The 49,925-nt window shown below is 35.1% G+C and carries 43 protein-coding genes and 2 pseudogenes; 25 read left to right on the top strand and 20 right to left on the bottom strand.

The window, feature by feature from the left end; all coding sequences use genetic code 11:
- The 4 genes from D5R40_RS34825 to D5R40_RS07810 all read left to right on the top strand — a co-directional run.
- On the top strand, positions 1–230 hold a 230-nt coding region (locus D5R40_RS34825), incomplete at its 5' end, for a hypothetical protein (RefSeq protein WP_205127618.1).
- Between the two features lie 410 nt (positions 231–640).
- On the top strand, positions 641–1,123 hold the full coding sequence (locus D5R40_RS07820) for a DUF2656 domain-containing protein (protein ID WP_124145892.1): 483 nt from the start codon (positions 641–643) through the stop codon (positions 1,121–1,123).
- Between the two features lie 501 nt (positions 1,124–1,624).
- The gene (locus D5R40_RS07815; RefSeq protein WP_240039060.1) at positions 1,625–2,221 is read left to right on the top strand and encodes a macro domain-containing protein; all 597 of its coding nucleotides are present in this window, start codon (positions 1,625–1,627) and stop codon (positions 2,219–2,221) included.
- Between the two features lie 1,185 nt (positions 2,222–3,406).
- Complete coding sequence (locus D5R40_RS07810; protein WP_124145890.1) at positions 3,407–4,474, top strand: BMP family protein; 1,068 nt, start codon at positions 3,407–3,409, stop codon at positions 4,472–4,474.
- 418 nt (positions 4,475–4,892) lie between these two features.
- Here the strand turns inward: D5R40_RS07810 and D5R40_RS34820 are convergent, their stop codons facing one another.
- Positions 4,893–5,048, bottom strand: a complete 156-nt coding sequence (locus tag D5R40_RS34820; RefSeq protein ID WP_161564611.1) for a hypothetical protein — start codon at positions 5,046–5,048, stop codon at positions 4,893–4,895.
- 218 nt (positions 5,049–5,266) lie between these two features.
- Positions 5,267–5,575, bottom strand: a complete 309-nt coding sequence (locus tag D5R40_RS07805; protein ID WP_205127438.1) for an AAA family ATPase — start codon at positions 5,573–5,575, stop codon at positions 5,267–5,269.
- A gap of 700 nt (positions 5,576–6,275) precedes the next feature.
- Between D5R40_RS07805 and lepB the strand changes: the two genes are divergently transcribed.
- Positions 6,276–6,881 carry a signal peptidase I gene (gene lepB, locus D5R40_RS07800; RefSeq protein WP_124145889.1) on the top strand — a complete coding sequence of 202 codons (606 nt, stop codon included), beginning with the start codon at positions 6,276–6,278 and terminating at the stop codon, positions 6,879–6,881.
- A 432-nt stretch (positions 6,882–7,313) separates the two neighbouring features.
- Here lepB and D5R40_RS07795 read toward each other — a convergent pair whose 3' ends face one another.
- Positions 7,314–7,631 carry a hypothetical protein gene (locus tag D5R40_RS07795; protein ID WP_124145888.1) on the bottom strand — a complete coding sequence of 106 codons (318 nt, stop codon included), beginning with the start codon at positions 7,629–7,631 and terminating at the stop codon, positions 7,314–7,316.
- 384 nt (positions 7,632–8,015) lie between these two features.
- Complete coding sequence (locus D5R40_RS07790) at positions 8,016–9,155, bottom strand: peptidylprolyl isomerase (RefSeq protein ID WP_124145887.1); 1,140 nt, start codon at positions 9,153–9,155, stop codon at positions 8,016–8,018.
- A gap of 836 nt (positions 9,156–9,991) precedes the next feature.
- On the opposite strand from D5R40_RS07790, the gene efp reads away from it, so the two are divergent.
- The 3 genes from efp (at position 9,992) to D5R40_RS07775 (ending at position 11,871) form a co-directional block, all read left to right on the top strand.
- Positions 9,992–10,549: an elongation factor P gene (gene efp / locus D5R40_RS07785; RefSeq protein WP_124145886.1), complete on the top strand. Its 558-nt coding sequence runs from the start codon at positions 9,992–9,994 to the stop codon at positions 10,547–10,549.
- 444 nt (positions 10,550–10,993) lie between these two features.
- On the top strand, positions 10,994–11,491 hold the full coding sequence (accB, locus tag D5R40_RS07780) for an acetyl-CoA carboxylase biotin carboxyl carrier protein (RefSeq protein ID WP_124145885.1): 498 nt from the start codon (positions 10,994–10,996) through the stop codon (positions 11,489–11,491).
- Positions 11,492–11,505: 14 nt separating this feature from the next.
- The gene (locus D5R40_RS07775; RefSeq protein WP_124145884.1) at positions 11,506–11,871 is read left to right on the top strand and encodes a cupin domain-containing protein; all 366 of its coding nucleotides are present in this window, start codon (positions 11,506–11,508) and stop codon (positions 11,869–11,871) included.
- An 82-nt stretch (positions 11,872–11,953) separates the two neighbouring features.
- Here the strand turns inward: D5R40_RS07775 and D5R40_RS07770 are convergent, their stop codons facing one another.
- The gene (locus tag D5R40_RS07770) at positions 11,954–12,643 is read right to left on the bottom strand and encodes a GerMN domain-containing protein (protein WP_124145883.1); all 690 of its coding nucleotides are present in this window, start codon (positions 12,641–12,643) and stop codon (positions 11,954–11,956) included.
- Positions 12,644–13,349: 706 nt separating this feature from the next.
- Here D5R40_RS07770 and D5R40_RS07765 point away from each other — a divergent pair.
- On the top strand, positions 13,350–13,787 hold the full coding sequence (locus D5R40_RS07765; protein WP_124145882.1) for an SGNH/GDSL hydrolase family protein: 438 nt from the start codon (positions 13,350–13,352) through the stop codon (positions 13,785–13,787).
- Between the two features lie 73 nt (positions 13,788–13,860).
- Here D5R40_RS07765 and D5R40_RS07760 read toward each other — a convergent pair whose 3' ends face one another.
- Positions 13,861–14,943, bottom strand: coding sequence for an RNA-guided endonuclease InsQ/TnpB family protein (locus tag D5R40_RS07760; protein WP_124154458.1), 1,083 nt, complete (start codon positions 14,941–14,943; stop codon positions 13,861–13,863).
- A 199-nt stretch (positions 14,944–15,142) separates the two neighbouring features.
- Here D5R40_RS07760 and D5R40_RS07755 point away from each other — a divergent pair.
- Positions 15,143–15,859, top strand: a pseudogene (locus D5R40_RS07755) (RNA-guided endonuclease InsQ/TnpB family protein); the annotation flags it as partial.
- A 450-nt stretch (positions 15,860–16,309) separates the two neighbouring features.
- Here the strand turns inward: D5R40_RS07755 and proS are convergent.
- From proS to D5R40_RS07735, 3 genes are all read right to left on the bottom strand, one after another.
- Complete coding sequence (gene proS, locus D5R40_RS07750) at positions 16,310–18,115, bottom strand: proline--tRNA ligase (RefSeq protein ID WP_124154456.1); 1,806 nt, start codon at positions 18,113–18,115, stop codon at positions 16,310–16,312.
- Between the two features lie 1,002 nt (positions 18,116–19,117).
- A complete protein-coding gene (locus D5R40_RS07740) occupies positions 19,118–19,618 on the bottom strand; it encodes a YcxB family protein (protein WP_124154455.1) in 501 nt (166 codons plus the stop codon).
- Positions 19,619–19,814: 196 nt separating this feature from the next.
- Positions 19,815–20,588, bottom strand: coding sequence for an ABC transporter ATP-binding protein (locus D5R40_RS07735; RefSeq protein ID WP_124145877.1), 774 nt, complete (start codon positions 20,586–20,588; stop codon positions 19,815–19,817).
- Positions 20,589–21,739: 1,151 nt separating this feature from the next.
- On the opposite strand from D5R40_RS07735, the gene D5R40_RS07730 reads away from it, so the two are divergent.
- The 4 genes from D5R40_RS07730 to D5R40_RS07715 all read left to right on the top strand — a co-directional run bounded on the left by D5R40_RS07730 (position 21,740) and on the right by D5R40_RS07715 (position 27,840).
- The gene (locus D5R40_RS07730) at positions 21,740–24,013 is read left to right on the top strand and encodes a heavy metal translocating P-type ATPase (RefSeq protein ID WP_124145876.1); all 2,274 of its coding nucleotides are present in this window, start codon (positions 21,740–21,742) and stop codon (positions 24,011–24,013) included.
- 1,079 nt (positions 24,014–25,092) lie between these two features.
- On the top strand, positions 25,093–26,067 hold the full coding sequence (locus tag D5R40_RS07725) for a ParA family protein (RefSeq protein WP_275670403.1): 975 nt from the start codon (positions 25,093–25,095) through the stop codon (positions 26,065–26,067).
- A gap of 144 nt (positions 26,068–26,211) precedes the next feature.
- Complete coding sequence (locus tag D5R40_RS34815; RefSeq protein WP_124154454.1) at positions 26,212–26,430, top strand: hypothetical protein; 219 nt, start codon at positions 26,212–26,214, stop codon at positions 26,428–26,430.
- 987 nt (positions 26,431–27,417) lie between these two features.
- Positions 27,418–27,840, top strand: coding sequence for a CAAD domain-containing protein (locus D5R40_RS07715; protein ID WP_124145875.1), 423 nt, complete (start codon positions 27,418–27,420; stop codon positions 27,838–27,840).
- A 528-nt stretch (positions 27,841–28,368) separates the two neighbouring features.
- On the opposite strand, the gene aroA is transcribed toward D5R40_RS07715, so the two are convergent.
- The gene (gene aroA, locus D5R40_RS07710) at positions 28,369–29,718 is read right to left on the bottom strand and encodes a 3-phosphoshikimate 1-carboxyvinyltransferase (protein WP_124154453.1); all 1,350 of its coding nucleotides are present in this window, start codon (positions 29,716–29,718) and stop codon (positions 28,369–28,371) included.
- Positions 29,719–30,532: 814 nt separating this feature from the next.
- Entirely contained in the window at positions 30,533–30,682 is a 150-nt protein-coding gene (locus D5R40_RS34810; RefSeq protein WP_161564952.1) for a hypothetical protein, read from the bottom strand.
- A gap of 952 nt (positions 30,683–31,634) precedes the next feature.
- Between D5R40_RS34810 and D5R40_RS07705 the strand changes: the two genes are divergently transcribed.
- On the top strand, positions 31,635–32,129 hold the full coding sequence (locus D5R40_RS07705) for a hypothetical protein (protein WP_124145872.1): 495 nt from the start codon (positions 31,635–31,637) through the stop codon (positions 32,127–32,129).
- Positions 32,130–32,441: 312 nt separating this feature from the next.
- Here D5R40_RS07705 and D5R40_RS07700 read toward each other — a convergent pair whose 3' ends face one another.
- Complete coding sequence (locus tag D5R40_RS07700) at positions 32,442–32,906, bottom strand: hypothetical protein (RefSeq protein ID WP_124145871.1); 465 nt, start codon at positions 32,904–32,906, stop codon at positions 32,442–32,444.
- Positions 32,907–33,589: 683 nt separating this feature from the next.
- Positions 33,590–33,712, bottom strand: a complete 123-nt coding sequence (locus D5R40_RS40860; protein ID WP_275670402.1) for a hypothetical protein — start codon at positions 33,710–33,712, stop codon at positions 33,590–33,592.
- 135 nt (positions 33,713–33,847) lie between these two features.
- Here D5R40_RS40860 and D5R40_RS07695 point away from each other — a divergent pair, with 135 nt between their 5' ends.
- The 6 genes from D5R40_RS07695 to D5R40_RS34800 all read left to right on the top strand — a co-directional run bounded on the left by D5R40_RS07695 (position 33,848) and on the right by D5R40_RS34800 (position 39,852).
- Positions 33,848–34,555 carry a hypothetical protein gene (locus D5R40_RS07695; RefSeq protein ID WP_124154452.1) on the top strand — a complete coding sequence of 236 codons (708 nt, stop codon included), beginning with the start codon at positions 33,848–33,850 and terminating at the stop codon, positions 34,553–34,555.
- Between the two features lie 574 nt (positions 34,556–35,129).
- A complete protein-coding gene (gene rpaA / locus D5R40_RS07690) occupies positions 35,130–35,903 on the top strand; it encodes a two component system response regulator RpaA (RefSeq protein ID WP_124154460.1) in 774 nt (257 codons plus the stop codon).
- 422 nt (positions 35,904–36,325) lie between these two features.
- Entirely contained in the window at positions 36,326–36,463 is a 138-nt protein-coding gene (locus D5R40_RS34805) for a hypothetical protein (protein ID WP_161564610.1), read from the top strand.
- A gap of 20 nt (positions 36,464–36,483) precedes the next feature.
- Positions 36,484–38,742: a protein-arginine deiminase domain-containing protein gene (locus tag D5R40_RS07685; protein ID WP_124154451.1), complete on the top strand. Its 2,259-nt coding sequence runs from the start codon at positions 36,484–36,486 to the stop codon at positions 38,740–38,742.
- A gap of 624 nt (positions 38,743–39,366) precedes the next feature.
- Positions 39,367–39,687: an antibiotic biosynthesis monooxygenase gene (locus D5R40_RS07675; protein ID WP_124154449.1), complete on the top strand. Its 321-nt coding sequence runs from the start codon at positions 39,367–39,369 to the stop codon at positions 39,685–39,687.
- 12 nt (positions 39,688–39,699) lie between these two features.
- Entirely contained in the window at positions 39,700–39,852 is a 153-nt protein-coding gene (locus tag D5R40_RS34800; protein WP_161564951.1) for a hypothetical protein, read from the top strand.
- Positions 39,853–39,990: 138 nt separating this feature from the next.
- Here D5R40_RS34800 and D5R40_RS07670 read toward each other — a convergent pair whose 3' ends face one another.
- The 4 genes from D5R40_RS07670 to D5R40_RS39270 form a co-directional block, all read right to left on the bottom strand.
- A complete protein-coding gene (locus tag D5R40_RS07670; protein ID WP_124154448.1) occupies positions 39,991–42,642 on the bottom strand; it encodes a VIT domain-containing protein in 2,652 nt (883 codons plus the stop codon).
- A 221-nt stretch (positions 42,643–42,863) separates the two neighbouring features.
- Positions 42,864–43,739, bottom strand: coding sequence for a Uma2 family endonuclease (locus D5R40_RS07665; RefSeq protein ID WP_124145865.1), 876 nt, complete (start codon positions 43,737–43,739; stop codon positions 42,864–42,866).
- Between the two features lie 150 nt (positions 43,740–43,889).
- On the bottom strand, positions 43,890–44,315 hold the full coding sequence (locus D5R40_RS07660; RefSeq protein WP_240039059.1) for a hypothetical protein: 426 nt from the start codon (positions 44,313–44,315) through the stop codon (positions 43,890–43,892).
- Positions 44,302–44,538 carry a hypothetical protein gene (locus D5R40_RS39270; protein ID WP_240041560.1) on the bottom strand — a complete coding sequence of 79 codons (237 nt, stop codon included), beginning with the start codon at positions 44,536–44,538 and terminating at the stop codon, positions 44,302–44,304. Before D5R40_RS39270 ends, D5R40_RS07660 begins: the two co-directional genes overlap by 14 nt.
- Before the next feature lie 240 nt (positions 44,539–44,778).
- On the opposite strand from D5R40_RS39270, the gene D5R40_RS07655 reads away from it, so the two are divergent.
- The 3 genes and pseudogenes from D5R40_RS07655 to D5R40_RS42480 all read left to right on the top strand — a co-directional run bounded on the left by D5R40_RS07655 (position 44,779) and on the right by D5R40_RS42480 (position 45,753).
- Positions 44,779–45,138, top strand: a complete 360-nt coding sequence (locus D5R40_RS07655; protein ID WP_124154447.1) for a nucleotidyltransferase domain-containing protein — start codon at positions 44,779–44,781, stop codon at positions 45,136–45,138.
- Positions 45,139–45,170: 32 nt separating this feature from the next.
- A pseudogene (locus D5R40_RS07650) lies at positions 45,171–45,515 on the top strand (HEPN domain-containing protein); the annotation flags it as partial.
- 58 nt (positions 45,516–45,573) lie between these two features.
- On the top strand, positions 45,574–45,753 hold the full coding sequence (locus D5R40_RS42480; protein ID WP_205127440.1) for a ribbon-helix-helix domain-containing protein: 180 nt from the start codon (positions 45,574–45,576) through the stop codon (positions 45,751–45,753).
- 55 nt (positions 45,754–45,808) lie between these two features.
- Here the strand turns inward: D5R40_RS42480 and D5R40_RS07640 are convergent, their stop codons facing one another.
- From D5R40_RS07640 to D5R40_RS07630, 3 genes are all read right to left on the bottom strand, one after another.
- A complete protein-coding gene (locus D5R40_RS07640; protein WP_375339374.1) occupies positions 45,809–46,000 on the bottom strand; it encodes a DUF433 domain-containing protein in 192 nt (63 codons plus the stop codon).
- A 263-nt stretch (positions 46,001–46,263) separates the two neighbouring features.
- Positions 46,264–47,592, bottom strand: a complete 1,329-nt coding sequence (locus D5R40_RS07635; protein ID WP_124154446.1) for a hypothetical protein — start codon at positions 47,590–47,592, stop codon at positions 46,264–46,266.
- Between the two features lie 372 nt (positions 47,593–47,964).
- Positions 47,965–49,290 (bottom strand): hypothetical protein, encoded by a 1,326-nt coding sequence (locus D5R40_RS07630; RefSeq protein WP_124154445.1) that lies wholly within the window; start codon positions 49,288–49,290, stop codon positions 47,965–47,967.
- Positions 49,291–49,655: 365 nt separating this feature from the next.
- Between D5R40_RS07630 and D5R40_RS07625 the strand changes: the two genes are divergently transcribed.
- Positions 49,656–49,907, top strand: coding sequence for a Uma2 family endonuclease (locus tag D5R40_RS07625; RefSeq protein ID WP_339379475.1), 252 nt, complete (start codon positions 49,656–49,658; stop codon positions 49,905–49,907).
- The last annotated feature ends 18 nt before the right edge of the window (positions 49,908–49,925 follow it).

The raw sequence follows: 49,925 nt of genomic DNA, 5'->3' as shown, positions 1-49,925 counted from the left end.
GGTCAGAATTTATTACAGAAACTCCTTACTCAGATATACCAGAATATTTTGACTTTCCTCCCGGTCATCCATTACCAGGAAAATTATATAGAGTGCATCCCTTAAAATCGAAAAGTAATAAATATATTCCTATAGAAGTATTTGACTCTTTACTTTATGCAGAAAGAGAAACTGAACTAATTCGCTTATTGGTAGATTTAGGAGCAACTCAAATAATAATTTTTGTCTAATATCAATTCCTCTGATTTATACGTTTTTATTGGAAATTTAGCCGTTGCTGATTCTGGGTATGATTTGATAATTTTATATTTTTAATTTTGTATTTTGGATGGTTTGAACTACTTGTTAATATTAACTGTTCCCTGTTTCCTATTCCTTATTCCCTACAAACCTACTTTCATACCTTAATTCAGCAATGCCGAAATTTATAGAGACATCAATTTTATCTATGTTTTTGATTTATGGTCTAATAGAATATATAGCAGTCGAAGGAAAGGGCGGGGACAAGTCAAAAGCTTAAAACTAAGACAACGTAAGATTTTTCCTTCCTCCTTCTTCCTTCTTCCTTCTTCCTTCTTCCTTCTTCCTTCTGCTATAAAATTGTGAATTAAAATTTCTAGAACATAGGATAAATAAAATAATGACGGAATCTAAAACTGGACGAATGTTGCTTTCCCATAATTTTGAACTCTCAGAAAATACCCTGCCTGAATTAAATAGGGAAGAATTTGCTCAAGTTTTCATTAATGGTTTAAGCAAATATCCACAACTTAAATGTCGGCAATTAAATCATCCTCATTGGATGGTAGAAATTTTATTTGAAAATCAAGTTTTTTCCCCACCTCAAGTTGGTAAAAAATGTGCTGAAGCTTTAATAGAAAAGCGAATAATTCAAAAAAATGACAAGGATTTAATTGTTGATGTTTTGATTCTGGGAGGTTTGAAAAAAACACCTCCATTAAGTGATTATCCTGATACTCTACAAACAGGAGAATGGGGTATTGATGTTGTAGAAACTCACTCAGCAGAAACTTTTCTCAATATCCTTAACTGGGATGAAAAAACTGCCGGAAAAACCATTGAAAATATTTTTAAAATAGAAATGAAAAATATTCTTAGTTAATTTATTTACTTAATCCATTTCTGCTTGAAAAGTTGTGCGAGGTATGTTTCACTCTTTAGTCAAAGTGGTAGATTCAAGATTGATAAAACTTACGCAAAAGACAAAAATATACACCATTTGTAGGAGTTAACGGCCGTTAACCCCTACAATATTTGGTGGTTATGCGTAAGTCCTGATTAAATAAAAAAAATGATTTAACAATTTGTTGAGGAAGAAATAGAAAATATGTTTGAGAATCAATTCAACGCCCGCAAAATCTGTCCAAAAATTATTTTTTAAGGCTGATATTTTTCCTTCTTCAAATTGAAAACCTATTGGGGTTATTGATAATTCTAAAGCTACCAGAATATAGACTAATATGAAACTGATTTTAGTTGCTCCAAATAGATCTTTATAGCAATGTGCGCTGGCATATTTACAAATTACAGTAACTGTCCAATAGCTAAAAGCCTGATATTATCGGTTTTTTTATTCCCCCTGTTGCCTGTTGCCTGTTGCCTGTTGCCTGCGCACAGCGCTATATATGATGCTTTTCAAGAACATTTCCATTATTTACCCAATCTAGAAATTATCAATAATTATTTCGAGACTGTACCAGAATATGACTGTTTAGTAAGTCCAGGAAATTCTTTTGGACTTATGGATGGTGGTATAGATGCAGCGATCGTCAAATATTTTGGTGATTTTTTAATGACTTCGGTTCAACAAAAAATATTAGATGAATATCTGGGCGAACAACCAGTTGGCACATCTACTATTGTCGAAACTGGTCATCCCCAACATCCTTTTCTTGCCCATACCCCCACTATGCGCGTACCTATGTCCATTGCTGGCACTGATACTCCTTATATCGCAATGTGGGCAATGTTACTGACAGTGCGACACCACAACCGTCAGCAAAAGCAACAAATTCAAAATGTTGTCTGTCCAGGTTTAGGTACAGGAATAGGAAAAGTTTCTTACCAAGAAGCAGCTAGACAAATGGCTCTTGCTTATGACCATTTTGTTTACCCGCCGAAATCAATTAACAATTTTATTGCTGCTGAAAGGCAACTCCAAATTTGGGAAGAGGGAGACTTGAAAAAAAGATATAGTTAAATTTATTACTATTATTTATAAGTTAGTTATTGATTTGGCTAGGCGATCGCTATTTTTAGCTACACTATGAAATGTTAATTTTAATTATATTAACTAATATCTTGTGGATGTAGTAATTTTATTTGAGTTGCGTCAAAGAACTGGTTGCTTTTAGGCTAAAGGCAGAGATAAACACCAACAGTTACTATTGGTAAATATAGCAGTCTCCGGAAAAGGTGCGGATATATCAAAAGTTTAAAATTCAGATAACCCAAGATTTTTCCTTGTTGTTTCTTCCTTCTGTGTAGAACTAGGAGAAACACCAACAGTTATTATTGGTAAATATAGCAGTCTCAGGAAAAGGTGTGGATATATCACTCATCTTAAAAATCAGATAACTCAAGATTTTTTCTTTTTATTTATTCCTTTTTCCTTGTTATTTATTCCTTCTGCATAGAACTAAGAGAAATACCAAAATTTACCAATAGTAAATATAGCAGTTTCAGGAAAGAGCGCGGATATATCACTCATCTTAAAAATCAGATAACCCAAGATTTTTCCTTGTTATTTATTCCTTCTGCATAGAACTAGGAGAAATACCAAAATTTACTATTAGTAGATATAGGAGTTTCAGGAAAGAGCGCGGAAATATAAAAAGCTGAAAACTCAGATAACCCAAGATTTTTCCTTGTTGTTTCTTCCTTCTGTATAGAACTAGGAGAAACACCAACAGTTATTATTGGTAAATATAGCAGTCTCAGGAAAAGGTGTGGATATATCACTCATCTTAAAAATCAGATAACTCAAGATTTTTTCTTTTTATTTATTCCTTTTTCCTTGTTATTTATTCCTTCTGCATAGAACTAAGAGAAATACCAAAATTTACTATTGGTAAATATAGCAGTTTCAGGAAAGAGCGCGGATATATCAAAAGCTGAAAACTCAGACAACTCAAGATTTTTCCTTGTTGTTTCTTCCTTCTACATAGAACTAAGAGAAATACCAAAATTTACTATTAGTAGATATAGCAGTCGAAGGAGAGAGGGCAGACATACCAAAAGCTGAAAATTAAGACAATTCAAGATTTTTCCTTTTTCTTTCTTCCTTCTGCATTAATAAATACTATTGCTTTTAAATTTTAAATTAGAGATACTTTCTACTCCTTAACTCCAAAGTAAATTACTAAATTTATAGGACTACCTTAATATGACTAAAAAATTAAATAGACGCTCATTTATTTCCTATAGTACAGCAACATTAATAACTAGCTTATTATTAAAAGCTTGTGCTGATTCTCCTTCTACAATGATTCGGACAGAAAATCCTAGTAATGATTCTATAGATAATTCTGAAACTTTTAAAATTGCCATTGCTTTACCTGGAGTTATTACTGATGGAGGATGGAATCAATCTGGTTATGAAGGGGTAAAAAAAGCAGCCGAAATTCTCAATGGTGAGATGATTTATGTAGAAAATATTGCCCAACCAGACCAGGTAGAAACCCTTTCTGATTTTGCTAGGAAAAATTACGATTTAGTCGTAGGTCATGGCGGACAATTTGATGCTGCTATTCAACAAGTAGCTAGTCAATTTCCCGATACATTTTTTTTGGGAGTTAATGGTAATATTGCTGGTGAAAATTACGCTTCGGTGACAACAAATTATTTCCAAATGGGTTATCTTGCTGGTGTAATTGCTGGTTTGATGACTAAGACTAATAAAGTTGCTTATCTTACAGGTTTATCTTTTAAAGGAACTAACTTACAAGGTAAGGCGTTTGAGTTAGGTGCTAAGTCAGTAAATGACAGTGTTGAAGTTGTAATTAGTTACACTGGAGATTTTAATGATATTGCTAAAGGAAAGGAGGCAGCTTTGGCTTTAATTTCTACTGGGGTTGATGTGATTTATCACTTATTAGATAATGCTGCTCCAGCAGTTTTGAAAACGGCACAAGAAAAAGGAATTTATGCGGTGGGTAATACAACTGACCAGCTTGATGTTGCGCCAAAAGCAGTGCTAACCAGTGCAGTGCAGGATGTTGGAGGAGCGATCGCTTATGTTGCTAATCTTGTTAAAAATAATCAAGTTAAGGGAGAAAAATATATTTTAGGAATTGAAAATCCAGATATTACTAAGTTGGGTCGTTTTAATGATGTTTTGCCAGAAGAAGTTCAGCAAAAAGTGGAAGAAGTTCAGCAACAAATGTTGGCTGGAAAACTGAAGTTTGAAGATTGTACAGAAGGTGGTCGAGATAAAGTTTGTGTAAAAAAATGAAGAAAGAAGGAAGAAGAAATAAGGAGGAAGGAGAGAGGTAGAAAAGGAAGAAGTAGATAAGGAAGAAGGTGTTTAGCAATCTAGGAGATAAGGAAAAATCTGGCGTTGTCTGAGTTTTAAGCTGTTAATATGTCCACGTCTTTTCTTTCGACTACTATCATTAAAGTTAGGAGGTAGAAGGGAAGAGATTTTTGAATAATGAATAATATGGATTATGTGGAGGGAAAATATCTACCTCCTCTCTACTATTGCGAATGTCGCAATAGTCATTTCATTTTGTGAAGCACCAAAACTTGAGGTCTGTGGTGGAGAAAATATCTACTTCCTCTCTGTGTTGCGAATGTCGCAATAGTCATTTCATTTTCTTAAACATCGGAAAAATATCTAGCTCCCCTCTCTGTTACGAATGCCGCAATAGTCATTTCATTTTGTGAAGCACCAAAACTTGAGGTCTGTGGTGGAGAAAATATCTACCTCCTCTCTCTATTGCGGATGTCGCAATAGTCATTTCATTTTCTGAAGCATCGAAAAAATATCTAGCTCCCCTCTGTGTTGCGGATGCCGCAATAGTCATTTCATTTTCTGAAGTACTAAAACTTGAGGTCTGTGGTGGAGAAAATATCTACTTCCTCTCTGTGTTGCGGATGTCGCAATAGTCATTTTATTTTGTGAAGCACCAAAACTTGAGGTCTGTGGTGGAGAAAATATCTACCTCCTCTCTCTGTTGCGGATGTCGCAATAGTCATTAGTCAAAACTGCTATAAATTTTTGCCCAGGTGCTTACTTTCCCATCTATGGACGAACAAATTTATTCAGTTCTTTAACCAATAAATGTACAGTTGTGGAAGGATTATCATTAACAGGATTAGGTGGATTATGTTGCTCTAATAACTTCTCAGCTGCTTTAACCAAATTACTTTTGCCACTAGCATTCGCGCCATAAACAGCACAACTTTTCAGCAAATTTAATTCATCATCAACTTGAAAAACATTATTTTCATCAACACTTTTATTATTAGCAGTTAAATCTGTAGTCACCATACTCAAAGTGACAATTTTTTTAAAAGATAAATAGTTACCAACACTGAATTGAATCAGCATAGAATTATAAAGAATAGGTCGAGTGGTAAATTTGTGAAAAATTACAAATTCACACTAATTATACTATTGATGATTACTTTATATGAAATAGAATAATTACCGCTACGGAATATCTCACATAACACCCTGAAAAAAGAGAAAATATATAGCAAATATTTTAATATTTCAGATTATATAAACAATTTTAATATGTGCATTGTACATAGGTAAGTATTTCCGTTTGTCATGCTGCGCAAACAGCCTTCAGCGAACCTTCTACAGATGAACTGCGGACTTCAGCTATCAGCTATGAGTTATTAACTTATTATCGCACCGAAGGAGAAATTAATTTCCAAAGAGTGAAATATGTTTGCTTCGGCATTTCGCACCGAAAGAAAAAGGTTATCAGCTAACCTTAGTAAGTTATTATGTTCATGGTTCTGAATGCGAGCGCATGACAAACGGAAATGCTTAATGCTAATAGCTGAATGCTGACGTATATAGTAGGGAAAAATCATAGTATTATAGCAATCATAAATCATTTGTAAAAAATTTCAGGATATATAAAAACTCTCAAACTTTTACCCCTATTTCCTGTTTCTTAAATTCAAAGATATTTTTACCAGCAACTCAAATAGGATTACTATATCTATTTAGAATAGATAAATTCTCATTCCCAGGAGTTTTGCTATAGTATAGAAATACTCAAGAATAAAATCATATGACATCAGAAAAAGAATCCTTAAATCAACCAATAACAGCTAACTCTATAACTCCCTGGTGGCTAAAAATATGGCAACAACAAAAAGAAAATATTAAAGTTTTGGCGATCGCTTTATCTTTATCTTTATTAGTCAGAATATTAATTGCAGAACCAAGATATATACCTTCAGACTCAATGATACCTACTTTAGAAGTAGGCGATCGCCTAGTAGTGGAAAAAGTCTCTTATTATTTTCATCCACCTGTTAGAGGGGATATTATTGTTTTTCAACCACCCCAACAGTTACAACGCTATGGTTATGCTAAAAATCAAGCTTTTATTAAAAGAGTTATTGGTCTGCCAGGAGATACTATTAAAATTGAGAATGGTTTAGTGTATATAAATGACCAACCGCTGACTGAAAATTATATTGCTGAACCCCCTGAATATACTTTACCAATTTCAATCAAAGTTCCTGAAAATCAATATTTTGTGATGGGAGATAATCGTAATAATAGTAATGACTCTCATGTTTGGGGTTTTTTGCCTAAGAAAAATATTATAGGTAGGGCAATAATTCGCTTTTGGCCTTATCAAAGATTAGGAGCGTTAAATCCGAAATAATTCTCCTAATACCAATTTGATAAAATATTTCGACATTCATGTAACAGGGAGTAGGTAGCAGAGTCAAGATAAGTATATTAAAAAAAATCAAAAAGGTTAAATAAAGGAAGCAAAAATTTGAGATCTTCTCTCAAGAGCGCTTCAATAAATTCAATCAAACATTTTTATTATACTTAATCATCATCATCCGGACATGGTATAATTTTTTTTACCCTTAGTAAAACACTTAAAACTTAACATTTAAAATCTAATACCTAAAATCTAATACCTAATACTAAATCCGGTTATTATAGGGTAGTTACCTAAATATTCAAATCCTTATCAGACAAAGATTTTGATTTTTTTGAATATCTCGTTACTAAACCGGATTTTGTATAAGACCTAAAACTTAACACCGAAAACCTAATACCGAAGACCTAATACCTAAATTCCTTACCATTGTTGTTTATCTAAAACAGGAGGTAAACTAAGTTTAGGAAATTTGTAGAATGTATCTCCTTGTTCATCAATTTCTAAGGTTGCAGTGAAAACTTGTACTTGACCTTCAAGATATTTCTGAGCTATTTGAGCATCAACTTTAGCCGCAGCAGCTAATTGAATTAGAGAAATTTTACCATTTTGAAGTTCTAATAATTTGTAAAAGGCATCATCTAAAATACGCTTTTGTTCTCTGTCATTAGATATATTAAATATAAATGCACCTAATACAATTCCTAATCCTGTGAATATTACGAATTCGATAACAGCCATTTAATCAAAAAGAGAAATAAGTAAGAAATAATAAATCAGAATAAACCAAAAATCCGAGAGATAAAATTAGAAGATTAGCTATAGCAAAATCCAGAAGAGAAAATGAAACTATAGATGTATAGTAAAACTTTTTTTACCTATAACAACTGTAATAGCAGTGGAAGGAAAAGGTGCGGACATATCAAAAGCTTAAAACTAGGACAACGCCAGATTTTTCCTTCTTCCTTCTTCCTAAATTTTTCCTATTTTTATAACTGTAATTTTTATTATTTAAACTTTAAACTAATTAGAGTAATTGGTAGCTTAGTCTGAAAATCTCAAGATGATTTTAGTCGCTAAATTATCCAATTACCCTAATTTTAGGCTAAGTTTTACCTAACTATTTTAAGCTTCAGGTTCAACAAGATTTTCTAATCCAGCAACTACCTTAGCAGAAATAATTTTGTCTCCTTTACCTAATTTTTCCAAAACCTTTTTCCCTTCCACCACATAACCAAAAACCGTATAACGACCATCCAGTAAATTTACTCCTGCAGGCGTTAATTCTGGTTGGAATAAGAAAAAGAAAAATTGAGAAGAACCACCATCATTTTCAGATTCAGGACGAGCCATTGCCACTGTACCATAAGCAGAAAAAGGCAGAACAGGTTGCTCCCGAAAACGACCAATTTCTTCTAAAGTAAAACTATATATTGGTTCCTGATCTCCCTTGACCAAAATTTCCAGTGGAATACTACGATACTCACCACTACCAGGGTCAATAAAACCAACTTCTGGGCCAGGAGGGTCTCCAGTTTGCAAAACATAAGACTGTTCTGAGCGAATAAACTCTAGGCCATCATAAAAACCCCTCTGAACCAAATCTACAAAATTACCAGCAGTAATAGGGGCACTATAACCATCAACAACCAAAGTCAAAGAACCCTTTTCCGTTTCCATCTCAATAGTAGCGCGACCTTTGAGTTGAGGTAAACTAGCAAACTCTGAAGGTACTTCAAACGGAAATCCTTCTAGCATCAACTTTTCAAGCTGACCCACTAATACCAGTAGTTGTGCCCGTTGCTCCAATACTTGTTCCCCATCTTTAGCTTCAGCAACTTCTCGAATATTAATAATGCCCCGATTGAGTTGTTCAATTATGGCCTCTGCCTCAGATTGTTTCGACTCAGAAACACTAGCTAATAACTGAGACTTACTAATATTAAGAACCCTAGATGCAGCAGCAATATCACTACTAACAGAAGACCAACGTTTTGCTCGCAGTCTATTAGCAATATCTTCCAGACTCCTTTGTATTTTACGCACTGGTTCATTGTCTATCGGTAGAGCATACCTCAATAATGCCTTACCATCAGTAATCGGATCGCCCTGGGGCAAACGACTTTCACGAGTTGTTGTGCTACCACCAAAGTCCCACCAAGCAGCACTAAGACCAACAGACAAAGTGAAAAGTAATAGTGCTAGGATGCCAGTTTTAAGCAAGCGTTTACAAGTGTTAATGACGGAATTGTGAAGATTTAGCATATTTATGAATTTTTGTTCCCTTACTAATATTACATGGCTGTCCACACTCATCGGATTTTTGGGGGCAAAAATTAGGTTTTAGATTTGGTCACGACTTATAGCAATGTGTGCTGGCATATTTACAAATTGCAGGAGGTGTCCAATAGCTAAAAGTCTTATATTATTAGCTTTTTATTCCCCCAAATGAGCTGTTCCCTACTGCCTGTTGCCTGCGCGCAGCACTATAGTTTTGCTGATATATGGCAATAGGCAATAGAGTAGAGATATAGAGTTATATCATGTCCGGTTGAACAGTTATAAATAAATCACTCAGCAGAATTCAGGAGTCAGTCCTCAGGAGGGAAGAAAGAACAATAGAAGGAGAAAGTTTTTTTATCACTAATTACCCGGACATGATCAGGACTTACCCATAACCACCGCATATAGTAGGGACGTTAACTATAGTTATGCGCCAGCAAACGGCCGTTTGCCCCTACAGATGGTGTATAATTTCGTACTTTGCGTAAGTCCTGATGACATTACGCATTTAAGGTTAAGGCAAAATGCCTTCTAGAGTTGTTGCCTTTTCCTAGCAGAATGCTGCGCAAATAACTCAAGTCTATTGTCTTAACAGCAGAAAGTACTACTATATGCCTTAATATGTCTCAGACAAAAAAACTTTTGATTTCGATCGCCAGACATCAGAAATTTTACATAAAATTATTTTGACGAGGTGCTAAAAATTGCTTTCTACTCCCACGATATTTGACAATTTTTCTGACTCCCGAATATTGTACGATGTCTAATGTTAAGTTCTAATCTGATAATTTAATTAAAAACCGCAATAACGTTGTTATATGATTTCTAGTAATGATTTTCGCCCCGGTGTGACGATTGAATTGGATGGTTCAGTTTGGCGGGTAGTAGAATTTCTGCACGTTAAACCAGGCAAAGGTTCTGCTTTTGTCCGAACAAAGCTCAAAAATTCACAAACTGGTAGTGTAGTGGAACGAACATTTAGAGCAGGAGAAACAGTACCTCAAGCTACTTTGGATAAGAGACTTATGCAGCATACTTATAAAGATGCTGACCAATTTGTGTTTATGGATATGGAAACCTATGAGGAGGCCAGTTTAAGTTCAGAGCAAATTGGCGAGCGTGTTAAGTATCTAAGCGAAGGTATGGAGGTTAATGTGATTAAGTGGGGCGAACAAGTAATAGAAGTGGAACTGCCCAACTCAGTAACTTTAGAAGTAATTGACACTGACCCTGGTGTTAAAGGAGATACTGCTACTGGTGGTAGTAAACCTGCTATTGTCGAAACAGGAGCTCAAATTATGGTTCCTTTATTTATATCTAAGGGAGAACGGATTAAGATAGATACTCGAAATGATTCTTATTTGGGTAGAGAGTAATAGCAGAAAACTAGATTTATTTTAGAAGTAAGTTATGCATTGATTGTGTAATTCTGAGGTATCTTTATGGGGGCTTAATAAATGTGCATAATTACCACCGCACAAAGCCCCTTTAGAAGATTAAGATAGACTTAAGAGAGGAATAAAAAAGATAAATTGATAATTTATTTATTGTAATTGATTTTAATTTGGGTTTGATCGGATATCTAATTCAGTATTCCTAGCAGGGAATAAGCTTCCTGTCTTTTTCTTTAAACTGCTACATTTTTTTATTAATAAGTAGTAATTATGCTAAAACCTAAATCTCAACCTCACTTCTGTAAGTAAAAAAAATTTATGGCTTTGAATTTCACGCTTCTACATCTATACTAAAACAGTAATAAACTCTTCTTTTTATTAAGTATTAATTGAGTTGAACGCCGATTAAGTGAGGATATAAAAACAGTGCAATTAGATTTACATCAACTGCGGGAACTACTAACAGCAATAGACCAAACTAATATTTCGGAGTTGACTTTAAAAAGTGGAGATTTGGAATTAACGGTACGAAAAGGAACTTTATTTAACGATCGCCTCTCATTACCTTCTTCCGATGGGACTGACCCTTCTGAATTTGTTTCTCCTGGTACTACCTCATTAGATACAACAGCGATAAAAACTGCTCCTATAACTTCAGGAGCACCTCCTACGATCTCAAACAAATTTGAAGAAATTTTATCTCCAGTTGTGGGCACTTTTTACCGCGCTCCTGCTCCTGATGAGCCACCATTTATAGAAGTGGGCGATCGAATTACTTCTGGCCAAACAGTTTGTATTATTGAAGCGATGAAAGTTATGAATGAGATTGAAGCAGAGGTCTCTGGACAAATAGTGGAAATTTTAATCGAAAATGGGCAACCCGTAGAATATAATCAGCCTTTAATGTTAGTTAACCCCAACTAAAGTGTATAAAAATCATGCCACAATTGATTGAAAAGCCTACTCGGATTGAACCTGTAGGTAACAAACCGAAGCAAATTGACGAATATATTGGTCATGTCAATAGCCAAACAGATGCTATTAGCGTTGCCCAAATGCGCTCTCCTAGTGGCTGGATGGAACCAGGTCAAAGGCCAGAATTTGATGAATTTACTCTGGTACTTCAAGGAAAACTATGTGTTGAGTATGAAGGCGGTCAGTTAGAAGTTAATGCTGGCCAAGTAGTAATAGCTCGTAAGGGAGAATGGGTAAAATACAGTACACCTGGTGCTGAGGGAGCAGAATATATTGCTATTTGTTTACCTGCTTTTTCCCCTGATACTGTAAATCGTGATTCTGAGTAGATACTGAAAAAATTGACTTTGTCAGGAGCGGCTTTGAACTATTTGTTTACTTTAAAACCGCCCCTAAAATGGTATATGATATCTAAAATTGGAATTCTTGCTGAAAATTATCACGAGTAATGGGCTGAGATACTTCTAAACCTTCACCCCCAAGCATTTTTAAAGGTTTACCACCCACAAAAATCCACACTTTTACATCTGGTTCTAAACTAGAGGCAGTATAAATAACTTGTCCTAAGCGACTCATCATCGAAGCACTACCGCCTCCAGAAGTAAATTCTTCAGATAAGTCGATGTAGACCCCATTATTTTCAACAGTAAGTGCTTGAACTTTTGTACCTGTGGGAATAGCACTAAGGACATCGGTATTTGCTGGACCTACGAGCAAGCGGTCAAAAGCAGCTTTTAAAATAGCTTCCGGTTCGTCTGCTGTTTCTAATTTCACTGTAGAAGAAACTAAATCAATTTCTCCAGTAGTGTCTTTAACCCAATAAAGTTCTACAGTTTTTTCTGTAACTGCTTTGGGTTGAGGCACATATAAAGGAACAGAGTCTGGAGATTCAACTTTAGCAGGAGGTGGGGGAGGCAAAGTCTCATCAGGCGACTTTGGAGTTGAGGGAGTTGTAAAAGTCTGAGAATTATCAGAAGTTTTTGTGGTGGTTGATTGTAAATTTGTCCATAAGGCGATGCCACCACCTACCGCCACTGCCAATGCACAAACACTGGCCACAATACCAACAGATAAATTACGAGTTTGATTTTGTTCTTTCATTTTGTCCCTCCTTGAGAATTAGGCACAATGGCAGTGAGGAGCTGAATTATAACTTTCTCTTAGGTTAACTATATTACTTCTATTATGTCGAAATTAGCAGGTACTTGTTGAAATTAGTATTTTTGACGTAAATTTTGGGACTTTTGGGATTGTGTGATTTGAGAGGAAAAAATCAAGTTTTTGATCAAGTCAGAAGTAATAATTCAGAAGTTAAATTCTCACTTTATTCTTTTGATCAAACTAGAAAAAAGATTTAACTGATAACTGATTAAAAAGCATGGTTTTAGAGCTAATTATTTTGATAAATTCATAACCCCTAAAATTCCAATATTTTTACCGAAAAATCAAGGTTTGAAGAAGGAGACAGGAGACAGGAGACAGGAGACAGGAGGAAAATTACATGGGGATTCTCACCCCAAGTAATTTTGAACACCCCCGTTGACGGTGGGGTATTAAACCCACAAAGAAAATGATAAAGCCTCTCACTCGCTGTGGAGAAAAAAGTGCTCTTGAATTTCCTTATATATTCAATTATGTAACGGTTTTAACCACCAGGTAATTATTAATTATTAATTAATGAACCTATTTGCTCTGTTTGTGCAACAAAGCAAATAGGTTCAGCAAAAATACTGGTTTGGTATTGTTTTATTAGTGTTATTGTTAACCATGTCAACTAAATCAATAAAAATCTTAACTCACGACACTAATGAAACAAGTCAAGAGAGCTTTAGTATCAGTAGTAATGATGACAACATCTTTACTTACCACTGTAAGTTCTGCTACCTTAGCAGCTACTTTAAAAATAATGCCTTTAGGAGATTCAATTACTGATACACTGATTCATCGAGGATCTTTATACTTTGATCTCAAAGAAGAAAATATTGACTTTGAATTTGTTGGAACACAGGGAAATGAACCATTAAAACATGAAGGCAGACCAGGTATAACTATTGATGGAATAGTTAATAATGAAGCTTGGAACAAGTCTGATACTCCTGATATTATTTTATTAATGGCAGGAGTAAATGATTTCATACAACAAGGAGATTCATCTATAAAAGCTGTTACAGAACTCCAAGAACTATATCTACAAATCCTTGAAGATTTGCCTAATGTAGAATTATATGTAGCTTCTGCTTCATAAAACCGATATAAAACGTCATAACATGACATTTTACTGTTTACTTCCTGCTTCAACTGAGGCCGTCGGCGGCTACTCATCCACAGGCATTCACGGTCAAGCCGACCGCATCTCTCAAATTAATACTAGCGTTTAAATCTCTGTCTATTGACAAGCCACACTCAGGGCAGTCATAAGTCCTTACATTTAACGGCATATCTTGGACATGACCGCAGTTTGAGCAAGTTTTTGATGATGGAAAGAATCTATCAACGACTACTAATTCAGAGCCGTACCACTCACACTTGTACTCAAGTTGTCGCCTGAATTCATAAAATCCTTGATCGGCTATAGACTTAGCTAGCTTATGGTTAGCCAACATACCGCGAACATTCAAATCTTCAATTGACACAATGCTGTGGTTTTTAGCTAGATATGTTGTCAATTTATGAAGCACGTCTTTACGGATATTAGCTACCTTTGTGTGTAGCTTGGCAATTTTAAGTTGCGCCTTTTTCCAGTTAGCTGAACCAATCTTTTTATTGCGGTTAAGGTATTGTAACTTAGAGAGCTTGCTTTCAAATTTCTTGTAAGATTTAGCGCCAGGGAAAACAACTCCCGTGCTTAAAGTTGCTAAGGTTTTTACACCTAAATCAACACCTACAACTTCAGTGGTCTTTTCTGTTGGATTAGGAGTGAATTCATAGCTACAACTTAAGTACCAATCTCCTGCCTGTCTACTAATGGTGATTTTTTTAGTTGTAGCTTCAACTGGTTCATAAGTTTTAACAATACCAATAAAAGGTAATTTATGATTCCATCCATTTAGTTCTATTGGTTTTCCACAATTATCAATTGTGAAGGAATCATGTTTACCTTTCTTCTTGAACCTTGGGTGTTTACCCAACCCTTGAAAAAACCTCTTGAACGCTTCACCTAAATTGATGAAAGCATATTGATAGACCCTAGAGGACAAGTTTTTCATCCAAGGATAAAGTGGTTTTGTGTGATTGGTAAAAACCTCTCTTAGCTTTCGAGCATTAGGCTTGTAACCATGAATATATGCAGCATTCCACAAACTTAAACCCCAGTTATAGCACCATCTGCTATACCCCGCGTGTTGAGCCATCAGAGTTTTTTGCTGGTTATTCAGTTTGAGCTTGGTTCTAATGGATTTCATTTCATTTATTTGTGTTTCATGTGCGCAGCAAACACAATCGGTCTAATAGTACGGTTTATAACGTATAATATCGTTATTTTTTGATTAAGTCAATGCTCTTGGTTTGATAAATTTCACTAAGTTATTGTTCGAGACAACTATCGTATTGTGCCGCGTTATGACGTAAATTGTTAACTAAGTCAAAACTCTCTGTTTAGAGTGTGATGTGGATGTTCCCGATGTCCCCCCTCATGGTGATCCCATTGGGATTGATTTGGGACTCGATAAATTCCTAGCCACATCAGAGGGAGAATTAATTAAACGACCCAGATTCTTTAACAGTTTGCACCGCCAGATGAAATTACTGCAACGCAGACTCCAGAAGAAACAGATTGGGTCAAATAACTGGCAAAAGTTAAGCAAGATTATTGCTCGTTTACACGAAACGATAGCCAATACTCGAAAAGACTTCCATTTTAAGTTAGCCCATCATTTATGTGACCAAGCAGGAATGATTTTTGTTGAAGACCTTAATTTTCAGGCATGGGCCAAAAGAATGTTGGGAAAACATACCTTAGATGCAGGTTTCGGTCAGTTTGTCACCATCCTGCAATGGGTTTGTTGGAAGCGAGGAGTCTATTTCGGGAAGGTCAATAAAGATTATACTTCTCAAATTTGTCCCAATTGCAATGCTCATACAGGGAAGAAAAAACTCAGCTTTAGAGTTCATTCTTGTCCTGAATGTGGTTATATGACTCATCGAGACGTGGCCTCCGCGCTGATTGTGAGAAATAGAGGGGTGTCTGAGGTGGGGCGCATCTTGGACGTTAAAGAAGTTGCCTGGGGAGGCGGTCTGACGGGGACTAGAAACGGTCTAGTTAAGAGCCTAAGAAACAGGAAAAAGGGTGGAGAAGCGTGGATTTATCCCGCTTCGTAACATCCGCTTGAGAATCCCCGTGCATTTATGCCGGGGAGTACGTCAACAATTCAACTTTGCCAGATTTTAACGATCGCCCCGTAATATCAAATCCGGTTGAATACTTATTATATAGTTGGGGAAGAGGGGGAAGTGTCGAGAGATTGAAGTATAGTTATAAACATATACTATATAACCGGATTCTATATATAGCGCTGTGCGCAGGGAACAGGGAACAGGGAACAGGGAACAGGGGGAATAAATTGCCGATCATATAAGACTTCTAGCTCTTTTGCCCCTACTACAATTTGTAAATATACCAGCGCTCATTGCTATAACTATTCGATCGGGAATTCCTATTAAATCTACATCTTTAAATTTAACACCCGCCCCCTCATCTTACTTAAACTTTGTCTTGCAGAAATATTTTTCAGCAATACCAAAATTCTAGTTATTGCTGAAAAGTGTAAATTAAGTTAATGCTTTCTCAATTAAGTCTTTTAAAGTAGATAATACTTCCTCTACCAGAATTTCCTGAGATTGATGAGTCGCTCTTTCTACCAATTCAACTTTACCTGACTTGAGCGATCGCCCGGTAACTATTCGATAAGGAATTCCAATTAAATCTGCATCTTTGAATTTAACACCCGCTCGCTCATCTCGGTCATCTAAAATAGTCTCTATTCCAGCTTCATTTAATTCTTTATAGAGACTTTCTGCCACTTCCATTTGTTGAGCATCCTTAATATTAGGAATACAAATAACCACATGATAAGGAGCGATCGCCACAGGCCAAATAATCCCATCCTTATCATAAGACTGTTCCACTGCTGACTGAGCCAAACGGGACACACCCACACCATAACATCCCATCACCAAAGGCTTTTCCTCACCCTGCTCATTTGTATAAGTTGCCCCCATAGCTTCAGAATATTTCGTCCCTAACTGGAATATATGACCAACCTCAATACCTCTAGCAGTTTCTAAGGTTTGACTGGGGTCATGGATAGAGCGATCGCCTTTTTCAGCCTTTCGTAAATCCACGACCAACTTTGGCAAAGTAAATTCCTGACCCCAATTTGCCCCCATAACGTGATAACCAGATTCGTTACTACCTGTTGCGAAATTTGTCAAGCTTACGACCGTCTGGTCTACCATTCGTAAGAACTGAGAACTTACCTCTTTACTAGAAGTAATATAATCATCAGACAAATCTGGAGCAATATAACCCAAAGGTAAAGACTTAGTTGCCCATTTCTTTTGAGCCTCCACATCAGGCACAGTCAAAGCCAAAACAGTTTTTGCTTCATAATTTCCAGCCAACTTAGTCAACTCATTCAACAACTTCACATCATTAACATCTTGGTCTCCCCGGATATTCACCAAAACTAAAACAGTCATTCCATTGTCATAGACTGACTGGTATAAAACATTTTTCACAATATTAGTAGGAGAACATTTGAGAAACTTGCACAGCTTTTCAATAGTCTCCGTGCCAGGAGTTTCCAATTTTTCATAACTCTCAAAAGGTGAAATTTCTGCATCAGGTGGGATAGAAACAGCTTTTTCCAAATTTGCTGCATACTTGCCATCCTCGGTATAGAGAATTTCATCCTCACCAGCATCGGCCAAAACCATAAATTCTTGAGACCCAGACCCACCAATTGCCCCAGAGTCAGCATCAACCGCTCGAAATTCTAATCCACTGCGACGTAACATATTTCGATAAGCCTTATCCATATCCTGATAAGTCTTTTTGAGACTTTCCTGGTCAGCATGGAAAGAATAGCCATCCTTCATAATAAATTCCCGGCCTCGCATTAACCCAAACCTGGGGCGAATTTCATCCCGGAACTTAGTTTGCAGTTGATAGAGATGTAGGGGTAGCTGCCGATAGGAGCGAATCATATCTTTAGCAACAGTAGTAATTACCTCTTCATGGGTGGGACCTAACCCTAACTCCCGATTTTGACGGTCAATTAGAGAAAACATAATACCCTCAGCCTGAGTATAAGTATCCCAACGACCAGACTCTCGCCACAGGTCGGCGGGTTGAAGTTGAGGAAGCAGACATTCTTGGGCACCAGTAGCATCCATTTCTTCGCGGACTATTTTGGAGACTTTATTGAGGACTCGCAACATTAGAGGGAGATATGCGTAGAGACCACTGCCGATGCGACGAATATATCCAGCACGGATGAGGAGTTTGTGGCTAGGAATTTCTGCTTCTGCGGGGTCGTCTCGGAGAGTGACTAATAACATTTGAGATAGTCGCATGATTGTTCCTTGATAGAAATAATGATTATTTCAGATAGTTTAGGACATCTGGTACTGCTTCACAGAAGTCAAAAATCAAAAGTTAAAAAGCAATATCCGCAACAAAAGCTCTGACTCTCTTAAATGAGTAAAAACTCCTATTGCGACATACGCAACAAAAGCTCTGACTGTTTTAAATGAGTAAAAACTCCTATTGCAATATACGCAACAAAAGCTCTGACTCTCTTAAATGAGTAAAAACTTCTATTGCGACATACGCAACAAAAGCTCTGACTCTCTTAAATGAGTAAAAACTTCTATTGCGACATACGCAACAAAAGCTCTGACTGTTTTAAATGAGTAAAAACTCCTATTGCGACATACGCAACAAAAGCTCTGACTGTTTTAAATGAGTAAAAACTCCTATTGCGACATACGCAACAAAAGCTCTGACTGTTTTAAATGAGTAAAAACTCCTATTGCGACATACGCAACAAAAGCTCTGACTGTTTTAAATGAGTAAAAACTCTTAATGAAGAAATTGTGCGATGGGAGTGGGTTACTCCTGAAGTTGCTTTTGATTTTCCTTTGAATAGTTATACTCAAATACTGGTTGAAAAGTATAGCGCTAGGGAATAGGGAATAGGGAATAGGGAATAGCAAACTGTAAAAAGGTTTGAGGATTGAAAAATGTCCGCGCCCAATTCTTGTATTGCTATATCTAGGTAATTTTAAGATTAATGTTTAGTTGAAGAGGAAAGAAAAAAAGGCAAAACAGAGACTTTCAATCAGGAATATGGATAATGAAATTTAATTCAGGGAAGTCTTATACCAAGGGTGTTGAAGAAGGAGACAGGAGACAGGAGACAGGAGACAGGAGGAAAATTACATGGGGATTCGCTCCCCCAAGTAATGCGTGAACACCCCCGTTGACGGTGGGGTATTAAACCCACAAAGAAAATGATAAATGTTTGCTACAAATAATTTTCTAGGTGGAGCGGTGGTAGGTGGTAGGTACATGGTTTAATTACCTTGAGGAAATTTAGTTATTAGATAACATATTTTTTCGTATTGCTCTTCACTAGAACAATATTTTTTAGGAATTATTATAAAACCTTGTGGGTTGATAAATATCAACAGCATTTTAGGTGTTGTAATATGTTTGTAAAACCATCTAAGTTTTAGTTCTTGATAAGCACAAAATTCAATAATTTCATCTTGTTTAAAAATTAAAGTAACTTGATTCTTAAAAAATTTTATTTGCTTCTCAAATAAATTTTTAGACAAAAAAGGCAGCCAGGTCCATTCATAAAATACAAATGCTAGAAACAAAATCAAAACGAAGATTGCATAAAAATTAGGATGAGGACTGACTGCAATGAATAAAGCTAAAAATAATACATAACATAGAGCAATAAATCGTAGAATTTGGAAAATAAATCGACTACGAAAATCAATACGATTTGCTTCTATATAATCTTGTATACGATAATTGATAGTTAATTTTATTTCTTCTTCAAACATTTTTTATCGGTATTTAACTAGAGACTATTTAATATCCAATTATTTATAATTGTTTTTGTTAAAGTAGTCGAAGGAAAGGTTAGGACAGATTGACAGCTTAAAATTCAGACAACGCAATATTTTTTCTTCTTCCTTCTACTTTCTTCCTTCTACTTTCTTCCTTCTTCCTTCTTCCTTCTTCCTTAAAATATAAATGCTAATTACTATAATGACCTGATACTCCCATCTCCAAATAATTAGAAATTTCCCGACAATAATCATTACATAACTGTGACATTCGGAAATCTTCACTACGAGGATAATTCACATCTATTTTGACATCTGCTACTACCCTACCAGGGCGGGCAGCCATAACAATTACTTGTTGAGATAAATACACCGCTTCATAAATATTGTGAGTGACAAAAACTACAGTCCAATTTCGTTCTTGCCATACCCTTAATAGATCGCTATTCAGTTTACTGCGAGTCATTTCATCTAAAGCTCCAAAAGGTTCATCCATTAAAACAATTCTTGGGTTAGTTACTAATGCTCTAGCAATAGAAACTCGCATCTTCATCCCACCTGATAGTTGTCGTGGGTAAGAACGTTCAAAACCATCTAATCCTACTAAATTAATGGCTTCTTGTACTATTGTTCGAGATTCTCTGAGAGATTTTCCTATTAATTTTAGAGGTAAATGTACGTTATCAATAACGTTAGACCAAGGCATTAAAGCTGGTTCTTGAAAGACAAAAGCTAATTCATTTTTATCCCGGTCTATATTTGATTCAACTTTTCCTGAACTAACTTCGCTTAATTTTGATATTAATCGCAATACTGTACTTTTTCCACAGCCAGAGGGACCAACAAAAGTCACAAATTTACCATGATTAATTGTAAAATTTATGTCTTGCAAAGCAATTGTTTTATTAGGATAAATTTTATTTACATGATGAAAGGAAATAGCAGTATTATTAGGATTATTCATATCTAAATCTAATATGATGGTGCTTTATTACTTTTTTTAAGTCTAACATAAATATCAATAATTTTTATGGGATAAAAATACTTGTTTGTGTGAAATGAGGTTGGCGATCGCTATTTTGAAGGTAAGTATTTACAACATTTTTTATAATAGTAAAATACTATTTTATTTTTAGATTAATCTCTGTTATACGATTTTGAAAAAAGAATGTTATAAAACTCTAGTTATAGGAAACAGGGAATAGGCAACAAAGTCTCAAACATTTATCAGACTGGTATTACTTGTTGTGCTAAAAATATGTAGTTTTTCTAGCTAAAAATACTGTATTTAACAATTAAAATCACCTTTTTGTTGAAAATAGCCCAGTTAATGTTAATTATTCTTACTTTTTACTTCTCCCCCACTCAACAAAATGTAGAAAAGTGTTTGAGAAATGGTATAAAGTCTCCCATTTTAAGGCGATAATAAATAAAATTTTTCATGATTAGTCAATGCTCTCCTTAAAATGGATAGAATTAACGAAAAATAATTAATTTTTAAAACCTTAATTAAAGCAATTGCCAGAGCTGTTAGTGCAGAGAAAATCATAAAATTATTAGACAAATTTTATAGGCGATAGCGATGTTTCTCTTTGAGGTTAACTATCAAATATAAGTATCTATATAGAATTCATTACTGACTCTAATTTTATGTAAATTTTGTAGTAAAAATGTTTCAATACCCTATTCTCTATTGTACCTAATGCCGCTACGCGGAAGTCAAAATTCAAAAGTTAAAAGTATTGATTGGTAAGGCTTTTAGGATTTTGTAACTGGTCAGTTATTTCTGCCATCTTGCACTAACTCATTTCATCTTAAATTCATATTTAAGTAGCAATATCAATATATAGCAATCTTATTTGAGTTGTGAGATATTGTAGATTTTAGGAAATAAGGAAAAGGGAACAGGCAATGAGAAAGAATGATGAGTATTTTCTGCTCAAGAGACAAACTGAGTACTAATCCTACTGGAAATCCTAATCAGATTATTAACCCACTAGAAAAAAAAAGAAAATCAGAATAAATTTAATGACCGATAAATTTGAGTTGTATAAAATTAGATATAGCGTTTATTAGTAAGTGTATTAATTATTGAAAAATCTTGAGGTTATAGTGATGGAAACTATTCGTATTCGTCTACAGGGAATGAGTTGTGCTGCTTGTGCAAATAGAGTTGAAAAAGCAATTAAAGAAGTATCAGGAGTCATTGAATGTAATGTTAATTTTGCCCTCTCTCAAGCTACAGTTTCTTATTATTCTCAAGAAACTAATTTAACTCATATTCAAGAATCTGTAATAAAAGCTGGTTATTATGCTTTTGCAGAATCTGAAGAAGAAGAAGATACTGAAAAAAAAGTTAGGGAAGCAGAAGAAAAAGAGTTAATCCGTAAAGTTATTCTTGGGGGAATTATTAGTAGTTTATTATTCATTGGTTCCCTACCTGCAATGATAGGATTATATATTCCTTTTATTCCTAGTTGGCTGCATAATTCTTGGGTGCAATTATTTTTGAGTTTGCCTGTACAGTTATGGTGTGGTCAAAGTTTTTTTGTAGGAGCATTTAAAGCATTTAAACATTATACTGCGGATATGAATACTTTAGTTGCTTTAGGAACAGGTGCTGCTTATTTATATTCTTTATTTGCTACTTTAAACCCCAATTTTTTTATTACTCAAGGTTTAAAAGCAGAAGTATATTATGAAGCTTCATCAGTTATTATTACCCTTCTCCTATTAGGAAAACTATTGGAAAATCGTGCTAGAGGAAAAACTTCAGAAGCTATTCGTAAATTAATGGGTTTACAAGCAAAAACTGCTAGAGTTATTCGTAATGGAAAAGAGAGCGATCTTCCCATTCAAGAAGTTGTAGTAGGAGATGTAATTTTAGTCCGCCCTGGAGAAAAAATTCCTGTAGATGGAGAAGTTGTAGAAGGAGAATCTTCTATTGATGAATCTATGGTGACAGGTGAACCAATTCCTGTTAAAAAACAACTAGGAGATGAGGTAATCGGAGCAACAATTAATAAAACAGGAAGTTTCAAATTTCAAGCCACAAAAGTTGGTAAAGATACAGTATTAGCCCAAATTGTACAATTGGTAAAAGATGCTCAATGCAGTAAAGCACCTATTCAAAAATTAGCAGATAAAATAACTGGATGGTTTGTGCCTGTAGTAATAACCATTGCTATTATAACTTTTATTATTTGGTTTAATACCATGGGAAATGTAACTCTTGCCATGATTACTACGGTAGGAGTTTTAATTATTGCTTGTCCTTGTGCCTTGGGTTTAGCAACTCCCACTTCTATTATGGTTGGTACTGGGAAAGGAGCAGAAAATGGAGTTTTAATTAAAGGTGCAGATAGCTTAGAATTAGCACATAAATTAACTACTATTGTTTGTGATAAAACTGGAACAATTACTCAAGGAAAACCTAGTGTTACTAACTATATTACGGTTAAAGGTGTCACTAATAATAATGAAATTGAACTATTAGCAATAGCTGCTGCTTTAGAAAAAAATTCAGAACATCCTTTAGCGGAAGCTGTAGTTAATTATGCTCAATCTCAAGGAGTAAAAAATCCCCTACCAGAAGTGACTAATTTTGAAGCTGTAGCAGGAATGGGAGTACAGGGAAATGTATCAGGAAAGTTGGTACAAATTGGTACACAAAGATGGATGGATGAATTGAAAATTGATACTCAAACTTTACAATCAAATCGCCAACAATGGGAAAGTGAAGCAAAAACTACTGCTTTAATAGTTATTAACGGAAAAATTGAAGGTTTAATTGGAATTGCTGATGCAATTAAACCATCTTCTGGGGATGTAGTTAAAGCTCTACAAAAAATGGGATTAGAAGTAGTAATGTTAACAGGAGATAACCAAAAAACAGCAGAAGCGATCGCCTCTGAAGTGGGTATTAAAAGAATTTTTGCTGAAGTACGTCCCGACCAAAAAGCTAGTATTATTCAATCTATTCAACAAGAAAGAAATAGTTCAAAACAAAAACATAAAATCGTCGCGATGGTAGGAGATGGAATTAATGATGCTCCAGCATTAGCTCAAGCAGATGTAGGAATTGCTATTGGTACAGGTACAGATGTGGCAATGGCAGCTAGCGATCTAACTTTAATTTCTGGAGATTTGTGGGGAATTGTTACGGCAATTCAACTCAGTCATGCCACTATGAAAAATATTCGTCAAAATCTATTTTTTGCCTATATTTATAATGTTTTGAGTATTCCTATTGCTGCAGGTATTTTATATCCCTTTTTTGGTTGGTTATTAAATCCAATGATTGCTGGTGCAGCAATGGCTTTTAGTTCAGTTTCTGTGGTAAGTAATGCTTTGCGTTTAAGGAAGTTTAAACCCAAAGTTTATCTATAGATATCAAATGGGTTCTATTAAGCATCTCCTTCATGCATAGGGAATAGGGAGTAGGAGGAAATAATTGATGAATAAGAGTGCAATAATTGACTTTATTTTTGATTATTGGAGATATCTATAACTATATAAATTAAATATCAATATCCTAATACCAAATTCAAAAAAGGCAGTTACATCTTAATTTCTGATTTATTCCTAAAAGAAAAAATTATAAATCCCATAAATTCTAAAATTTCCACCTTTTTTCCTCTTTAATATTTATGTTTTTCTTTCCCTGTTCCCTGTTCCCTTTTCCCTGTGTTGTCACGCTTTGCAATATTTTATAAATTGGTATAACTTATGACTTCTGAATTATTAGTCAAAAACCCCTACCTTTATAAAGATACGGTTAGGGGTTCTATAGAAATATAGTAGTTTCAACAATTAATAATTAGGGTTTGCGTATGGAAAGTATTTTTGCTGGGGTAGGAGACAGGAGACAGGAGACAGGAGACAGGAAAAATGGGAATGAGCGAAGAGATAGGAGTTAAGAATTATCTATCAATTTTTCTGCCATAATCATCCCAAAATACTAGCATGCATGAGCTTTTTACACCCAAAAGCTGGTACTTTTTTAAACCCTAAAACGCTAAAACCGTTATCTGTCAATACTTTGCTAATTAATTAGCAAGCCCTCATTAATAATTAATAATTACCTCTTATTTTCAAGGGGATGATTTACGCAAAAGGGATTTTTTTTTCTCTCTTGGTCGATTGGATATGGCGAGGAAACCCGTTCTTACAGACCCGCTCCGCTAACGCCATCCCTCGACCGCTTGTTTCTCCTTGAAAGGAGAGGCTTTAAACCTTAATTATTCGGCAATGAAAATTTTGAAAGAATTTCAAGATTTTTAGAGCTTAATTTGCCAACATATCTATTATTTGTTATAGTATAAGATACTAATTTAGTATAAATTGACGAGCAAGTATTTATGTCGATAAAAGTTTATGCTTTTTACAATAATAAAGGTGGTTTTGGTCAAACAACTTTATGTTCTAATGCTTAAATATTGTATGCTTAAAATAATGCAGAGACACAAATTTTAGTTATTGATATGTGTCCTCAAGCTAACATTTATCAACTTTTACTTGGAGGTGGAAAAGAAGGATATGAAAATAATCAAAAGTTGCAAGGAACTTACACAAGATGTAATGTAGTAGGGTTTATTTATTGGATTTTGAAAGCTAATGCTGACTTTAAATCATTACCAAAAAATTCTACTTATAAAGTTCGAGCCTCACTCTATAATGAATCTATTCCAGAAAATCTGTATTTAATTGCTGGTGATTCTTTTTTAGAATCTTTGTCGTTAGCTCTTAATTATTCTGTACTTAATCCAGCAAATATTACTGCATGGAAAAATCATATGACAGCAATTAAAAGATTATGTCGAAGTGAGTTTGACAAAGAAAAATATAAAGAATTAGTTGTTTTCATAGACTGCAATCCTAGTTTTTCCATCTATACACAGATGGCATTACTTTCTTCTGATTATTTAATAATTCCTATGATGGCTGATTTTACTTCATTAGAAGGAATTAAAGGGATTTTAATGCTACTTTATGAACAATATCCTTCAGAATCTCTCAAAAAATATGCCAGTAAAGTTATCACATTTAATAAGCAAGTTAAGCAGTTCGAGCTGAAATTACCTAAAATCAAACAATTTGTTTTTAACAATTACACAAGCCATAAAGGTGTAGCTAAGGCCTATAAATATATCAGACAAGAATTAATTAATTTCTGCTATAAACAATATCAAAGTTTTCCTCAATATTTTACTAGGAATGATAATTCATTAGATTCTCTCATTACATGGCAAAATGCCTATGTTACCGATGTCAAAGATTTTCATTCTTCAGGAAAAGTCTCTGCATCTATCGGCACTCCTTTACATCAACTTCCTGATAAAGGGGAAATTTTTAAAATGCCAGATGGAGAAGAAATTACTTTAGCTAAACATAGATATGAAGAAGCTGTCGAAAATGTAAAATATTTAGTCTCAAAATTATAACCTTCATCTCAATCTTATGTAGAACTGAAACATCTAAATTAGTATTTAGTAATTGTTAAATACTTCCATCAAAGTCATTCAGAAATTACCACTAATTTTAGGTCATTGGGGTGACGGAGCGGGTGGGTTCATCTAAATTTAATCTTGACCAACATTAAGAAGAACGAGGATATATATTTTAATTTCTCCCAGACTCCCCATATTCCCCTCCCAGGAGAGGAATACAGGAGACAGGAGACAGGAGACAACCCACCCCTAACCCCTCCCAGGAGGGGAAGAATGGGAATGAGCGAGGAGGTAGGAGTAAGAATTGTAAGAATAATTTTTCTGCCCAACTATGCGCCTAAAATACTAACTTTTTGAGGGTTTTAGACTGAAACAGGCGCTCTTTTTAAAAGCCCCAAAAAGGTGCTTATCTTTATCTGTAAATACTTTTAGATTTAATCAGCAAGCCCTAATTAATAATTATTAATTATTAATTAAATAATTCAGCTTTATTAGCCGACCCTTTCAAGGGAAAAAAAGTGCTAGGATATTTCCTTATATTCAATTCCGTAACGGTTTTAACCAGAGGTAATTATCCATTATCCATTATCAATTAATGAACGACATCATAACAATGCACCACTACCACCTATTTAATATATGAAAATGCTGAATATAATTTTAGAAGTTAAATTAAGTAGCTCAAATTAGAACAGAAAATAGTTGTGGAAAAGAAACAGTAAATTTTGAACAAATCTTACTTCAATAAAACCTTGCACAAAATATATTTGGCGTAGATATTTTAAAAAGTCCTGAAGCTCAGAAAACAAAAGTATCAAACCTATTTTTTGTGACTTAGACTTGATACTAATGGCCTTAATAATATGAACTACTCAGCTTTCTTCTGCAATACTCTTCTCATACATAGGAGTGTTAGAACTTTTTTTCTTTACTCTGCAATAGTTACTCTTAAATTTTTATAATTTGATGTTTTATATCATGTCGCTTTGTAATCAAAAACTGCCTTCTCCTTTTCCTTCTTTTTCTCTCCTGACTCCTGAGGACTGACTCCTGACTCCTCCGTAGTTATTTATAAGTATTTAACCGGACATGATATTACATTTCGTCGTGCGAAATGTAGGATTTAAGATTTGTAGAAATAATAATAGACCACTAGATATGCTAAATCCATATATGATTATTCTTGCAATGTCAGATTTTCTGGTTTAGGTTTATGTTTGAAAAATCAAGATAACTTTGAGTTAAGAGTAGGCCATGTCCTTTAAAACTCTGGAATATTGACCATAAGATTCACTCAAATGTTTATCATAACTACCTTAGTAATTGAAGGGACATCATTAAATTATGCAAGAAGAAAAAGATACTACAAAAGAAGTAGGAGTAAGCCCTACAGAACCAGGTTCTCTAACTACAGTATCCAATTCTGAAGAAACATCCGACCAGTTCCAAGATATTAAAAACCAAGTCTTGGAAATATTATCAGAGCTACCAGCTATTATATCTGGCTTCTTTGGACAATATCAGAAGCCAATTGTTACTCTTGGCTTAATTCTAGGAGTCATTGTTACTCTCAAGGTAATGTTGGCAGTAATCGAATCATTAAATGATATCCCGCTGCTAGCCCCTACTTTCGAGTTAATTGGTATTATCTATTCTGGGTGGTTTATATATCGCTATCTACTTCGTGCTTCTAACCGCCAGGAGTTATCCGTAGAGCTTCAAGCTTGGAAAGAACAACTTTTAGGGGAAAAATCATCAAGTAAATAAAAAAAAGCCCCAACAATTAAGACATTGGTTATTAATTTGAAATTACATTTTCAATAAATTAACCAATGTCTTAATTTTTTAACTACTTTATTTGACACTCCACGAGATAAATTCCCGTAGATTCTTCCTAGGAGTTGTAAATTGGTTAAAACCACGATTTTCACATTACCGAAAAATTGTGGTTTAAAGCCTCCCCTTTTAAGGGGATAATAAATAAAAATTTTCCTTTGAGTCAATCCTATCCGTTTTAAAGGAGAGGTAATAATTAATTATTAATAATTAATTATTAATTGTTGAACAGTATCATATCCTAGTATGTATACAGCAGTCGTTCACGCTTATGGTGTCAATTACAACTACTCTTTCCAGAATAAAAGACCAGTGAGGCTACTTTTTAAGTTTTTCGTAAATTAAAACACATTTTTTTGACTACGGAGAAAATCCATCGAGTAGTTTCCATCTAGCTATTAATAGCGTAAGCTCCGACCTAGGAGTCAAATAGCTGATTTCCCACTTACCGAAATTTTACTATGACCTACAAATTTGTTGCAGAGTAGCAGTAAAATTGGGATAAGAAATGCTTGCAGCTTCAGCCTGATGGATATTGGTAGTGTTAGTCACATTAAGAGCAGCGATCGCCAAACTCATAGCAACTCGATGATCCCCATAACTCTCAACATCACCACCAGTCAAGGCCACACCACCAGTAATTTCCAATCCATCCGGTAATTCTGTAACTCTAGCTCCCAGTTTCTGGAGTTGAGTGGCCATAGCCATCAAGCGATCGCTCTCTTTGACCCGCAACTCAGCCGCATCCTTAATCACAGTTGTCCCCTCAGCAAACATAGCAGCAACTGCCAAAATAGGAATTTCATCAATAAGTCGTGGAATTATCGCACCAGAAATTTCACAAGCTTTCAAAGGACTATAACATACTCGTAAATCAGCCACAGGTTCTCCAGCAACAACCCGCTGATTTTCCTGTATAATATTAGCCTGCATCATTTCCAAAGCTTCTAGTATGCCTGTGCGAGTAGGATTAACACCAACATTTTCAATTACCAATTCTGACCCAGGCACAATAGCTGCTGCTACTAACCAAAAAGCTGCCGAACTAATATCACCAGGCACAACCACATCTTGACCTTGCAATTTAGCTGGACCTGTCACAGTTACACTATTTGTTTCTGGGTCGATACTAATTTGAGCGCCAAAAGCTTGCAACATTCTTTCACTATGGTCTCGTGAAAGAGCAGGTTCAGTTACCGTAGTTTTCCCTTCCGTCATTAAACCAGCAAACAAAATACAAGATTTTACCTGGGCTGAAGCAATGGGAGAATGATAATGGATCGGTCGTAACTTTTGTCCCTGAATGGCCAATGGGGCTAAAGAGCCACCTTTTCTACCCCAGATTTGAGCGCCCATCTGTGTCAGAGGCTCAATCACACGGGACATGGGACGCTGGACCAGGGAACTATCTCCAGTAACAGTAAAAAAACGTTCGGGATGGGAGGCCAAAATCCCCAACATTAGTCGCATTGTAGTGCCAGAATTACCACAGTCCAAAACCTGAGATGGTTCTATGAGATTATCTAGTCCAACTCCCTGAACCTCCACCAAGTCTGTATTGAGTTGAGAAATATCAGCCCCAAGAAGTGAAAAACATTTAGCACTGCTGCGGGGATCTTCCCCTAGAAGCAAGCCTTTTATGGTAGTTTTTCCTTGAGCGATCGCTCCTAGCATAAGAGACCGATGAGAAATTGATTTATCTCCAGGAATTTGAATGTTACCTTTGAGGCATAGACCTGATTGTGGTCTTTGAATTATCAAAGTTTCTTGACTATTTGTAATTTGTGTAGTTACTACAGCAGGTATCATAAAATTAACTATAAATTTGCAAAATTTGCACAGCCACAATTTTATAGGAGTCTGGGAAGGGTGAGTAAATAAATACCTGTGCAGAATTCATTTAATATCAAGTCCTGATAATTAGTGATGAAAAAACCTATCTTCTTACACAAAGCAAATATCCTTATTGTCCCCACTCCCTACTCCCCGCTCCCTATCCTAATATCCTAAGCAACTCAATATTTGCTATAAATACCAATAAAAAATTTACTACTAATTGTTATACTGTTAGCAAAAATCAGTTAGGAAAACCGTATAGAGAGGTTGACCAAGAGAAAAGAAAATTCAGTATTTTAAGCCTCCCTACAAATTGGAGGAGGTACTGTTAACTGTTAACTAAAATGACCATTAAGGGAAGTTTTGGCGATTAGAACTGATGAGTCAAAGCCTCTGAGGATTTCTTTTAGACTTTATCTTGTCTTTTTCTTGTCTATTTGTAGCTATTCTAGTTGATTTGAGACAAATTTTGAATATTAATTTAGTATTGCATTCTGACAAACATCAAAATACTGTCTTTAAATCACTCAAGCTTATATCTAAAATTATTCGATCAAATTGTTTACTATGAGTAGTAATAAAGTAAATATACAAAAAATAAATAATTTCATCTAATTTAATGTAGTAATATTATACCTAGTTAATTCTTCAGCAAAAAATAAAGTAGCTCAAAAACCTCTTTCTTTCAGGCTTATATATTTAAATTATAACTATCCTACTTACTATCTTGCTTTAATTTTGAATACCGACTATACCATTAATAAATAAACTGTAAAACACGAGCAATTTATTTTTCTCTGACAAACAACTCTCTGATTACCTTTGATGGTTTATCTTTTTCTTTTGGGTTGATTATCCCCCCGTCTACAGAGTGTTGACAATTGGTTGTGGTTTGAGTCGCCATCCACTTTTTCCTTCTTCCTTTTTCCTTCTTCAATATTATTTAAAGCAGTAAAATTTAACTCATCAAGTGATTATTTAATATATTTAGTTAAAACATTGTAACAAAAACAAACAAAGATATAATTAAAATTAATAAATTTACTTAGACTGGTTACTGGCAATATTTTAGTATAGATAATTTTAAAGTTTTTTTATAAATACTATCCCTTGTGTCCAACTACATAAATATGCTACTATAGGAATAGTTAAGATCTTAACATGAGTTAATGACCCAAGTCTCAGAATTCAGGAGTTAAGAAAGAAGTTATTGTGAATTGCTATTGTGAATTGGCTTTTTGTTTTAACTACTATATTTATTCGCATAGTATTTGATGATGCAATGATGTTTAATAGTTTCCTAACCTTGATATCAAAGTGTTATTAATTTTTTTTATCTCACAAACTTCAAAAAAATGATGAGAGAGATGAATATGATTGATACTATATTACTTCTATATTAATTAATAACAATTAACTAAAATAATTTAACACTGCTTCACATGAAGTAATTGCTTGAAATAATTGTCAGCTAAATTTTTCAGCCAAAGGCATCTTTGTTTTGACTTTCTTGAGTTCATCTTAATATTATGTTTGCGTAGGGTTTCCGCAATAAATAGAAACCTTATAATTATACATTTGATCTATGAGTTCCATAAAACCTATCAATAACAAACCACAGATATATAGCATATTATAGGTTGATGAAGTACAGATTATCTAATCACGATCTTAATCAGTAAATATTGTTGTTGTGCAGGTGTACCTAACTTACTTAAAAGTGCTGTATGTTCCGATAGCTTAAATTCTGAGTCAGAATAGAGTTAAATCTAAATTAGAGTTTGGCCAAGGTTACGTGCGAAAGAAAAAGCTATTAACCAAGAGTAATATTTTTGATCTTTGTAGAACTAACAACCATTAAATAATTACAACTTACCCTAAGAAAACAGATGCTAACTTATCAACGCAAATCCGTAAGTCTATCATTAATATCAACAGACTTGCCAATTTGGTCCATAGTTGAAACAGCGGCCACTGTATATCATAAAGACCGCGATCAATTTCATATATTATTGCATGAACCTGCAATTACAGACAAAGAAACATCATGTATAGACATAGATGAGCCATCAATATTGCCAACTGTCTTAAAACCAAGACTTTTATGGCTAGAAGTTTCCCCGTCCCGAGTCATTATGACTATGCAAGGAAACGGTAAATATTGTTACCGCCATATCTGGGAAAGAGGAGTATATGGCATCTGTCGTTATTGGTTACAAGACGAGTCATTCAATTTACATTATCAGCTACAAATGCGTAACTTTACCCGTAACCTAGTAGTTCAGGGAAGACCAGTTCCAGATTATCTGCGTTTAGAATATGAACTATGGTCTCAGCAGTTACGCATGGGACATTATGTACTAGAGCTAGAAATTCATCACTAATAGTTTGATTGAAGTTACCAATCAATATTTTTCCTAACAAAAACCACTTAAAACTTAACTGTCAATTCAGTTATCAGTTAGCCTCCTTCGGAAGAACTGCGTTAACAGTTATCAGCATCTCCTGCAATACAGAAGCGAGAAGATGCAGAATTTTCTTTATCTTGGTCGATTGGATATGGCGAGGTTTCCTCGCCATCCCACCCTTAGGAAAGTTCCGAAGACCGACCGCTTTCTATCCCCTTAAAAGGGAAGGTTTGAGACCCTATATTTTTGGTAATAGAAATTATTTATTAGGTGTAAAGTGCTCTAAACTTATTTATCTTGACAATAAGTAACCAGCTTATCTAACAAAATATCTTTTTCTGTAGCAACCTTATTAGCTTGCTGGCCTGTTTGAGTAAGTTGATTTTTAGCCTGATTAAATTTTTTTCTACCCTCTAATGAAGCTTCAACTTGTGTGCTAGTTTTAAGAGCTACACTCATCTCAAGAAAAGCTTGAGAAAGTTCTTTAAATGTTCGAGTTAAGTCTTTTTGAAACTGCTGAAGAGTTTCATCCTCAAGTTTGAGAGCTTCTAACTCCTGAGAAATTGCTTCTAAATCTCCTCCTAGCTGATTAGTTGTCGCAGCATCAAAGGAATTTTCAGAATTGACAAGAGTATTTCCTTTGTTAATAGTAACAATCAATTCATTACACTGAAGAACTTTGCTAGGGCTACAACTAGTGATGGACAAATAGACTAGAATGGTGCCACCAATAATTTTTAATTTACGAAACATTGTTTAAAATCTTGCAAACTAAGGAGGTATACTTTATAAAAACATAGTTATATCATTTCCGGTTGAATATTGATAAATTAAGTGAGCAGGAAGATGGCGTTGAAGTTAGAGAATCAGTTTTTTCATAACTAATTAAAGAGGAGAGGTCTATTAAATAAGACAGGTATTTAATAATTTGGGACTACTCTTTTTTTACCTACTCAAAGTAGACTTCTTTTTTCTCACTAATTTTATATATAGGAATTGAATCATTATCAATAAAAATAATTTTTGATGTATAGAATTATTAGGTTAAAATCGCTTTAATTATTGCAATTTATACTTGATACGATAATATTTAGATTAACTCTAGTATCGGGAATATTGACAAAGTTTTGATTATTTTTTTTCCTAAATTAACATTTTGTTACCATTATTAATTTTGAAAAATTATTCATAATGCCATTTTTTTTGTGAGTGATGAGAACATGAATTATCTAAGCGATCTGTTATATTCAAGTAATCATTAATGTGAAATTATTTATTAACTAGCTAGTTTTTTGATTTGATCCTCAATTAATTTTCAGGCAGAAGAAATTGAAGAGTTAACTTTAAATTTGTTACAGTTTACAGTATCGATCAATGAATTTCAGAAGTCTACCGATAATTCTAGCTTGATTAAATATTAATGTAGCTAAGTGTAGCTAGGTGTTCAAACCAATATCAATACTAGCAAAATTTTCTTCTAACTCGTATTGTATTTGTTTGGCTTCAGAAATCACTTCAATGACATTAATAATTAGTCTGATAGACTTAATTCTTGACAAAAATTTATCCCAACTACATCATGATTTATTAAAAATACGCTAAAAGTATTGACTAATTATGTCTATATTTAGCTATATTAACAGTAAATGTTGGTGATACCTAACAAGTATAAAAGTTGGCTCAAGAACATTAAAATGCCCGAACAACCAAGAAAAATTAACAATAATAATAAATCCACAGATAATTTTCCCATTGTAATTTCTTTTGGATTAGCATTGCTAATGCTAGGTTTATCCTGGCGTATATTCACAATCATTGCTATTGCTTCTGGAGTTACCTGGTTCGTCAAGCGTTATCAGGAAAAACAAAAACAACAAAAAGATTATTTGAATAACATATTCTATCAGTTAATTCAGGAAAATAATGGGTATATTACAGCCTTAGACTTAGCCATAAACTCCCAACTATCGGGAAAAATAGTCCAAGAGTTTCTTGATGAACAAGCTAAAGAATTTGGTGCTGAATTAGAAATTACACAAGAGGGTGGTTTATTATATTATTTTCCTACTGCTGTATCTCTAGTTGGAAGAACAACGGATAAAATTTTAGAAAACAATACTCAATTAATCTCGAAAGATTCAAATTATGAGGCTCAACTACCAAATAATTCTCATCTAAAAGATATTCCAGAAAATTCCCTACTTCAATCTGCTACTGAAATAGTTTCTCCTCTTACCCAAAAGGAATTAGCAATTAGGCTCAATGTTCATGCTAGTACTATCAGTAAACGGAAAACAAAACCTGATTTTGGAGAATGGAGTAGTCAAAAAGATCCGGAATCAATTGCATGGAAATATTTTAAAGAACAAGCACAATTTTTACCTATAATTCCTAGATTTTAAGCACAAAGTTTTAAATTAAATCAATGGCTTTTTTTTAACTTTTATATCCCCAATATTTTACTTTTATCAAAAAATTTGGAGAGCAAAAGTTTACTTAAAATTTACTTGGCCTTAAGTCAAAATTAAACAATAGCTTTACTAAAATTCAAGGACTTAATTTAAAAAGCATTTCCTGAGGGAATTCTCCTCAAACAGCAATTTGGTGCAGTCAGTATTTCCTAAACGGAATGCTCCGCAAACAGCTTAGATTTATACTGAAACCGAGTAAATGCAATTTCAAAGAGAATTTCAACCCCTCTTGAATTATCTAGTGTCTACAAGCTGGGAATTTCAACTCAAGTTGATAGCTAAAAGCCGATCGCCAAGAGCTAGTTAAAGAACCACTTAGATATTCTTCTATATTCTATAATTGCCTTACTTGACAAAAAGACAAAATTATGTTATAGAGAAGTAGAAAAATAAAATTAAAAATGGGCTATGTATTGAAAAAAAATTATAACAAAATGTGAGAATAAACTTAAAAATCTTAATTAAACATTACAATAAAAAAAATTATAGGTAAGTGTAGCAAATGATGCCTAGAATACTCGTCATTGACGACGATCCTGCGATCGCAGAACTCGTTGCTGTCAACCTAGAAATGGCTGGCTATGAAGTTAGCCAAGCAGAAGATGGCATAAAAGGGCAAGCTCTAGCCCTCCAACTACTACCAGACCTGATAGTATTAGATTTAATGCTACCAAAGGTAGATGGGTTTACAGTTTGTCAACGTCTGCGTCGTGATGAACGGACAGCCGATATTCCGGTACTGATGTTAACTGCTTTAAGTCACACCCAAAATAAAGTAGAAGGCTTTAATGCTGGAGCAGATGATTATCTGACAAAACCCTTTGAAGTAGAAGAAATGCTGGCACGAGTGCGTGCCCTACTCCGACGCACAGATCGAATACCACAAGCAGCTAAACATAGCGAAATTCTGAATTATGGTCCTCTGACTCTTGTTCCTGAAAGGTTTGAGGCTATTTGGTTTGAGCAGACAGTCAAACTAACTCATTTAGAATTTGAGTTACTCCATTGTTTACTGCAACGACATGGCCAGACAGTATCTCCGAGTGAAATTCTCAAGGAAGTCTGGGGTTACGATCCAGATGATGATATTGAGACGATCCGAGTCCATATTAGACATCTGAGAACAAAGATGGAACCAGATCCTCGCCATCCTCGGTATATTAAAACAGTATACGGTGCTGGTTACTGCTTAGAGTTACCTAGTAATAGTTCCAGTGCTAATAATGTGGAAACATCTAATTTGGCAAAACCAAATCAGGAATGGGTGAGAGAATCTTAAAATAATTTCCGGTTGAAAAATTATAATTTAGGTATAAAAAACTGAACTGACAGAGAGATTTTTTCAAAATTCTGTAATACCTTACGAATTACAATCTCTCAACCGGAAATTTAACGAAGTCAGAAGTCAGAACTCAGAAGCGGTGCGACCCCGCGACGACGCCAGTCGCACCTGGTAGCGCACCAAGAGAGTCAAAAGTTATTTTTGTAACGGGGATTTGATCCCCCCTCCAAAAATATTTCGCCTGAAAAGGCGGGGTTGCGCGACCCAATTATTTTGATAAATTAAGGTTTTATACCAATTTTATCTAAGGCAGCACAAAATTATTTTTTCCTTTTTCCAACTTCAGTCCTTCCTTCTTGAAGAAATTTATTAACTTGTCTATCTCGCTCTAAAGTTAACCCCGATCACAATATTATTCTATGCAACTTAGAAATGAATTTGGTATTAATTTAGGTGTTGGTGAAGGAATAATTATTTGGCGAGACTCCTGGAGAGTAAATGTGAGAAGATCGGAAATTAGTCCTCTGAGTTGCCAAAAATCCGCTAAAATCCATTAGTATATATGAGGATGTATACTATGTGTTGGATTAGATATGTCAAAATAGCTCTAGTTAATACCATTGGAGCATTAGTAGCAATTATTTGGGTGCCTGTTCCTCAAGCAGTGGCACAACCTTCACTTCTAGAACAAGCAAACTCAGCAGTTTCGCCTTTAGAAACCCTCGAGTCAATAAACAACAACTTAAAAACTACAAGAAAAGTAAATTCACTATCAGAACTTTACCAGCTTAGAGACGAAATAAAAGCTGAACTGAATAAAGTTTCTCAAAGGCCAACTCTCCAAGAAGTAGAAGAACCCTGGCAATACCAATTTCACCTACAACAGTATGAAAAAACCCTGAAAAACTTCCGTAATGTAGAAGCTAATATTATTAGAGAAGAAAAAGCGCTTCAAAGCTGGAAGCAAGCGATCGCCAAAGCAAGTAAGGCAGTAGAAAAAGGAAAAACAATTCAGGCAAATTACCAAACTTGGCAAGAAGCAGAAAATCTTTGGTTAGAGGCAATTTTCAACCTGCGCCAAATTCCCCAAAACTCGTTAATTACAGATAAAGCGATCGAAAAAATGATCGAATATCAGGGTTATTTAGCAGTTGCCTCCTATGAAAAAGTCATAGCAGCAAGAAGATGGGTAGAAAATACAGAAGATGACACAGACAATAATACAACCAATTATTCACCCATTGCATATAGTTTATCTCCTGGTTTCACCATATATGGCGACACCAACAGAGACGGAGAGTTAGATGAAGCTGACAGATCGAGTAGAGAAAAATGGACTTTATCAGAAGGTGCATTGATGCTATTTAATAGCGATGATGATAATGGCGATCGAATACCAGACTGGCGCGATCGAGAAGTTAATGGCAAAACAGATGAAGCAGACTTAGCGCTGGTGAATATTCAAGTAGCAGAAAATTATCAAGATGCTCAAATCTATATCTCAACAGATACAGATGCTAGTGACTATATTAATGTATTCCAAAAAACAGAATACGGATGGCAACCAGTAGATATTTCTGGTACTGAAGCATTAATATCTAGAGAGAAAGTAGTATTAGGTGTGGAAGCTAAACAGTTCGCCGATCGCAACTGGAAAGGAGTCGTTAAATTAACAGCGATCGCTGAAAAAAATGGTAGACAAATTGCTTCTGATAGTATTCAAATAGGTGTAGTCCCCTGGTTAATGTCTCCCAATACTGCTCCAGTCAAAGAGCTTCATGTCAGCGAACGTGGTTTTGGCAATCAAGAATTTGTGGCCAAAATCAAACAGATCGTCGAAAGAACAGGTGCTAAAGCTCAAATTAATTCTGGTGGCACCACCTGGATGCAAGATACTAAAGAAATAGGTTATGTGCAATTTCCCTCTCAAGGTAAAACCCATAATATGAATGTGGTACTCAAAGCTAACCGTCCTGGGGAAAATGACCAATACGCTAGAAGTCTGCTCAAAGAAGATTTTGGCTGGTTTGAAGTAGGTAAACCTAGACAACTCGATCCCCTAAATAGATGGGCAGATGCTTATGGCAACCTAGAAGTGACACCACCTTTGCCAGGATACGATCTGGGAAGAATTTATTATGGTAAGGCAGGTGAAGTAGGTCTGAATCCAGAAATCGTTGATTTTATTAAAGCACAAAAGATTCAGGGTCCGCCAGTAGATATTGATACTTCTTGGTTAATGATTCGTCATGTAGATGAAATTATTAGTTTTATTCCTAGTAAATTTGGCAAACCTTTAATGTTAATTGTTAGTCCAGAAGCAGGGGTAAAACTATTAGAAGAATTGAGTCTACAAGGATATGGACAAGCGGCAATAAATCGTGGTTTAAGTACTCAAACAACGGTACGAGCAGCGCTAAAAAATCAGAAGTTAATTCAGCATAATCTCTATTTGCAGCGGGAAAAATTAGACCCATTAATTGACAAATTGAAGCGGGAATTTAATTTAAGTGATGACCAGATTATTCAAGTACCAGCTATGTTTGGATATAGCGGTTATTCTTGGTGGCCAAATATGGTAAATTCCGTAGTAGTCAACGGAGAATTGTTAGTTTCAAACCCTCTAGGAGCATTAATTAATGGTAGAGATTATACTCAGGAAAAATTCCGCAGGTTAGTAGCTGATGCTAGTTTAAATATTAATTTTATGGACGATAAATATTATCAGAATCTCAGGGGAAGTATCCATGATGCGACAAATACAACCCGTTTAGGAAAAAATAATCCTTTCTGGAAATCTTTGTCTGAGGATATTATTTCAGGGAGTAGGGAATAGGGAGTAGGGGAGTGGGGGAGTAGGGGAGTGTGGGAGTAGGGGAGAAAGATTTTTGTTGGGTTTATCCATCTATTGCAACATTTACAGCACTTTGTGACTCTATGAAGTACACCCCGAAGCGGGCAAGATGCCTGCACTACAAGATTTTCACCATTTACCTTGTACATCATTTGACTAATACCATTTTCAAAAAATATTGCTACATTGGCTATTCAAGGTATTAGGTGTTAGGTGGTAGGTGGTAGGTATAAGAAATAAACAGTGAAGATTTTTCAATTCCGTTAAGCATCTATATTTTACTGTAACAATCTTGCTTGAATTTGGTATAAAATATGCTGTAATATCATGTCCGGATAAGAGCGTGATAAAAAAACTTTATCCCTTCTAATCTTTTCTTCCCTTCTGCCTTCTGCCTTCTGCCTTCTGCCTTCTGCCTTCTGCCTTCTGCCTTCTGCCTTATGCCTTCCTTCTTCCAAAGTGTAAGTATTCAACCGGACATGATATAAGATGAAACCGTCTACTACATGATTTAATATTTATTTGACAAATACTCTTTTAATCAAGTTAAGAAGTCTTATTTTTGACTTTTGATTTGCTATTAAACCCTATCTATCAGGAGAAAAAATGTCTGATTTTATGGATTTTTTGAAGCATAAATATGCTTATGTTGCCTTGGGAGAATTTAAACCAGGAAAGTTTGAAGAAGCAAGGGAACTTTATGAAAAAGCAGTTGCTACCTATAACGACGGTTTTAAGGGAGCTTATTTATTGCAGTTGCCAGGAACAGATAAAGGTATTGCTGTAATTTTTTGGGAAGGTGTTGAAGATATGGATGCTAATCAAACTGATGCTTATAAAGCGGCATTGGAACAAATGTCACATTTATTTGCTAAACCACCAGAAACTAATTTTTATGAAACTGTTACTGAGATATTGCCAGAGTAATATCATGTCCGGTTGAGCAGTTGCAAGGAGGAGTCAGGAGTCAACCCACCCCTCGCCCCTCCCCCTCCCAAGAGGGGAACTCAGGAGTCAGGAGGGAAAAAGAAGAAGAAAGTTTTTGGTCGCGTAAGCGGAACGGAGTTCTATCGCGCTATTAAGCGGACATGATCTAATTGGGTAGATAAGGATAGTCTTGGTCAATTTAATTAGACAAATTTTGCCTTGAATATCCTGACAATTAGACGAATTTTCCTCTGCATTATAAATTGGGGGATAGAAAAAATCTATTCCCCCTACTCCTGAATATTACGAACTAATTTTGATTGTAATCTGAATCCGATCTGCAGCACTAGAAGGAACGCACCATTTTAACAGCGATCGCTTAATTTCCTCTATAATTTTTTTATCCTTCAAACTGGAAACTTCATCATCTAAAATTACTCGAAGTACGCGATCGCCTTTCACCTGCAATTCCAAAACTATTTCACCATGAATATTTGGTGGTATATTCAGATTTTGTAGATGCTGTTGGAGATTTTCTTGCCCTGCAGCATCTAACCCGATAACTTGGATAATTTGCAAAGGAGTATCAGTTGAGTTTGCAGAATCTTTTTGTTTGAGAGAAAGTACCATTCGCATAAAATTCCCTACTACTTTAGGAGTTTCCTCCACATTTGCAACTTCCTTCAAGTCTGTCGCTATCCGTTTCAGAAGTTGCTCGGAAGTAGGAATTTTTCGGTCGCGGACTAATATTTTAACTAAAACCTTATCGTTAGTTTTGAGAACGCGCTCTATGTGAGAAAGTCTTACTGGATAGTCATTATCCGAAATGTTGTAGCGCATTCTTACTTCTTTAGTAGAAGCAGTTTCCTGTAGTTCGCCTTGTTTCAAGAATCTCGAAATTCCTTTCTTGATACCCGAAGACCCTATTTTCTCTTGTTGCTCCACCGAATCTATTGCTTGAAGTTGCGATAGCTGCATCATCAAGTCCGGAGAGTCAGAATAAGTTGACATGATACGATCTGAATCATTGTCTAGCATCCGACACAGCAAGTCCGGAGAGTCGGAATAAGTTGACATGATACGATCTGGATAATTGTCTACTCGAAATCTTTCAGGTGCAGCACCGAACCCCTCATAACTCACTCCCTCTGGCATTTCCACAGGAACTTCCATCGAAATACTCTTACCACCAGGTTCAACACGCACCTCTTCACTCACCGCAACAAACGCCGTATATTCTGACAACAATTGATAACTTAAAGCGGTCTCCGTCACTTCTTTTACCACCGACTTCTTATCATAATCAAACATCTGATTCATCAAATGCTTAATCTTTTGCCTGGCCCAAATTTGAGCAACTGCTATATTGTCAGAATCAGCAAAATGAATATCGAAAGTCTGCTGATAAATTTCCCCACCAGCAGCAATACCATTAACCTGTAACTCACCTCCCACAGCATCCTGTTTTTGCCCAAACAAAACCAAAGGTTGCTCGGCAAATAAATCTGGAGTTGTCACCGGATAAATTTCTGGTACTTCACCCCGACCATTCCACTCAACCTCAATTTGAGTCAATACTGGATTATTAATTTGCTGAAAAAATTTCTCTGCTACTTCCTGACTTGGTTCATCCTGTCGCACAACTCTGGCAATACCCCGCCCAATTTCTGCTAAACGGTTAATCAAATATCGATTTACCGAACTACCGACACCAAAACTATAAAGTCGGTTTCCTGGTTGGAGTTGGTCTTGCACTTCTGCCAATACTGCTTTTTCATTACCAATATAACCATCGGTCAACATCACAATACTCCGTAGTCTTCCCGCAGGTGGAGGCGGAAAATTCAAAACTTCCTCGATGCCATTCAATAATTCAGTGCCACCATTTGCAGTTAATCTATTGATATAGTTAATTGCAGTGGCAATATTGTTAGGTGTATTCGGTAGAGGTTGTTCTGACAGTTTTCTGGCAGTATTGGCAAAGTCGATAATTGTGAAAGTGTCGTTGGGGTTAAGTCCGTGGATAAAACGGCGCATTAATTCCTGGCATTTCAACAATGGTTCTCCCCTTTGGGAACCGGAAGTATCCATGAGGAAAACGACATCTTTCGGCACAATTTCATCACTGCGATACCGTAAAGCGGGAATTAGATAAACGGCAAAATATCCGCCACGTTCGTCTGCTTGAGTTAATACTGTTGCTTTGGTACGATCGCTAGCAACTTTATAGCGGAGAATGAAGTCTTTGTTTGGGATGGTGTCTTCATTTCCTAATTTAACCGTAACAATTTCTCTTCGCTCAGATGTTTGAATTTGGTGGGATATGGAATTCACCTGAAAAATTGGCATCCCACAGTTTATTTCTACTGTCATACCAATATCATGTCCCGAACGAGTTGCCGGGGGAACTATTGGTGGTGTAATTTGACTAGCATCGGGAACTTGGTCTGTATCGCCACTTCTATCTATAGGTGTTCCGGGAATATAACGAGGTCCGACTACCATTGGAAAGACAAATTCATAATCCCCACCTTCAAACTTCAGGGAGTCTGTGTAGCGAATAATCACATCTATTTGCTCCCCTGGTTTAATATTGGCAAGAGATTGAGTGAAAATATTATCGCGCTGTTGTTCGAGTAGTCCAGCAGTACGACCTTGTTGTTTAGCTTGTTGATAGATTTTTTTTGCTTCTTCTCGTTTTTTGATATTGCCTTTGATTAGGCGATCGCCTATTTTGATTTCCATTTCATCGACTGCTGCTTCGTCTGGTAGTGGGAAGACGTAAGTTGCCTCTAGGGGTTCGGTGAATGAGTTCTCAAATTTTTGAGTTACTTCGATGCGGGATAGGTTGCCCGCTATTTTGGCTTTAACTTCCGTGTGTTTCAGAGGAAAAGTCAGTTTCTCCTCTGAGGATACAACGTATAATCCTGCGAGAGTTGGTGTATTTGTAGACATAAGTGTGTATCCTCCTAAAGAAATTAATTTGTTTTGTAATACATTAACTTCTCTTGTAGCGTACTGAATTAAGAATTGTCTGTTAAGAATTGTGTATGATTATGGTCAGCTTAAAAATGTAGGGGGAAAGGGCTTGATTTGAATAGACCTTAATTTGATAAATCCCTTTTTTATCCTTAAAAGGAGAGTCTTTAAACCTAGATTCAATTAATTATCCATTATCAATTATTCAATAGTTTTCGCAATTCATCTATTGAGGAAATTTGGGGAATTTGAGATACTATTGTCTCTAACAATTTCACATCATCTATTTTTGAAATATCTGATAAAATCTCCACATATTCATCACCAAACTTGAGTTTTAATCCCATTTCAATTGCTAATAATAACCCCTGTTTAATTTGAGCATCTTTTAGAGATATCTCAGCATCTTTTTGGGATATTTGAGCATCTTTTTGGGAAATTTCCAGATTTTTTGCTGTTGTTATTTCATCTCCTGTTTTAATTACATTCCCATCACCATTGCACCAACGTAACCAAGTACCATTAACATTTTCAAATACACCATTCCATAGAGTTAATCCCAAATTAACATGAGCAAACCAAGCATCATTTTTAGGAACGTAAGAATTAATTTGTAATTGAAAGACTTGCAGTACAGTTTCGCTAAGTTTTTGCAATGGATCGTAGACAACATCATAAGGAATTCCTAACTTTGCATAGTCCGTTAATTTACTTCCTAATTCATTACCGGGAGTCGGAGAAACAATTTCTATTACGATATCTGGTGCTTTGCCAAATTCCCAGAATAAATAAGAGCTAACATTACGTTCCCACCATTCTTTCTCACCAATAATATTCAAACTTAAAAAGACATCAGGTACAATTCCTGAATCTAGGAGATGAGAAAATAAACCCACATTGGCAGCAACAATAAAAGGAACATTTATCGGTATTTTAGCACCGCTATAAAATACCGTTGTGAGTAGACGTTGTTGTTTTTCATTAATAAAACTATCCAAGGGAGTATCATCCTCTAGAATCATGTGACTGGTGTCTGGATCTCCATGGGGCAGAATAGTCAATTTTTCTGACATAATTACCTCCAGATTAATTGGGGAATTTTTAATATATTATATAGGCAAAATGATAACCCAGTAAGGATATTGTATGCAACGTGCCTAGTGTTTGTTATTGGAAGATGATCGCAAATCCGCAACCAAATCTGCCACCCGTTGACTGAAAATTTAACTGTTCAATTGTTTAATAGGCAAACTTAAAATTGCTAAAATCTTAGAAATATTTATATCTTCTGCATTTTCAATGACTAACTCCTCATTATTAATATCTACATTTTGACCAGAAAGTTTGAGAAAGCGCCAGATACGTCCTGTGGTAACAGCACCATAAATACTTTCAGTTGTTCTATTTCTTGCTTGGTTAAACCTTTGTGCTGCTACCATTTCTGCAATACATTGACCTAAACCTACGTTTGTACTTTCATTTTTAGCTTCAACTATTGTGATTACAGGAGCTTCTATTTCTAAAGTGAACTCTGAAGCACTCAAAATATAGTCACAAAATCCATTTAGTCCGCTGGTAATATCGACATTAAAATCTCTGCCAGAAAACAAACTAATTTTACCATCAAATATTTCTCTAATTTCTATCAACAATGGTGCAATAATTAACTCCGTTTGCGGAGCATTCCGTCAGGAAACGAGCTTTTTCAGTATTATTATCAAAAGCAACTTTGAGATTACGTTTCAGAGTCATTTTCAAATATTCACTCGGTTCAACTAACTCGATATTAGGAAATAAATTAACCATATTAATACTAAGGTCAAAAGTAGCTTGAGCTTGATTAATAGTTTTTAAATGCTCCTTGAATCCCAAAATAATAATAACTAAATTATTAGCTGACCGGAATGGCGATCGCTCATTTATCTTTTTTTGTTTAGTAGGGGTTTTGTCTCCAAATTATGACAATATTGAATTGTACCAATACTACTGGATTTGGTATGATATAGCTAATTTATTCTTACTTATGCTATGGTAGATAAATGTTTAGGAAATTTAGCTTTGAGTAGTAGAATTAGCAGTTAGAATATTGAAACAAGGGAGTTATCATCTGAAATGGACAATATTCCTTTATGTACAGTTGAAAATTTAGGACAACATCAAAAGTTAGGAGAAATTCTGACCAGGGTAAAGCAGGAATTTAAACAAATTTATCAAGATAATTTCATTAGTTTAATTTTATTTGGTTCTCAAGCAAGGGGTGACGCAAAACCTGACTCAGATATTGATGTTTTAGTAGTTTTAAAAGAAAATAATAATCTCGATAATAAGCATCAAAAAATCATTGAATTTATTTCCGATATATGTATCGAATATGGGATGTTAGTAAGTTGTGTTTATGTGAGTGAATCTCAATTTCAACAAGAGAAAAGTCCCTTATTATTGAATATTCATCAAGAAGGTATTTTCCTGTGAATATTGAACAACAACAATGATTACAAAAAGCTAGGGAGAGCTTACAAGCTGCTCAACTTTTAGTCGATCATAACTTGGCTGCTTTTGCTGCTGCGAGGGCTTACTATAGTATGTTTTATATTGCGGAGGCTTTTTTGTTAGGAGAAGGATTAACATTTTCTAGTCATTCTGCTGTTATCTCTGCTTTTGGTCGAGAATTTGCTAGGACAAAACGTTTGCCTGTAGAATATCATCGCTATTTAATTAATGCTCAAGAAAAACGTACAGAAGCAGATTATAATCTTAATCCTAATATTACAATAGAACAGACTCAATGCATTATTAATGAAGCTGAAGAAATGCTTGATTTTGCTCATAATAATATTGATTTAATTTAATAAAAAATCAGGTTATGTAGTTATGAATATCATCTTAAGTCCACAACAATAAAAGTTTATTCAATCCCAAATTGCCAAGGGAAAATATACCAATATTGAGGAAGTTATTGATTCGGCTTTAAAGCTATTAGAAAAACAAGATTATGAACAATGGCTTGATGAAACTCCCCCAAAAGTTCAGGTAGGTTTAGAACAATTAGAAAAGATTGTGTCTGACATAAAAATTATTGTTCCTTAGTTATTTATTAATTGATTTTTCAATTTCAGATAATCTCTGAGTTTAAGGTAACAGTCTACTGTAAAGCAGCAAGGATATCGTCTCTTTCTAAATCATCATAGTCTTCAAGAATTTCCTCAATAGTCATGCCACTACTCAGCAATTCTAGTATAAATTCTACGGGATAACGCAATCCCAGGAGGCAGGGTTTTCCGTGACAGATGTTTGGGTTAATAGTGATTCTTTCTAGGAGGTTTTTATTGATCATTTCTTCTATTGTTAGTTAGTTGAAACTATAAACCAAAAGCTCCTTCCTAGGAATGGGTATATTTGAGCATTACATAATAATATGACAATATAACACAAAAAAGGAGCTTACTTTGGCAGTAACTTTTAATTATCTCTCAATTTCTCAACAGAAAAACTATGTATAAAAAAAATAGGTAGACGATTTCGTAAAATCCCCTACCTAATAAAAAGTTTATCCCTGCATCCGCGACAAAATCCCTGTCTTGCTCCCCTAATTTAAACTTATAAATTTTTCTGTTTATTCTTAGCAAATTTCAATAATTCTTGAGCTTTTTGATAATAAGTTGTTCCTGGTTTCACATTCTCTAACTGATTAATAATAGATTGAATTGTACTAGCAAGTAGACCCTGGTTAGAATTATCATCAACAGCATACCTTTGCCAATCAGCTATCAAATTTTTAGCCTGTTTAAAAGCTTGCCCTGACTGTTTTTCTAACTGTAGTCGCATTTTCACATTAGCTAAATTAACTTGATATTCTGCTAATTTTGTCTGTGCTTCTAAATAACTAGGGTTATCTACTGATACTTTCTGCAATTGACTAATTGCTTGTTCCCATAAACTCGCCACCAGTTGCCACTGTTGTTCTGGATGGGGTGCATTTTGGGAAGCTCTAGCTGCTTCAAAACCAAATTTTTTGGCTACTTCCATTAGAGTGAAACTCCGCTTACTTCCCTGAGTTAGACCTGCCTCTTTTTTGAAATCTCGCTTAGTCGCTGCTAATTTAGGTTTCACCATTTTTCCAGCGAGAGTAGTTGGTGGAATTTGTTCTAACTTATCTATTGCTGCTTGCCACTGAGCGATCGCCTCATTTTTTTCTGTTGGAGTTGTCGCTTGCTGATACTGCTGTTTAGATATTTTAACTGTTTGCTCTGCCTCTTTTAACAATGTTTGAGCATTTTTTTCTTGAAACGCCTTTGCCTCAATTTGTCCTACCCTTTTTCTCGCCCTTTCAAATTCATCTAGAGTAAATCGCCAAGTACAACTAAAAAAGGTGCAATATCTTGGGGGATAATAACCTAAAAACCATACTGGTAAACCATCTAAGTGTTTTTGTGCTTCAGCAACTCTCTGCGTTCCCAAATTAATATCGGCGCTGGAAGTTGCTTTATTGATCAGTTGATCTGCTTGTTCCGTTTTAGCGATCGCCTCTCGGTAGTTACGATCCATGCTTATGTAGCTTGGTAACAATACCATCGGTGCTACTCTTGCCACTGGTCTCCGAACCATAGGAAAAGGTAAATTTGCTACCCAGACTAAACCAGCTACTCCTAGAGCAGCTAAACCTGCTAACTGAAATAAAATTACTTTTCCTGCGGGATGATTTTCCCTTGCTGCTTTTTTGAGAACTTTTTCGCTAAAGGTAGGATATTGGTCTACAATTAGTTCTCGTAATTCCTCTAATTTAGCAGGTTCGCCAGATTGCATCCGTAGTTTTTCCAATCGCTTCAGAACTATTTTCTGGCCTATTTCACCTGTGAGGTCTTCTTTTGATAATTTTTTGATTTCTTCACTTAATATTTCGTAAGCATAGTTATGGAGACGTGGCATATTTTAACCTCTAGATTATAATCATTTTTAGTTTAAGCGTAATTTTTTAATTAGTCATCAGCAAAACTATCAATATTTCTTGATAAATTTAGCAGCATAAAGTAAAAATATCTGTAAAAATACTGATTTATTTTGAAACAGAAGTTTGACTTTTGAACGCCTATCTATATAGACCTCTCCGAAAAAGAGAGAGTAGGAAGTAGGGAGTAGGGGGAAATAATTAATGATTTATGGACGATAATTGATTTGATTTTTAATTATCGGAGATGTCTATTAGGTAGAGAATTTTGGAAAATATTCTACCTAATATTTGGAATAAAAAACCTCATCCGTGCATCCGTGAAAAAATCCCTGTTTGCCTCTAATTTCAACTTATAAATTTTTCTGTTTATTCTTAGCAAATTTCAATAATTCTTGAGCTTCTTGATAATAAGTTGTTCCTGGTTGAACATTCTCTAACTGATTAATAATTTCCTGTAACTTACTAGTAAGTAAACCTTGACTAGAATTATCAACAGCATATTTTTGCCAATCTGCTATTAAATCTTTACCCCGCTTAAAAGCTGTTCCTGACTCCCTTTCTACTTCTAAACGCATTTTAGCTTCACTCAGTTTTACCTGATATTCTGCCAATTTAGTTTGTGCTGCTACATAACTTGGGTTATCTACAGAAATTTTCTGCAACTGACTAACTGCTTGTTCCCATAAACTCACCGCTAGTTGCAATTTTTGTTCTGGATAAGGTTCATTTTCAGAAATTTTGCCTGCTTGCAAAACAAATTGTCTAGCTGCTTCAATTATCACATCACTGCGTTTACTACCATTAGCTAAACCTACCTCTGCTTGAAAATCTCGCTTGGTTGCTGCTAATTGTGGTTTTGCCATTTTTGCAGCAACAGTAGTGGGTGGAATTTGTCCTAACTTATCTATGCCAGTTTGCCAATTAGCGATCGCCTCATTTTTTTCTGTTGAAGTTGCAGCTTCGAGATATTCTTGTTTAGCTGTGGCAATTTTTTGTTCCGCCTCCGTTAACAATGTTTGAGCATTTTTTTCTTGAAATATCTTCGCCTCCATTCGCCCTACCTGTTTTCTCGCCGTTTCAAATTCATCTAATGTGAATTTCCAAGAACAACTGAAAAAGGTACAATATCTTTCAGGATAATAACCCAAAAACCAGACAGGCAATTCATCAAGATGTTTTTGCGCCAAAGCAACTTTTTCAGCACCAAAATTGATATCTGCGCTGGAAGTTGCCTTATTAATTAATTGGTCTGCTTGTTCAACATTAGCGATCGCCTCTCGATAGTTATAATCCATATTTATATAACTAGGTAGCAAAATTATTGGTGCTATTCTAGACACAGGTTTACGAATCATTGGATAAGGTAAATTTGCTACCCAAACTATCCCTGCCATTCCTACTAATGCAGCAGGTATCCAGGCAATTTTACTCAACATTCCTGGTGGTTTATTTGCTTTAGCTGCTTTCTGAATAACTGTTTCACTAAAATTAGGAAATTGGTCTTTTACTAAATAACTTAACTCTTCTTCTTTTAGGGGTTCTCCTGATTGGAAAGTTAACTTATCCAATCTTTTCATTACTATATTTTTTCCCACTTCCCCAACCAAATCTTCCTTAGCACATTTGTCAACTTCTACCTCTAATATTTTATAGGCTCGGTCATATAAACGTGGCATATCTTTACCTCTAGATTTATTAGTTATATTATACTCGGATAATCAGTGGAGCAAGATATCTAAAACGGTGCAATGGTTCGTTATGAGCGATTTTGAAACAATTCTGATAGCTTAGATTTTAGCCATCTAATCTACCTTATAACAATAAACTTTTTAGCTGTGTCAGTCCAGTAGATTGCGTTAAGGTACAACTCAACATATATAACTTATTGTTGGGTTTCCTTTGTCAACCCAACCTACAAAGTGTCAATACTTTTTTATTATTGTAAGCATTTAAGAGAATATGATTTGTCAGGAAATAACTAGGTTTAAATCATGTTTCTTTAGTAATAAATTAATTACGAATTTACTCGGAGATATACTTAATGACTGCCCAACCTAAAAACCAACTAATGACCTCTCAAGAATATCTGGAATGGGAGGAAAAACAACCGATTAAATATGAATATATGAACGGTCAAGTTTTTGATATGACTGGAGGAACTATTCCTCATAATTACATTGCGGTTAACTTAACTACAGTCTTAAAAAATCACCTGTGGGGTAAAGTGAAATATCAATGGCAGATGCTAAACTTGGAGTTTTTGAAGTCTGACCTTTTTATTATCCTGATCTAATGGTTATATCATGTCCGG

Source organism: Okeania hirsuta, assembly GCF_003838195.1.
Lineage (GTDB): Bacteria > Cyanobacteriota > Cyanobacteriia > Cyanobacteriales > Microcoleaceae > Okeania > Okeania hirsuta.
This window is presented reverse-complemented; position numbering and strand designations above follow the sequence as displayed.

Bases quoted from the DNA above. Each gene is read 5' to 3' on its own strand.
- D5R40_RS07820 (WP_124145892.1), top strand. From the start codon at position 641: ATGACGGAATCTAAAACTGGACGAATGTTGCTTTCCCATAATTTTGAA.
- D5R40_RS07735 (WP_124145877.1), bottom strand. From the start codon at position 20,588: ATGAATAATCCTAATAATACTGCTATTTCCTTTCATCATGTAAATAAA.
- proS (WP_124154456.1), bottom strand. From the start codon at position 18,115: ATGCGACTATCTCAAATGTTATTAGTCACTCTCCGAGACGACCCCGCA.
- D5R40_RS07670 (WP_124154448.1), bottom strand. From the start codon at position 42,642: ATGTCTACAAATACACCAACTCTCGCAGGATTATACGTTGTATCCTCA.
- D5R40_RS07640 (WP_375339374.1), bottom strand. From the start codon at position 46,000: ATGATCAATAAAAACCTCCTAGAAAGAATCACTATTAACCCAAACATC.
- D5R40_RS07730 (WP_124145876.1), top strand. From the start codon at position 21,740: ATGGAAACTATTCGTATTCGTCTACAGGGAATGAGTTGTGCTGCTTGT.
- D5R40_RS07635 (WP_124154446.1), bottom strand. From the start codon at position 47,592: ATGCCACGTCTCCATAACTATGCTTACGAAATATTAAGTGAAGAAATC.
- D5R40_RS34820 (WP_161564611.1), bottom strand. From the start codon at position 5,048: ATGACTATTGCGGCATCCGCAACACAGAGGGGAGCTAGATATTTTTTC.
- D5R40_RS07630 (WP_124154445.1), bottom strand. From the start codon at position 49,290: ATGCCACGTTTATATGACCGAGCCTATAAAATATTAGAGGTAGAAGTT.
- D5R40_RS07705 (WP_124145872.1), top strand. From the start codon at position 31,635: ATGCTAACTTATCAACGCAAATCCGTAAGTCTATCATTAATATCAACA.
- D5R40_RS07695 (WP_124154452.1), top strand. From the start codon at position 33,848: ATGCCCGAACAACCAAGAAAAATTAACAATAATAATAAATCCACAGAT.
- D5R40_RS07790 (WP_124145887.1), bottom strand. From the start codon at position 9,155: ATGCTAAATCTTCACAATTCCGTCATTAACACTTGTAAACGCTTGCTT.
- D5R40_RS07775 (WP_124145884.1), top strand. From the start codon at position 11,506: ATGCCACAATTGATTGAAAAGCCTACTCGGATTGAACCTGTAGGTAAC.
- D5R40_RS34805 (WP_161564610.1), top strand. From the start codon at position 36,326: ATGCAACTTAGAAATGAATTTGGTATTAATTTAGGTGTTGGTGAAGGA.
- D5R40_RS07625 (WP_339379475.1), top strand. From the start codon at position 49,656: ATGACTGCCCAACCTAAAAACCAACTAATGACCTCTCAAGAATATCTG.
- D5R40_RS07765 (WP_124145882.1), top strand. From the start codon at position 13,350: ATGAAACAAGTCAAGAGAGCTTTAGTATCAGTAGTAATGATGACAACA.
- D5R40_RS07685 (WP_124154451.1), top strand. From the start codon at position 36,484: ATGTGTTGGATTAGATATGTCAAAATAGCTCTAGTTAATACCATTGGA.
- D5R40_RS07665 (WP_124145865.1), bottom strand. From the start codon at position 43,739: ATGTCAGAAAAATTGACTATTCTGCCCCATGGAGATCCAGACACCAGT.
- D5R40_RS07675 (WP_124154449.1), top strand. From the start codon at position 39,367: ATGTCTGATTTTATGGATTTTTTGAAGCATAAATATGCTTATGTTGCC.
- D5R40_RS07805 (WP_205127438.1), bottom strand. From the start codon at position 5,575: ATGCTGATTCAATTCAGTGTTGGTAACTATTTATCTTTTAAAAAAATT.
- rpaA (WP_124154460.1), top strand. From the start codon at position 35,130: ATGCCTAGAATACTCGTCATTGACGACGATCCTGCGATCGCAGAACTC.
- D5R40_RS07715 (WP_124145875.1), top strand. From the start codon at position 27,418: ATGCAAGAAGAAAAAGATACTACAAAAGAAGTAGGAGTAAGCCCTACA.
- aroA (WP_124154453.1), bottom strand. From the start codon at position 29,718: ATGATACCTGCTGTAGTAACTACACAAATTACAAATAGTCAAGAAACT.
- D5R40_RS07795 (WP_124145888.1), bottom strand. From the start codon at position 7,631: ATGGCTGTTATCGAATTCGTAATATTCACAGGATTAGGAATTGTATTA.
- efp (WP_124145886.1), top strand. From the start codon at position 9,992: ATGATTTCTAGTAATGATTTTCGCCCCGGTGTGACGATTGAATTGGAT.
- D5R40_RS07770 (WP_124145883.1), bottom strand. From the start codon at position 12,643: ATGAAAGAACAAAATCAAACTCGTAATTTATCTGTTGGTATTGTGGCC.
- D5R40_RS07700 (WP_124145871.1), bottom strand. From the start codon at position 32,906: ATGTTTCGTAAATTAAAAATTATTGGTGGCACCATTCTAGTCTATTTG.
- D5R40_RS07740 (WP_124154455.1), bottom strand. From the start codon at position 19,618: ATGTTTGAAGAAGAAATAAAATTAACTATCAATTATCGTATACAAGAT.
- lepB (WP_124145889.1), top strand. From the start codon at position 6,276: ATGACATCAGAAAAAGAATCCTTAAATCAACCAATAACAGCTAACTCT.
- D5R40_RS07760 (WP_124154458.1), bottom strand. From the start codon at position 14,943: ATGAAATCCATTAGAACCAAGCTCAAACTGAATAACCAGCAAAAAACT.
- D5R40_RS07655 (WP_124154447.1), top strand. From the start codon at position 44,779: ATGGACAATATTCCTTTATGTACAGTTGAAAATTTAGGACAACATCAA.
- D5R40_RS07810 (WP_124145890.1), top strand. From the start codon at position 3,407: ATGACTAAAAAATTAAATAGACGCTCATTTATTTCCTATAGTACAGCA.